General features: G+C 66.9%; 55 protein-coding genes and 1 pseudogene (1 of these 56 cut by a window edge). 23 read left to right on the top strand and 33 right to left on the bottom strand.

Annotated features, from left to right (window positions below):
* The 3 genes in view from nadC to ASF44_RS08540 are tightly spaced (at most 57 nt apart) and all read left to right on the top strand, a layout consistent with a single transcriptional unit that may run on beyond the window.
* A protein-coding gene (nadC, locus tag ASF44_RS08550; protein WP_056898796.1) for a carboxylating nicotinate-nucleotide diphosphorylase crosses the window boundary here: on the top strand, window positions 1-162 show its 3' portion. 723 nt of this gene lie to the left of the window's left edge; 162 of the gene's 885 nt are visible here — the last part of the coding sequence; its start codon lies off the left edge, out of view; its stop codon occupies window positions 160-162.
* Window positions 163-164: 2 nt separating this feature from the next.
* Window positions 165-1142: a tripartite tricarboxylate transporter substrate binding protein gene (locus tag ASF44_RS08545; RefSeq protein ID WP_056898795.1), complete on the top strand. Its 978-nt coding sequence runs from the start codon at window positions 165-167 to the stop codon at window positions 1140-1142.
* A 57-nt stretch (window positions 1143-1199) separates the two neighbouring features.
* Window positions 1200-2234 carry an RNA methyltransferase gene (locus ASF44_RS08540; RefSeq protein ID WP_056898794.1) on the top strand — a complete coding sequence of 345 codons (1035 nt, stop codon included), beginning with the start codon at window positions 1200-1202 and terminating at the stop codon, window positions 2232-2234.
* Between the two features lie 26 nt (window positions 2235-2260).
* Here the strand turns inward: ASF44_RS08540 and ASF44_RS08535 are convergent, their stop codons facing one another.
* From ASF44_RS08535 to ASF44_RS08510, 6 genes are all read right to left on the bottom strand, one after another.
* The gene (locus ASF44_RS08535; RefSeq protein WP_056898793.1) at window positions 2261-3325 is read right to left on the bottom strand and encodes a malate/lactate/ureidoglycolate dehydrogenase; all 1065 of its coding nucleotides are present in this window, start codon (window positions 3323-3325) and stop codon (window positions 2261-2263) included.
* Between the two features lie 110 nt (window positions 3326-3435).
* Window positions 3436-4962 (bottom strand): UxaA family hydrolase, encoded by a 1527-nt coding sequence (locus tag ASF44_RS08530; protein ID WP_056898792.1) that lies wholly within the window; start codon window positions 4960-4962, stop codon window positions 3436-3438.
* 22 nt (window positions 4963-4984) lie between these two features.
* Window positions 4985-6379, bottom strand: coding sequence for a TRAP transporter large permease (locus tag ASF44_RS08525; protein ID WP_056898791.1), 1395 nt, complete (start codon window positions 6377-6379; stop codon window positions 4985-4987).
* A gap of 22 nt (window positions 6380-6401) precedes the next feature.
* Window positions 6402-6953, bottom strand: a complete 552-nt coding sequence (locus ASF44_RS08520; RefSeq protein WP_056898790.1) for a TRAP transporter small permease — start codon at window positions 6951-6953, stop codon at window positions 6402-6404.
* A gap of 56 nt (window positions 6954-7009) precedes the next feature.
* On the bottom strand, window positions 7010-8008 hold the full coding sequence (locus ASF44_RS08515) for a sialic acid TRAP transporter substrate-binding protein SiaP (protein WP_082524612.1): 999 nt from the start codon (window positions 8006-8008) through the stop codon (window positions 7010-7012).
* 26 nt (window positions 8009-8034) lie between these two features.
* Entirely contained in the window at window positions 8035-8751 is a 717-nt protein-coding gene (locus ASF44_RS08510) for a FadR/GntR family transcriptional regulator (protein ID WP_056898789.1), read from the bottom strand.
* A gap of 111 nt (window positions 8752-8862) precedes the next feature.
* Between ASF44_RS08510 and ASF44_RS08505 the strand changes: the two genes are divergently transcribed.
* The 4 genes from ASF44_RS08505 to ASF44_RS08490 all read left to right on the top strand — a co-directional run bounded on the left by ASF44_RS08505 (window position 8863) and on the right by ASF44_RS08490 (window position 11697).
* Entirely contained in the window at window positions 8863-9621 is a 759-nt protein-coding gene (locus ASF44_RS08505) for an SDR family oxidoreductase (protein ID WP_056898788.1), read from the top strand.
* Window positions 9618-10364, top strand: coding sequence for an SDR family NAD(P)-dependent oxidoreductase (locus ASF44_RS08500; protein ID WP_056898787.1), 747 nt, complete (start codon window positions 9618-9620; stop codon window positions 10362-10364). The genes ASF44_RS08505 and ASF44_RS08500 overlap by 4 nt, the downstream gene beginning before the upstream one ends.
* 22 nt (window positions 10365-10386) lie before the next feature.
* Complete coding sequence (locus ASF44_RS08495) at window positions 10387-11235, top strand: fumarylacetoacetate hydrolase family protein (protein WP_056898786.1); 849 nt, start codon at window positions 10387-10389, stop codon at window positions 11233-11235.
* Window positions 11236-11403: 168 nt separating this feature from the next.
* Window positions 11404-11697 carry a hypothetical protein gene (locus ASF44_RS08490; RefSeq protein WP_156374406.1) on the top strand — a complete coding sequence of 98 codons (294 nt, stop codon included), beginning with the start codon at window positions 11404-11406 and terminating at the stop codon, window positions 11695-11697.
* Between the two features lie 3 nt (window positions 11698-11700).
* On the opposite strand, the gene ASF44_RS08485 is transcribed toward ASF44_RS08490, so the two are convergent.
* The 4 genes from ASF44_RS08485 to ASF44_RS08470 form a co-directional block, all read right to left on the bottom strand.
* A complete protein-coding gene (locus ASF44_RS08485; RefSeq protein ID WP_056898784.1) occupies window positions 11701-12384 on the bottom strand; it encodes a glutathione S-transferase family protein in 684 nt (227 codons plus the stop codon).
* Window positions 12385-12489: 105 nt separating this feature from the next.
* Window positions 12490-13407, bottom strand: a complete 918-nt coding sequence (ppk2, locus tag ASF44_RS08480; protein ID WP_056898783.1) for a polyphosphate kinase 2 — start codon at window positions 13405-13407, stop codon at window positions 12490-12492.
* A gap of 135 nt (window positions 13408-13542) precedes the next feature.
* Window positions 13543-14043, bottom strand: coding sequence for an MgtC/SapB family protein (locus ASF44_RS08475; protein WP_056898782.1), 501 nt, complete (start codon window positions 14041-14043; stop codon window positions 13543-13545).
* 9 nt (window positions 14044-14052) lie between these two features.
* Complete coding sequence (locus tag ASF44_RS08470; RefSeq protein ID WP_056898781.1) at window positions 14053-16044, bottom strand: lytic transglycosylase domain-containing protein; 1992 nt, start codon at window positions 16042-16044, stop codon at window positions 14053-14055.
* Window positions 16045-16054: 10 nt separating this feature from the next.
* Here ASF44_RS08470 and ASF44_RS08465 point away from each other — a divergent pair, with 10 nt between their 5' ends.
* Window positions 16055-16657 carry a 5-formyltetrahydrofolate cyclo-ligase gene (locus tag ASF44_RS08465; RefSeq protein ID WP_056898780.1) on the top strand — a complete coding sequence of 201 codons (603 nt, stop codon included), beginning with the start codon at window positions 16055-16057 and terminating at the stop codon, window positions 16655-16657.
* Between the two features lie 16 nt (window positions 16658-16673).
* Here the strand turns inward: ASF44_RS08465 and ASF44_RS08460 are convergent, their stop codons facing one another.
* Complete coding sequence (locus tag ASF44_RS08460) at window positions 16674-17669, bottom strand: LysR substrate-binding domain-containing protein (RefSeq protein ID WP_056898779.1); 996 nt, start codon at window positions 17667-17669, stop codon at window positions 16674-16676.
* Between the two features lie 108 nt (window positions 17670-17777).
* Here ASF44_RS08460 and ASF44_RS08455 point away from each other — a divergent pair, with 108 nt between their 5' ends.
* Entirely contained in the window at window positions 17778-18269 is a 492-nt protein-coding gene (locus ASF44_RS08455; protein WP_056898778.1) for a DUF2917 domain-containing protein, read from the top strand.
* A gap of 1 nt (window position 18270) precedes the next feature.
* Here the strand turns inward: ASF44_RS08455 and ASF44_RS08450 are convergent, their stop codons facing one another.
* The 3 genes from ASF44_RS08450 to ASF44_RS08440 form a co-directional block, all read right to left on the bottom strand.
* Complete coding sequence (locus ASF44_RS08450) at window positions 18271-18930, bottom strand: Crp/Fnr family transcriptional regulator (RefSeq protein WP_056898943.1); 660 nt, start codon at window positions 18928-18930, stop codon at window positions 18271-18273.
* 105 nt (window positions 18931-19035) lie between these two features.
* Window positions 19036-19710 (bottom strand): helix-turn-helix transcriptional regulator, encoded by a 675-nt coding sequence (locus ASF44_RS08445; protein ID WP_056898777.1) that lies wholly within the window; start codon window positions 19708-19710, stop codon window positions 19036-19038.
* A gap of 152 nt (window positions 19711-19862) precedes the next feature.
* Window positions 19863-20525, bottom strand: coding sequence for a Crp/Fnr family transcriptional regulator (locus tag ASF44_RS08440; protein WP_056898776.1), 663 nt, complete (start codon window positions 20523-20525; stop codon window positions 19863-19865).
* Window positions 20526-20617: 92 nt separating this feature from the next.
* Between ASF44_RS08440 and ASF44_RS08435 the strand changes: the two genes are divergently transcribed.
* A complete protein-coding gene (locus tag ASF44_RS08435; RefSeq protein WP_235579173.1) occupies window positions 20618-21367 on the top strand; it encodes a Crp/Fnr family transcriptional regulator in 750 nt (249 codons plus the stop codon).
* A 123-nt stretch (window positions 21368-21490) separates the two neighbouring features.
* Window positions 21491-21727 carry a hypothetical protein gene (locus tag ASF44_RS08430; RefSeq protein WP_056898774.1) on the top strand — a complete coding sequence of 79 codons (237 nt, stop codon included), beginning with the start codon at window positions 21491-21493 and terminating at the stop codon, window positions 21725-21727.
* 1 nt (window position 21728) lies between these two features.
* Here ASF44_RS08430 and ASF44_RS08425 read toward each other — a convergent pair whose 3' ends face one another.
* On the bottom strand, window positions 21729-22568 hold the full coding sequence (locus ASF44_RS08425; protein ID WP_235579170.1) for a DUF6279 family lipoprotein: 840 nt from the start codon (window positions 22566-22568) through the stop codon (window positions 21729-21731).
* A 43-nt stretch (window positions 22569-22611) separates the two neighbouring features.
* On the opposite strand from ASF44_RS08425, the gene glmU reads away from it, so the two are divergent.
* A complete protein-coding gene (gene glmU / locus ASF44_RS08420; protein ID WP_056898772.1) occupies window positions 22612-24021 on the top strand; it encodes a bifunctional UDP-N-acetylglucosamine diphosphorylase/glucosamine-1-phosphate N-acetyltransferase GlmU in 1410 nt (469 codons plus the stop codon).
* The gene (locus tag ASF44_RS08415) at window positions 24018-24791 is read left to right on the top strand and encodes an ATP-binding protein (protein WP_056898771.1); all 774 of its coding nucleotides are present in this window, start codon (window positions 24018-24020) and stop codon (window positions 24789-24791) included. The genes glmU and ASF44_RS08415 overlap by 4 nt, the downstream gene beginning before the upstream one ends.
* Here ASF44_RS08415 and ASF44_RS08410 read toward each other — a convergent pair.
* Window positions 24736-25233, bottom strand: a complete 498-nt coding sequence (locus ASF44_RS08410) for an Lrp/AsnC family transcriptional regulator (protein ID WP_056898770.1) — start codon at window positions 25231-25233, stop codon at window positions 24736-24738. The genes ASF44_RS08415 and ASF44_RS08410 overlap by 56 nt on opposite strands.
* A gap of 134 nt (window positions 25234-25367) precedes the next feature.
* On the opposite strand from ASF44_RS08410, the gene glmS reads away from it, so the two are divergent.
* Both glmS and ASF44_RS08400 read left to right on the top strand, forming a co-directional pair.
* Entirely contained in the window at window positions 25368-27269 is a 1902-nt protein-coding gene (gene glmS, locus ASF44_RS08405) for a glutamine--fructose-6-phosphate transaminase (isomerizing) (protein WP_056898769.1), read from the top strand.
* 303 nt (window positions 27270-27572) lie between these two features.
* On the top strand, window positions 27573-29783 hold the full coding sequence (locus ASF44_RS08400; protein ID WP_156374405.1) for a hypothetical protein: 2211 nt from the start codon (window positions 27573-27575) through the stop codon (window positions 29781-29783).
* Between the two features lie 303 nt (window positions 29784-30086).
* Here the strand turns inward: ASF44_RS08400 and ASF44_RS08395 are convergent, their stop codons facing one another.
* Both ASF44_RS08395 and ASF44_RS08390 read right to left on the bottom strand, forming a co-directional pair.
* Window positions 30087-31010 carry a pyridoxamine 5'-phosphate oxidase family protein gene (locus ASF44_RS08395; protein WP_056898767.1) on the bottom strand — a complete coding sequence of 308 codons (924 nt, stop codon included), beginning with the start codon at window positions 31008-31010 and terminating at the stop codon, window positions 30087-30089.
* Window positions 31011-31030: 20 nt separating this feature from the next.
* On the bottom strand, window positions 31031-31402 hold the full coding sequence (locus ASF44_RS08390) for a DsrE family protein (protein ID WP_056898766.1): 372 nt from the start codon (window positions 31400-31402) through the stop codon (window positions 31031-31033).
* Window positions 31403-31549: 147 nt separating this feature from the next.
* Here ASF44_RS08390 and ASF44_RS08385 point away from each other — a divergent pair, with 147 nt between their 5' ends.
* Entirely contained in the window at window positions 31550-32464 is a 915-nt protein-coding gene (locus ASF44_RS08385) for a LysR family transcriptional regulator (protein WP_056898765.1), read from the top strand.
* A gap of 15 nt (window positions 32465-32479) precedes the next feature.
* On the opposite strand, the gene ASF44_RS08380 is transcribed toward ASF44_RS08385, so the two are convergent.
* The 8 genes from ASF44_RS08380 to ASF44_RS08345 form a co-directional block, all read right to left on the bottom strand.
* Window positions 32480-32821 (bottom strand): carboxymuconolactone decarboxylase family protein, encoded by a 342-nt coding sequence (locus ASF44_RS08380; protein WP_056898764.1) that lies wholly within the window; start codon window positions 32819-32821, stop codon window positions 32480-32482.
* 115 nt (window positions 32822-32936) lie between these two features.
* On the bottom strand, window positions 32937-34031 hold the full coding sequence (locus ASF44_RS08375; RefSeq protein WP_056898763.1) for an alkene reductase: 1095 nt from the start codon (window positions 34029-34031) through the stop codon (window positions 32937-32939).
* A 27-nt stretch (window positions 34032-34058) separates the two neighbouring features.
* Window positions 34059-34673: a glutathione transferase GstA gene (gstA, locus tag ASF44_RS08370; protein ID WP_056898942.1), complete on the bottom strand. Its 615-nt coding sequence runs from the start codon at window positions 34671-34673 to the stop codon at window positions 34059-34061.
* A gap of 45 nt (window positions 34674-34718) precedes the next feature.
* Entirely contained in the window at window positions 34719-35600 is an 882-nt protein-coding gene (yghU, locus tag ASF44_RS08365) for a glutathione-dependent disulfide-bond oxidoreductase (RefSeq protein WP_056898762.1), read from the bottom strand.
* Between the two features lie 9 nt (window positions 35601-35609).
* Window positions 35610-36698, bottom strand: a complete 1089-nt coding sequence (locus ASF44_RS08360) for an NADH:flavin oxidoreductase (RefSeq protein WP_082524611.1) — start codon at window positions 36696-36698, stop codon at window positions 35610-35612.
* Window positions 36699-36793: 95 nt separating this feature from the next.
* A complete protein-coding gene (locus ASF44_RS08355) occupies window positions 36794-38314 on the bottom strand; it encodes an efflux transporter outer membrane subunit (protein WP_056898761.1) in 1521 nt (506 codons plus the stop codon).
* The gene (locus ASF44_RS08350) at window positions 38311-41517 is read right to left on the bottom strand and encodes an efflux RND transporter permease subunit (protein ID WP_056898760.1); all 3207 of its coding nucleotides are present in this window, start codon (window positions 41515-41517) and stop codon (window positions 38311-38313) included. The genes ASF44_RS08355 and ASF44_RS08350 overlap by 4 nt, the downstream gene beginning before the upstream one ends.
* Window positions 41514-42701 carry an efflux RND transporter periplasmic adaptor subunit gene (locus ASF44_RS08345; protein WP_056898759.1) on the bottom strand — a complete coding sequence of 396 codons (1188 nt, stop codon included), beginning with the start codon at window positions 42699-42701 and terminating at the stop codon, window positions 41514-41516. Before ASF44_RS08345 ends, ASF44_RS08350 begins: the two co-directional genes overlap by 4 nt.
* Window positions 42702-42910: 209 nt before the next feature.
* On the opposite strand from ASF44_RS08345, the gene ASF44_RS08340 reads away from it, so the two are divergent.
* The 5 genes from ASF44_RS08340 (at window position 42911) to ASF44_RS08320 (ending at window position 47058) form a co-directional block, all read left to right on the top strand.
* Complete coding sequence (locus tag ASF44_RS08340) at window positions 42911-43840, top strand: LysR family transcriptional regulator (protein ID WP_056898758.1); 930 nt, start codon at window positions 42911-42913, stop codon at window positions 43838-43840.
* 432 nt (window positions 43841-44272) lie between these two features.
* Window positions 44273-44635: a hypothetical protein gene (locus tag ASF44_RS31600; protein ID WP_156374404.1), complete on the top strand. Its 363-nt coding sequence runs from the start codon at window positions 44273-44275 to the stop codon at window positions 44633-44635.
* A 178-nt stretch (window positions 44636-44813) separates the two neighbouring features.
* Window positions 44814-45605, top strand: a complete 792-nt coding sequence (locus ASF44_RS08330; protein WP_056898756.1) for a HupE/UreJ family protein — start codon at window positions 44814-44816, stop codon at window positions 45603-45605.
* Between the two features lie 46 nt (window positions 45606-45651).
* The gene (locus tag ASF44_RS08325) at window positions 45652-46002 is read left to right on the top strand and encodes a DUF6488 family protein (protein ID WP_056898755.1); all 351 of its coding nucleotides are present in this window, start codon (window positions 45652-45654) and stop codon (window positions 46000-46002) included.
* A 3-nt stretch (window positions 46003-46005) separates the two neighbouring features.
* Window positions 46006-47058, top strand: a complete 1053-nt coding sequence (locus ASF44_RS08320) for a DMT family transporter (RefSeq protein ID WP_056898754.1) — start codon at window positions 46006-46008, stop codon at window positions 47056-47058.
* Here the strand turns inward: ASF44_RS08320 and ASF44_RS30890 are convergent.
* Together ASF44_RS30890 and ASF44_RS32520 are read right to left on the bottom strand one after the other, a co-directional pair.
* Window positions 47006-47236, bottom strand: a pseudogene (locus ASF44_RS30890) (transposase domain-containing protein); the annotation flags it as partial. The gene ASF44_RS08320 and the pseudogene ASF44_RS30890 sit on opposite strands and share 53 nt — an antisense overlap.
* A 24-nt stretch (window positions 47237-47260) precedes the next feature.
* Window positions 47261-48139, bottom strand: coding sequence for a PEP-CTERM sorting domain-containing protein (locus ASF44_RS32520; protein ID WP_200930580.1), 879 nt, complete (start codon window positions 48137-48139; stop codon window positions 47261-47263).
* 1056 nt (window positions 48140-49195) lie between these two features.
* Here ASF44_RS32520 and ASF44_RS31590 point away from each other — a divergent pair.
* Window positions 49196-49366: a hypothetical protein gene (locus tag ASF44_RS31590; protein WP_156374403.1), complete on the top strand. Its 171-nt coding sequence runs from the start codon at window positions 49196-49198 to the stop codon at window positions 49364-49366.
* 296 nt (window positions 49367-49662) lie between these two features.
* On the opposite strand, the gene ASF44_RS31585 is transcribed toward ASF44_RS31590, so the two are convergent.
* On the bottom strand, window positions 49663-49905 hold the full coding sequence (locus ASF44_RS31585) for a hypothetical protein (protein WP_156374402.1): 243 nt from the start codon (window positions 49903-49905) through the stop codon (window positions 49663-49665).
* 226 nt (window positions 49906-50131) lie between these two features.
* Between ASF44_RS31585 and ASF44_RS31580 the strand changes: the two genes are divergently transcribed.
* Window positions 50132-50620, top strand: a complete 489-nt coding sequence (locus ASF44_RS31580; protein WP_156374401.1) for a BPSL0761 family protein — start codon at window positions 50132-50134, stop codon at window positions 50618-50620.
* 1347 nt (window positions 50621-51967) lie between these two features.
* Here ASF44_RS31580 and ASF44_RS08310 read toward each other — a convergent pair.
* The 4 genes from ASF44_RS08310 to ASF44_RS33085 form a co-directional block, all read right to left on the bottom strand.
* Window positions 51968-52495 (bottom strand): hypothetical protein, encoded by a 528-nt coding sequence (locus ASF44_RS08310; RefSeq protein WP_056898752.1) that lies wholly within the window; start codon window positions 52493-52495, stop codon window positions 51968-51970.
* Between the two features lie 38 nt (window positions 52496-52533).
* Window positions 52534-54141: an IS66 family transposase gene (locus ASF44_RS08305; protein WP_056898751.1), complete on the bottom strand. Its 1608-nt coding sequence runs from the start codon at window positions 54139-54141 to the stop codon at window positions 52534-52536.
* A gap of 68 nt (window positions 54142-54209) precedes the next feature.
* Window positions 54210-54557 (bottom strand): IS66 family insertion sequence element accessory protein TnpB, encoded by a 348-nt coding sequence (gene tnpB / locus ASF44_RS08300; RefSeq protein ID WP_056898750.1) that lies wholly within the window; start codon window positions 54555-54557, stop codon window positions 54210-54212.
* Complete coding sequence (locus tag ASF44_RS33085) at window positions 54554-54949, bottom strand: transposase (protein ID WP_162243790.1); 396 nt, start codon at window positions 54947-54949, stop codon at window positions 54554-54556. Before ASF44_RS33085 ends, tnpB begins: the two co-directional genes overlap by 4 nt.
* Between the last annotated feature and the right edge of the window lie 111 nt (window positions 54950-55060).

Raw genomic sequence — 55060 nt, 5'->3', positions numbered from 1 at the left:
CGCGAGGCCGTGCGCCTGACGGCCGGCCGCGCCGTGCTGGAGGCCTCGGGCCGCGTGACGGTGGAGACGGCGCCCGGCATCGCCGAGACCGGCGTGGACCAGATCGCGGTCGGCTGGATCACGCACAGCGCGGCCGTGCTCGACATCGGCTTGGATGCCTGACCATGTTGCGCAGACTGTTCCTGCATGCCGCGCTGGCGGTGGTCGGCGTGGGCGCGGCCCACGCCGGCCCGGCCGACTACCCGAGCCGACCCATCACCATCGTCGTGACCTTCGCGCCCGGCGGCGGCACCGACCTGCTGGCGCGCAAGCTTGCGCCCGTGCTGCAGCAGGCGCTGGGCCAGCCCGTGGTGGTGGAGAACCGCCCCGGCGCCAGCGGCAACATCGGCGCCAGCCATGTGGCCAAGGCCGCGCCAGATGGGCACACGCTGCTGATGGTCAACAGCTCGTTCGCGATCAACCCGGGCGTCTACGGCCCGCTGGACTTCTCGCCGTCGCGCGACTTCGCGGCCGTGTTCAACGTGGGCTTCGTGCCTTCGGTGCTCGTGGTGCCGCCGGCCTCACCGCTGCGCAACCTCGGCGACCTGCTGCAGTCCGCCAGGCCGCCGGCAGCGCCCGCGCTGTTCGCCTCCTGCGGCGCCGGCACGCCGCAGCACCTGGCCGGCGAGATGCTGCAGCTGGCCGCGCCCGTGCGCATGGCCCAGGTGCCGTACAAGGGCTGCGGCCCGGCGCTGGCCGATGTGATGTCCGGCCAGGTCGGCCTGGGCATCGTGACGGCCAGCAGCGCCGCGCCGCTGCTGGCGGCCGGCAAGCTGCGCGCGCTGGCCGTGACATCGCCGCAGCGCACGGCGCAACTGCCCGGCGTGCCCACGGTGGCCGAGCAGGGCCTGGCCGGCTTCGAGCTCGACCAGTGGCATGGCCTGCTGGCGCCGGCCGGCACACCCGCGGCGGTGGTGCAGCGGCTCAACCAGGTGCTGGTGCAAGGCCTGGCCGACCCCGAGCTGCATGCCCAGCTGCGCAGGCTGGGCTACACGCTCACGCAGGGCGAGCAGGGCACGCCGCAGGCCTTCGGCGCGCTGGTGGCGCGCGACCTGCGGCGCTTCGGCACCGTCACGGCACAGCTGGGCTTGCGGCTGGACTGAGGTCGACCCGCGCCAGCCGGCGACAATCCGCGCCCCGCCACCGCCGCCCGCGCGCAGATGACCCTCACCGAACTCCGCCAACGCCTGCGCGCGCTGGGCGCGCTGCCGCTGCACGAGGGCAGGGTGCTGCGCCAATGGGCCCAAGGCCGCCCGCTGATCGATGGCGCACGGCGCTGGCACGACGACTTCTTTCCGCAGCGTGTGCGCGCAGACCTGCCACAGTTGACGCGCGACCTGGCCGCGCTGGCCACGCTGCAGTCGCAGCACCCGGCCGAAGACGGCTCGGCCCGCCTGCTGGTCGGCCTGCAGGACGGCCAGTCCATCGAAAGCGTGCTGCTGCCGCGCGACGGCCTGTGCGTGTCTTCGCAGGTGGGCTGCGCGGTGGGCTGCCAGTTCTGCATGACTGGGCGCGAAGGCCTGGTGCGCCAGGTCAGCAGCGCGGAAATCATCGCCCAGGTCGCGCTGGCGCGCGCGCTGCGGCCGGTGAAGAAGGTGGTCTTCATGGGCATGGGCGAGCCGGCGCACAACCTCGACCAGGTGATGGAGGCCATCGAGGTGCTGGGCCTGCACGGCAACATCGGGCACAAGAACCTGGTGTTTTCCACCGTGGGCGACCCGCGGGTGTTCGAGCGGCTGCCGCAGGGCCCGGTGAAGCCGGCGCTGGCCCTGTCGCTGCACACCAGCAAGCGTGCGCTGCGCGAGCGATTGCTGCCGCGCGCGCCCAAGCTCGCGCCCGAAGAACTCGTCGCCGCGGGCGAACGCTATGCGCGGGCCACCGGTTACCCGATCCAGTACCAGTGGACGCTGCTGGACGGCGTGAACGACGGCGAGGACGAGATCGACGGCATCGTTCGCCTGCTCAAGGGCAAGTACGCGCTGCTGAACATGATCCCGTACAACACCATCCCGGGCCTCGCGTTCCGGCGGCCGGACTGGGACAAGGCCAAGGCCATCGCCCGCACGCTGCACCAGCGCGGCGTGCTGACCAAGCTGCGCGACTCGGCCGGCCAAGACATCGATGGCGGCTGCGGCCAACTGCGTGCGCGGGCCGAGAAGCCGGTGCGGCTCGTGCCGCGGGGGGCGGCCGGCTGACGGGGCGGTAGACGCGGAAGACGCGCTCAGCCGGCTGTCACCGCGCACCCCACCTTGCGGCCCGCCTCGACGATCTCCGCCCAGGTCTGGTCGTCCACGACGATGCCCGCCGCCGCGCGTGCCTTGCGGTAGGCACGCTCGGGCTCGCCGGCCACCAGCACCTTCTCGTAGCCTTCGCCGGCTGGCCCTTGGCGCAGCCAGTCCACGAAGGCATGGGCCTCCTGCTCGAAGCTCTGCTGTGTGCCCAGCTTGGCCGGATCGATCAGCACCGTCAGCATGCCGTTCAGCACCGTGCGCGCCTGATCCGCGGGCCGGTGCCAGGTGCCGCCGCCGCTGAGCGCGCCGCCCAGCAGCTCGCAGGCGACCGCCATGCCGTAGCCCTTGTGCTCGCCGAAGGTCATCAGTGCGCCGAACAGCCCGTTGCTCTGCGGCACCACGACCACGCCGGGGTCGGTGGTCGGGCGGCCGTGCTCGTCGATCAAGGTGCCCGGCGGCACACGCTCGCCCTTGTTGTGCGCCACGCGCATCTTGCCCTGGGCCTGGCGGCTGGTGGCGAAGTCGAGGATGAAGGGCTCCTGGCCCTGCAGCGGCACGCCGATGCAGCAGGGGTTGGTGCCGAAGCGCCCGTCGCCACCACCGAAGGGCGCGACCACGGGGCGCGACAGCACGTTCACGAAATGCAGCGACACCAGGCCCTGCGCCACCGCCATCTCGGCGAAGTGGCCGATGCGGCCCAGGTGGTGGCTGTTGCCCACCGTCATGATGCAGCTGCCGTGCTGCTGCGCACGCGCAATGCCCAACTGCATGGCCTGCTCGCCGACCACCTGGCCGTAGCCGCGCTGGCCGTCCAGCGCGAGCATGGTGCCGATGTCCACGGTGGCCTTCGCGCCGGTGTTCGGCTTCAAGCCGCCTTCGAGCACGGCGTCCACATAGCGCGGCACCATGCCCACGCCGTGCGAGTCGTGGCCGGAGAGGTTGGCCATGACCAGGTTGGCCGCGACCGTCTGCGCCTCGGCATCGCTGCTGCCAGCTGCGGCGATGATCTGCGCGACCTGGGCCGTCAGCTGTTCGGAAGAAATGGTTTTGCTCATGAGGGTTCCGAGGATATGCGGCCGCCGCCGGGCCGCCCCAAGGCGGCCGCGCCTCCCCCTCGGGGGGAGTTGCACGGCCGAAGGGAGTGAAAAGCCGGGGGGCTCACAGTTCACATGACCGCGCCGACCTGCCAGGGCACGAACTCGCTCTGCCCATAGCCGTGCTGCTCGCTCTTGCTCTGCTGGCCGGAGGCCGTGGCCAGCACGAGTTCGAAGATGCGCTGCCCCATCTCCTGGATGCTGGCCTTGCCGTCGACGATCTCGCCGCAGTTGATGTCCATGTCCTCCTCCTGGCGCTGCCACAGCACGCTGTTGGTGGCCAGCTTCAGCGAGGGCGAGGGCGCGCAGCCATAGGCCGAGCCGCGGCCCGTGGTGAAGCAGATCATGTTGGCGCCGCCGGCGACCTGGCCGGTCGCGCTGACGGGGTCGTAGCCCGGCGTGTCCATGTAGACGAAGCCGTGCGCCGTGACCGGCTCGGCGTATTCGTAGACGGCCTCCAGGTTGCTGGTGCCGCCCTTGGCCACGGCGCCGAGCGATTTCTCGAGGATGGTCGTCAGCCCGCCCGCCTTGTTGCCGGGAGAGGGGTTGTTGTTCATCTCGCCCTCGTTGATGGCGGTGTAGCGCTCCCACCAGTGGATGCGCTCGACCAGCTTCTCGCCGACCTCGCGGCGCACGGCGCGGCGCGTGAGCAGGTGCTCGGCGCCGTAGACCTCGGGCGTCTCCGACAGGATGGCCGTGCCGCCATGCGCGACCAGGATGTCCACGGCCGCGCCCAGGGCCGGGTTGGCGCTGATGCCGGAGTAGCCGTCCGAGCCGCCGCACTGCAGCCCGATGGTGATGTGGGCCGCGCTGCAGGGCTGGCGCTTGACCGCATTGGCGCGCGGCAGCATCTCCTCGATCAGCGCGATGCCCTTGGCCACGGTCTTGCGCGTGCCGCCCGTGTCCTGGATGTTGAACGTTCGGAAGTTTTCGCCTTCGGCCAGGTGGCCCGTGGCGAGCCAGGCGTTGATCTGGTTGGCCTCGCAGCCCAGGCCCACGACCAGCACGCCGGCGAAGTTGGCATGCGTGGCATAGCCCGTCAGCGTGCGCTCCAGGATCTGCATGCCCATGCCTTGCGTGTCCATGCCGCAGCCCGTGCCGTGCGTGAGCGCGACCACGCCGTCCACGTTCGGGAACGCGGCGAGCGCGGCCGGGTTGGTCTGGCGCGAGAAGTGGTCGGCGATGGCGCGCGCCGCCGTGGCCGAGCAGTTCACGCTGGTCAGCACGCCGATGTAGTTGCGCGTGGCCACGCGGCCGTCGGCACGCTGGATGCCCATGAAGGTGGCTTCGCGCCTGGCGGGCGCGGGCTTCACGTCGGCGCCAAACGCGTAGTCGCGCGCAAAGTCGCCCTTGTCCGGGCCCATGTCGAGGTTGTGCGTGTGCACATGCTCACCCTGGGCGATGGGCTTGCTCGCGAAGCCGATGATCTGGTTGTAGCGGCGCACCGGCGCGCCCTGCGCGATGGCGTGCGCAGCGACCTTGTGCCCGGCCGGGACCAGGCCGCGCACGGTGAAGTCTTCGACGCTGGCGCCGCCGACCAGTTGGGCGCGCGCGATCACCACGTCATCAGAGGGGTGCAGGCGGATGAAGGGGGTCATCGTGGAGTCTCGTTGTAGGGGGTCACTGCATGATTTTCGGCAGCCACAGCACGGTGGCCGGCCAGTACGTGATGATGCCCAGGCTCAGCAGCAGCGGCACCAGCCAGGGCAGGATGGCCATGGTGGTGCGCTCGATGCTGAGGTTGGCGATGCGCGCCAGCACGAACAGCACCATGCCCATGGGCGGATGCAGCACGCCGATCATGAGGTTCAGCACCATGACCACGCCGAAGTGCACCGGGTCGATGCCGAGCTGGTTGGAGATCGGCAGCAGGATGGGCACGAGGATGGTGATGGCGGCCGTGGTCTCCAGGAAGCAGCCCACGAACAGCATCAGCAGGTTGGCCAGCAGCAGAAACACCCAGGGTTCCTTGGTGAAGTTCAGCACCCAGTTGGCGATGTCGGCCGTGACGCCCGTGGCCGTCAGCATCCAGCCGAAGATGGACGCGGCGGCCACGATGAACAGCACGGTGGCGGTGGACTCCACGGTCTCCAGGCAGACCTTGACGAACATCTTCCACTTCAGCGTGCGGTACCAGAAGAAGCCCAGCACCATGGCCCAGACGCAGGCCGCGATGGCACCCTCGGTCGCGGTGAACAGGCCGGTGGCCATGCCGCCGATCAGCAGCACGGGCGTCATGATGGGCAGCACGGCCTCGAACTTGAAGATCTTGTCGGCCACGAACAGGATGACCAGCGCGATCATCACGGCCGGCTGCGCGGGCGCGCCCAGCGTGTCGACCGCGTACCAGAGCAGCGTGGGCCATGCGCAGACCACCAGCAACTCGCCCAGCGCCTTGATGAGGCGCGGCCACTGGAACTTGACGTCCGAGCCCCAGCCGTTCTTGTGCGCGTAGTAGGCCACCGTCAGCATCATGAGGATGGTCATGATCAGGCCCGGCATCAGCCCGGCGATGAACAGCGCGCCGACTGAGACGTTGGCCATCATCCCGTAGATCACGAAGGGCAGGCTGGGCGGAATGATGGGCCCCAGCGTGGCCGAGGCGGCCGTGACGCCGACCGCGAACTCGGTGCTGTAGCCATGCTCCTTCATGGCCTTGATCTCGATGGTTCCCAAGCCCGCCGCGTCGGCGATGGCCGTGCCGCTCATGCCCGAGAAGATCACCGAGCCCAGGATGTTCACATGGCCCAGCCCGCCCTTGAGCCAGCCCACCAGCGCCAGCGCGAAGTTGTAGATGCGGTTGGTGATGCCGGCGTTGTTCATGAGGTTGCCGGCCAGGATGAAGAAGGGCACGGCCAGCAACGGGAAGCTGTCGACACCGCTGACCATGCGGTGGATCACGACGAAGGGCGGCGGGCTGCCGGCCCACCAGATGTAGGCCAGCGAGGCGGCGGCCATGGCCACGGCCACGGGCAGGCCGGCGCTCATGAACAGCAGGAAGGCGATCTTCAGCATGGATGTGTTCTTGTGGGGAGGATCAGCGGTCGGCCATGGTGGTCTCGGGGCGTTCGAGCACGCAGTAGCCGCGTCGCAGGTGCAGCACGCTGACCTGGATGGAGCGCACCAGCATCGCGGCAAAGCCGAACAGGCACACGCCGTAGACCACGTTCATCGGCAGGTCGACGATGGTCATCGAGCTGCTGCCGATCTTGCGCATCATCTGCACCGTCATGACCACGGCCGCGACGAAGAACAGCGTGCGCAGCAGGTCCACCAGCAGGCCCAGCGCGCGGCCCAGGGCCGGCGGCATGTGGCGGTAGAAGAAGTCGACCTGGATATGGTTGTTCTTGACCACGCCGATGGCCGCGCCGACGAAGACCACGCCGACCAGCAGGTAGCGCGCGATCTCCTCGGTCCAGGCGGCCGAGTCGTTCAGCACATAGCGCGTGACGAACTGGTAGAGCACCGTCAGGCCCAGCAGCCAGAAGATGCCCAATGCGATCCAGGCCTCGACGGTCGTTCCCGACAGATCGACGGCTTCGTCCTCGACATGGAATTCGCCGTCGTCGCCCAGCAGCTTGTCGCTCATCGTGTGGTCTCCCTTGTTATCGGTCTCAAGGGCCGGCGGCGCCGGCCCGGCGCGCATCACTTGATGGCGAGGATGCGGTCGTAGTCCTGCTGGCGGTAGCCGTGGTCGGTCGGCTTGGTGTTCTTCAGCACGGCCTCGCGGAACGCGGCCTTGTCGACCGTGATCACGTTGTTGCCCTTCTTCTTGAACTCCTCGACCAGACGTGCCTCGGACGCGATGATTTCGCGGCCGGTCTTGTCGGCGGCCTCTTCCATGACCTCGCCGAACATCTTCTTCTCGTCGGCCGACAGCTTGCCCCAGAGCTGGCCCGAGACCACCGTCAGCAGCGAGTCGACGATGTGGCCGGTCAGCGAGATGTTCTTCTGCACCTCGTAGAACTTCTTGGCCTCGATGGTGGGCAGCGGGTTCTCCTGCGCGTCCACGGTGCCGCTCTGCAGGGCCAGGTAGACCTCGGCAAAGGCGATGGGCGTGGCGTTGGCGCCCAGCGCCTTCGGGAAGGCCAGGTAGGCCGGTGCATCGGGCACGCGGATCTTCAGGCCCTTCATGTCCTCGGGCTTGTTCACCGGTTTGGCGGCGCTGCTGGTCACGTGGCGCGCACCGTAGTAGTTGAGCGCCGTGATGTGGTTGCCGGTCTTGTCGTCGTAGCCCTTGGCGAGTTCCTTGAACACATCGCTCTTGGCGTACTTCAGCTGGTGCTCGGCGTCGCGGAAGATGAACGGGAAGTAGCTGATCGACAGCGGCGTGTAGCTGCGGCCCGCAAAGCTCGCGCCGGTCAGCACGATGTCCACCGTGCCCAGGGTCAGGCCCTGGTTGATGTCGGCCTCCTTGCCCAGGCTGGAGGCCGGGAACACCTGAATGTCGTACTTGCCGTTGCTGCGCTTCTTGATCTCCTCGGCGGCCCAGACCGAGTACTTGTGGAAGGGCTCGGAGGTCTCGTAGACGTGGGCCCACTTGAGCTTGGTCTGCGCGTGGGCCAGGCCGGATGCGCCCAGGGTGCAGGCCATGGTGGCGGCCAGGGCCAGGGTCTTCAGGGCGATTCGCTTGTCGTTGTGCATCGCTTGTCTCCTAGGGTTGGGTGGGGTCAGGTTGAGGAAAGCTCTTTGGCACGGCGCCAACTGGCGGAAAAACGCTGGTGCGACTTGTCCATGTGCTGGTGCATGGCTGCGCGCGCGGCCTCGGCGTCGCGTGCGGCGATGGCCTCGCGGATGGCCTCGTGTTCGGCAATCGCCATGCGCCAGGAGGGCACGGTCTCGAAGTAGCCGCCCAGCCGCGTGAAGATCGGGCCGCGGCGCGAGTCCCAGAAGCCCTGCACGGTCTCGCTGAGCACCTGGTTGTCGCAGGCCTCGACGATGGCCATGTGGAAGGCACGGTCGCCCTCCAGCGGCATGCGTTTCTGGTCGGCCAGCTCGCGCATCGTGTCGACGGCGCGGGCCATGGCGTCCAGGTGGGTGCGCTTGCGCTGCAGCGCGGCGATGGCGGCGGTCTCGCCCTCGACCACGCGGCGCGCGCGGATCAGCTCCAGCGGGCCCCATTCGGTCTCGGCCACGGGCGTGGCGGCGCGGCGCTCGCGCTCCAGCACGTAGACGCCCGAGCCGGTGCGCACCTCGACCCAGCCCTCGACCTCCAGTGCGATCAGCGCCTCGCGCACCGAGGGGCGGCTCACGCCCAGCTGCTGCGCCAGGTCGCGCTCGGCCGGCAGCCGCGCGCCCACGCCGAACTCGCCGCGCGTGATGAGGTCGCGGAGCTGGTCCGCGATCTGGCGGTACAGGCGTTGCGGGGCGATGGACTGCAGTGGCACGGCGGCTCTCTTAGGGCTTGTACTGAATTGGCCAAGTGGTCTGACCAATTGATAATTCCACAGCTGGCGGATGGCACCCATCCGGCGAAACCCTGAACACGAGGAGAAGCGATGCGATTGCAGGGCAAGAGAGTGCTGGTGACCGCGGCCGGCCAGGGCATCGGCCGTGCGGCGGTCGAGGCACTGGCGCGCGAGGGCGCGGAGGTCTGGGCCACCGACGTCAACCAGGGCCTGCTGGAGCAGGCCTACGGGCGGCAGCCGCTGGTGCACATCCAGCGGCTGGACGTGCTGGACAAGGCCGCCATCGCGGACGTGGTGGCCGGCATGCCGGGCATCGACGTGCTGTTCAACTGCGCTGGCGTGGTGCACAACGGCCCCATCCTCGATGCGACCGACGACGACCTGGAGTTCGCGCTCAACCTCAATGTGCGTGCGCAGTTCTGGGCCATCCAGGCGGCGCTGCCGCGCATGCTGGCCAACGACGACGGCCAGGGCGGGCAGGGCAAGGGCAGCATCATCAACATGGCCAGCGTGTGCAGCAGCCTGAAGGGGCTGCCCAGCCGCTGCGTCTACGGCACCAGCAAGGCCGCGGTGATCGGCCTGACCAAGAGCGTGGCGGCCGACTACGTGGCGCGCGGCATCCGCTGCAATGCCATCGCCCCGGGCACGGTGGACACGCCTTCCCTGGGCGAGCGCATCAATGCCCAGGCCGATCCGGTGCAGGCGCGCAAGGCCTTCGTGGCGCGCCAGCCCATGGGCCGGCTCGCGCAGGCGGCAGAGATCGTGCCCATCGTCGTCTACCTGGCGGGCGACGAATCGCAGTTCGCCACCGGGCAGGTGTTCTCGGTCGATGGCGGCATGACGATATGAACCAGCTCGACCTGAAGGGCCGCCACGCGGTCATCACGGGCGGTGCCGTGGGCCTGGGCTTCGGCATCGCGCAGCGCATGCTGGCCTCCGGTGCCACGGTGACGCTGTGGGACCGCAATGCCGAGGCGTTGCACCAGGCCAAGGCCGCGCTGGGCACCGGGGTGGACACGGTGCAGGTGGACGTGGCGGCGCATGCCAGCGTGGCCGAGGCCGCGCGCCAGACCGGCGCCGCGCATGCGGCCATCGACATATTGGTCAACAGCGCGGGCGTCACAGGCCCCAACGTCAAGCTGTGGGACTACCCCCCCGAGGCCTGGGAGCAGGTGCAGCAGGTCAACGTGAACGGGCTGTTCTTCTGCTGCCGCGAGATCGTGCCGCTCATGCGCGCGCGCAACTACGGACGCATCGTCAACATCGCCTCGGTGGCCGGCAAGGACGGCAACCCCAACGCAAGCGCCTACAGCGCGAGCAAGGCCGCCGTCATCGGGCTGACCAAGTCGCTCGGCAAGGAACTGGCCGACACCGGCATCCGCGTGAACTGCGTCACCCCGGCCGCCGTGAAGACGCCGATCTTCGACCAGATGACGCCCGAGCACATCGCCTTCATGCTGTCCAAGATCCCCATGGGGCGCTTCGGTACAGTCGAGGAGGTGGCGGCCATGGTCGGCTGGCTGTGCTCCGAAGACTGTTCGTTCTCGACAGGCGCGGTGTTCGACCTCTCGGGCGGCCGCTCCACTTACTGACCCTTCAGAAGGAAAACAAGACATGAAACTCGTCCGCTACGGCAACCCCGGCAAGGAAAAGCCCGGCCTCATCGACGCCAACGGCCAGCTGCGCGACCTGTCGTCCGTGGTGCCCGACATCGGCGCGGCCCAGCTCGGCGATGCGGCCCTGGCCAAGATCCGCAGGGTCAAGGCCGACAAGCTGCCGCTGGTGCGCGGCAAGCCGCGCTTCGGCAGCCCGGTGGCCGGCGTCGGCAAGTTCATCGCCATCGGCCTGAACTACGCCGACCACGCGGCAGAGTCCAACATGCCGATCCCGGCCGAGCCCGTGGTCTTCACCAAGGCCAACAGCTGCATCCAGGGCCCGAACGATCCCGTCATGCTGCCCAAGGGCTCGGTCAAGACCGACTGGGAGGTGGAGCTGGGCGTGGTCATCGGCACGCGTGCGCGCTATGTCTCGCAGAAGGATGCGCTGAACTACGTGGCGGGCTTTTGCGTGGTCAACGACGTGAGCGAACGCGCCTGGCAGCTCGAGCACGGCCTGACCTGGGACAAGGGCAAGGGCTTCGACACCTTCGGCCCGATCGGCCCCTGGCTGGTCACGCGCGACGAGATCGCCAACGTGCAGAAGCTCGGCATGTGGCTGGACGTGAACGGCCAGCGCATGCAGACCGGCAACACCAAGACCATGATCTTCAACGTGGCCAAGCTGGTGGCCTACGTGAGCCAGCTCAACACCCTGAACCCCGGCGACGTGATCACCACCGGCACGCCGCCCGGCGTGGGCATGGGCATGAAGCCGCCGGTGTTCCTCAAGAAGGGCGACGTCATCACGCTGGGCATCGAAGGCCTGGGCGAGCAGCGCCAGGAAGTGGTGCCGTTCAAGCTCTGACACGCCGCGGGCGTGCCATGGCAAGGGGCGCTCGGCGCCCCTTTTTTTTTGGGGCGTCTTTGCTTGCCTTGGCTCGCAGCGCCGGGCGGCTTTGTCCTACGCGAGGGCCCGGGGGCGGTCTCCAGAATGCTGCGTTTTGCGAACACGCCGAAACGCGGAAGGTCACAGATGCACGCCCAGGCCCAGACAAGCACCGAACGGTTGACGATTCCCGCCTTCGAGGAACTCGGCGGCCTGCAATGCATGTCTGCGGTGCAGAGCGGGCCCGACCGCCTGACCGTGCGGATCGACGCGGCCAAGCCTGCGATCCGCCAGGCCGCCGCGCGCATGATGGCCGGCCAGCTCTACGCCACCTTCGGCGAGACGCCGATCAAGCTGCTGCGCTACACCGTGATGAACCAGGGCGAGCCGGGGCGGCTGGTGTTCGACGCCACCTACCGCGTGCGCCGGCTGGACAGCTGAAGCTCAGGGCGCGGCCCGGTAGGGCTCGTCGAAGTCCACGAAGCGGTGCTCGGCCAGGGCCGCCTCGGTCCAGCGCACCATGGCCGGCAGCGCGCGCACGCGTTCGACATAGGCCGTGATCGCCGGCGGCACCGGCAGCGCGAAGTTCGCCAGCCGCACGCAGACCGGCGCGTAATAGGCGTCGGCGATGCCGAAGTCGCCGAACAGCATGGGCCCGCCATGGCTGTCGAGCAGCTCCTGCCACATGGCCACGATGCGCGCCACGTTGGCCCGCACGCCGGCCTGGTCGCGCCAGATCACCCGGCCCATCTCGGGCAGGCTGGCTTCCAGGTTCATGGGGCAGTGGTTGCGCAGCGCGCCGAAGCCGGCATGCATCTCTGCGCAGACGCTGCGCGCCCTGGCGCGTGCGCGGGCATCGGCTGGCCACAGCTTCTTCTCGGGAAACTTCTCGGCCAGGTATTCGGCGATGGCCAGCGTGTCCCAGACCACCAGGTCGCCATCGACGAGCAGCGGCACCTGGCCGGTGGGCGCGAGCGGCTGCAGCGTCTGCTTGAAAGGCGAGCCCGCGGCCAGGTCGTCGAAGGGCACCATGACCTCGTCGAAGGCGATACCGGACTGCGCCATCAGCAGCCAGGGCCGCAGCGACCAGGACGAGTAGTTCTTGTTGGCGATGTAGAGCTTGAGCATGGCGGCACCGGGGCTGTTCAGGAGCTGGCCATGCTAGCGTGGCGCTGCCGCGCCATGGATGCCGAAAGTGCGCGCGATCGATGCGCGCTCCGAATCAATCGGGCGTCAGTACCGGTCCGGCACGTACATGTTGGCCGGCACCGGGTTGCGCGTGTACTCCGGATTGCGGGCCCGCTCGGGCAGCACGATGGACGGGTGCTCGACCTCTTCGTACGGGAACTGCGCCAGCAGGTGGCTGATGCAGTTCAGCCGCGCCTTCTTCTTGTCCACCGCCTGCACGAGCCACCACGGGGCTTCGGGGATGTGGGTGCGCTCCAGCATGGTCTCCTTGGCCTTGGTGTAGGCCTCCCAGCGGCGGCGGCTCTCGAAGTCCATGGGGCTGAGCTTCCACTGCTTGAGCGGGTCGTGGATGCGGCCCAGGAAGCGCAGGTGCTGCTCGTCGTCGGTGATGGAGAACCAGTACTTGACCAGCGTGATGCCCGAGCGGATGAGCATCTTCTCGAACTCGGGCACCGAGCGGAAGAACTCCTCGTACTCGGCGTCGTTGCAAAAGCCCATGACGCGCTCGACACCGGCGCGGTTGTACCAGCTGCGGTCGAACAGCACGATCTCGCCGCCGGCCGGCAGGTGCGAGACGTAGCGCTGGAAGTACCACTGGGTCTTCTCGCGGTCGTTGGGCGCCGGCAGCGCGGCCACGCGGCACACGCGCGGGTTCAGGCGCTGGGTGATGCGCTTGATCACGCCGCCCTTGCCTGCGGCGTCGCGCCCCTCGAACAGGATCACCACCTTCTTCTTGTGGAACTGCACCCAGTCCTGCAGCTTGACGAGTTCGCCCTGCAGGCGCAGCAGCTCGCGGAAGTAGGCCTGGCGGCCCAGGCTGTCCTCGGCTCCGGCTTCCCCGGCCGCGTCCAGGCGGCCGTCGTCGATCTCCATCTCCAGCTCCTCGTCGTAGCTGTCGAGCAGGTCGCGTTCGATGCGTTGCATCACGCTGTCGTGGTGGTCGGGAATGAGCTTGTCGTTCATGGTGCGGATCCTTTGCAGGGCGGATGCTAGGAATCGGGTGTGACAGCCGCATGTCAATGCTGTCACGCCGTTGTCACCGTTCTGTCGGAACAAGGCGCGTGCGCTTGTCCCTGCCCGCCGCGGATGGCGGCCGCGCTAGGGCCGGCGGTCGTCGTCGCGCTCGAACAGCTTCGCGAACAGCGGCAGCGAAGCCATGATGACCAGTGTCAGCAAGGTGGCCAGGATCGCCGTGCTCTCCTTGCCGAGTCCGGCGGCGACGCCGATGGCGGCGGTCATCCAGATGCCGGCCGCGGTGGTCAGGCCCTTGACCTGGTTCTCTGCATCGCCCTTGAGGATGGTGCCGGCGCCCAGGAAGCCGACGCCGGCGATCACGCCCTGCAGCACACGGCTCATGTCGGCCGCGCCGATGTCGAACTGCTGCGAGGCCAGCACGAACATGGCCGCACCCATGGAGACCAGCATGTGGGTGCGCACGCCGGCCGCCTTGCCCTTGGCTTCGCGCTCGATGCCCAGCAGGCCGCCGAGCAGCGCGGCCAGTGCGAGGCGCAGCACGATGCGGGTGGCGTCCTCGACGCTGCGCAGGTCGCTGAACTCCAGCGCGACGGTGTCGCCGATGCGGGCCAGCACGCTGTCCATGCAACCACCTTACGGAAGTTCCTTGCTCGGGTCGGGTGCGCCTGCGGCCAGCGGGCCGACGGTGCCCATGCGGGCCTTGAGCGACTGCGGCTGGCCCGTGAGGATGGCAGCGTAGTTGGTGGCGTTGGAGACCACCTTCTTGACGTAGTCGCGCGTCTCGGTGAAAGGGATGTTCTCGGCCCAGATCGCGGCCTCCAGCGTCGGCGCGCCAGCCTGTCCGCGCCACACGCGCGGGCGGCCCGGGCCGGCGTTGTAGGCGGCGGCGGCCATGGGCATGGAGCCGGCGAAATCGTCCAGCACCAGCTTGAGGTAGCCGGTGCCGATGGCGATGTTGGTCTCGCGGTCGTTGATCTGGCCGGGCGTGAAGTCGTTCAGGCCGATCTTGCGTGCCGTCCAGCGCGCCGTGGCCGGCATCACCTGCATGAGGCCGGAGGCGCCGACGTGCGAGCGCGCGTCCATGATGAAGCGCGACTCCTGGCGGATCAGGCCGTAGACGAAGGCCGGGTCCAGACCGATGGCGCGGCTGCGCGGCACCACGGAGTCCTGCAGCGGCATCGGGAAGCGCTGGCTGAAGTCGATGGACTGGCGCGTGCGCTCGCTGGTGTTGATGCAGCGGTCCCAGACCTGGCGTTCGCAGGCCAGGTCGGCCGCGGCCAGCAGGTCGCGCTCGGCCATGCCGCCGGGCGCGTGCAGGTTGGTGGCGTAGTTCCACTCGCGCACGCCCTCGCTGCGCAGGCCGATGCCGATGGCGTACAGCGCACGCTGCAGGCTGGGGTTGGCCCGGGCCAGGGCTTTCTCGTCCGGCGTGGGCGGCGGTGGCGCCGGCGGCGCCTCGATCCTGCGGCCGAGTTCCTCGAGCGCCAACTGTTCGTAGAAGCCGCGCACGCTGGCGATGCTGTCATACAGCTGCAGCGCCTCGGCGCGGTCGGCCTCGCTGCCGATCTTCTGCAGCGCGCGGGCGCGCCAGTAGATCCAGGTCGGGTCGAGGCGGCTGTCGTCGCCCATGGCCTGGATGGTGGTGGTCAGCGCCTTCCACTGGCCTTCACGCAGCGCGGTGCGGGCCTTCCAGGCCAGCATCTCGTCGTGCAGGTCGGTGTCGCGCTGCACTTTGTCGAAATAGTCCCAGGTGGAGGGCGAGCGGCGGATCGCGGCCTGCTTGCCGATCGTGCCCCAGAGCCAGTTGCGTTCTTCGGCCGTGAGCTGCACGCTCCACTTGCCGTCGAGCGCCGCGGCGGCCTGGTCGGGGTCGGACGCGGCCAGCTTCACCAGGGCCAGCGTGATCAGTTCGCGGCGCAGCTTGGAGGCCGCGATGGCGCGCCCGGCCAGGTAGCGCACCGGGCTGTCGAGCAACTGGCCGACCTGGTCCAGCGCCTCGGGCGCGACGATCTGCACGGCATCGCGCGCGGCACGTCCGCGGTTGGCCTCGACCGACAGGCGGGCCTTGCGCCAGACATCCTCGGCCGGCAGCCGCTTGGTGGCGTAGAGGCGGTCGGCGGCCTGCGTGCAGCCGTCGTCGGCGTCGCGCTGGGCCAGCCACAGGCGGCGCACGTCGTCGGCCACGGCCTGCGTGGCGGGCTGGTTGCTGCGCAGCTGGTCGACCAGCAGCGCGTAGCAACGCACCTGGCGGTCATCGCCCATGCGGAACTGCGGGTGCTCGGCCGCGAAGGTGGTCCAGTCGCGGCGCTGGCCCAGGAGCAGCAGCCAGTCGTTGCGCAGCCGGTCTTCCTGGTAGCTGCCGAAATAGCGGGCGCTGAAGGCCTGCATGTCGGCGCTGGTGAAATCCTCCAGGCGGCTGCGGGCTTCCCAGTAGGCGGCCCAGGGTTCCAGCACATGGCCGCGCACCTGCGGCAGCAGGCTGGCCAGGCGCGCCTTGTCGCCGCGCCGGGCGGCTTGCTGCATGTCCAGGATGAGCTGGTCTGCACTGGTCTGGGCGGGGCTGGGCAGGGCCGCGCCCAGGCCGGCCAGGAGAACGATCGATGTCAGAATGGCCCGTACTTGCATGGGGAGGATTATGGAGAAATCGGCCGAGGACAAGGCGCGCGAGCGCAAAGCCTTGCGCGCCGCGCTGTTGGAAGCGCGCCTGAACCTGCCGGACCGGCAGGAGCGCGCGCGCGGCCTGCAGCAGGTCATGCGGATCTGGCTGGTCGGCCGGCCCGACACGGTGATCGGCGCGTACTGGCCGATCAAGGGCGAGTTCGACCCGTTGCCCGCATTGCACCGCTGGAAGGAAGACGGCGAGCTGCAGGGCGAGGCGACCCGCAAGCGCATCGGCCTGCCCGTGGTGGACAAGGTGCACAAGACGCTGACCTTCCACGCCTGGTACCCGGGCTGCCCGATGGAAGAGGACGCCTACGGCATTCCCAAGCCCAAGGGCACCGAGGTGGTGGTGCCCACGCTGCTGTTCGTGCCGTGCGTGGGCTATGCCCCGGGCGGTTACCGGCTGGGCTACGGTGGCGGCTTCTACGACCGTACCCTGGCCACGCTGCAGCCCAAGCCGATGACGGTGGGGCTGGGCTTCGGCACCGCCTTTCTCGACGATTTCGAGCCCGAGCCGCACGACGTGCCGCTCGACGCGATCCTCAACGACCACGGCGTGGTCTGGCCGATCGGCTAGCACGCCCGCCGCGGCTTCAGTCGATGTCGTCGATGGTGTCGGGGTCGGGCGCGTCGCCCACGGCCGCACGCGTCAGCGCGGCCTGGCCCATGAGCCAGTCGCAGAAGGCCTGGACCTCGGGCCGCGCCTCGCTGCGCGGGGCCAGCTTGAGCCAGTAGGTCATCGGCGAATCCATGCGCCGGCCGGGCAGCACCTCGACCAGGTCACCATTGGCCATGCTCTCGGCCACCAGCGGCAGCCGTGCCAGCACCAGGCCCTGGCCGGCCAGAGCGGCCTGCACCATCTGGTAGGCATAGTTGAAGTAGAGCCAGCGCTGGGGCTGGAACTTGCGCGCCTGGGGGGCGGGCAACTGCAGGTCGATCCAGCGCTGCCAGGTCAGCCACTGCAGGTGGGTGTAGTGGGCGTCGCCGGCTTCGATCAGCGTGAACTGGCCCAGGTCTTCGGGCCGTTGCAGGCGCATGCCGCTCTTGAGCAGCCAGGGGCTGGCCACGGGCGTCAGCTGTTCGCCGAACAGGCGGCGCCCATCGGCCGGCATGTTGGTGAAGTGGCCGTATCGCAGCGACATGTCCACGTCGGCGATGTCCAGGTCGACCACGGCGTCGGTGGCGTCGATGCGGATGTCGATGTCCGGGTGGTCGCGCTGGAAGGCCTCGAGCCGCGGGATCAGCCACATCGAGGCGAACGAGGCGAAGGTCGTCAGCGACACGCTGCGCCGCCCTGCGCTCTGGCGGATCTGGCGCACCGCGCCGTCCAGCCGCTCCAGTGCCGGCGCGCTGGCCGCCAGCAGCTGGGCGCCGGCACCCGTCAGTTCGACGGCGCGGGTGTGGCGCAGGAAGAGCGGCACGCCGACTTCTTCCTCCAGCGACTGGATCTGCCGGCTCACGGCCGACTGGGTGAGCGCGAGCTCCTCCGCGGCGACACGGAAGTTCAGGTGGCGCGCCACGGCCAGGAAGGCGCGCAGGTAGCCGGCCGAAATCGGCCGTGTGCGCAGGTGGGTCTGGGAATGCTGCATGGCGTGATTGATGCGCTTGGCGAATCAATAGCCTAGCGCGAATTCATTGGACCGCCAAGGGGCCGGCGACGATCATTCCCTCCCAAGCACCGAACGCAGGAGCCCACCATGTTCACCCAAGCCACGCTCAGCACGCATCAATCCTCGTCCGCCGCCGCCCTCCCGGGCTGCTGGAAGCTCGACGCGGGCCAGGCCCTGAGCCTGACGCCGTCTGCTGCGGGTGTGTTGCGCATTGCGCATGGGCGCGTGTGGGTCACCATGGACACGCTGCGCAGCGACGCCCAGGCCGCCGGCGACCTGTTCCTCGTGCCGGGGCGGGGGCTGGTGGTGCAGGCGGGGCAGCGCGTGGTGGTCGAGTCCTCGGGTGCGGACCGTGGTGCGGCGGCCTACTTCAGCTGGGACCCGTTGCCGCAGACCCAGGCCATGGCCGTCGGCCGCGCGCTGCGGTCGGGCCGCGTGCAGCAAGCCGTGGTGCAACCGGTGCGCGACCTCGGACGGGCCCTGGGCCAGGCCGGTGCGGCGCTGGCGCGGCTGGCGCTGGGTGTGGTCGGCCTGGTGCTGCCGCCGGTGCGCGGCCGCGTGCCGCAGCAGCAGTCCTGATCTACCAGCGCGCCGGCAGCCTCGCCAGCAGGGCGATGCGCCGGTCGCGCACGCCGACGTAGCCGCCGGCTTCCAGGTCCTTCATGATGCGGCTGACCATCTCGCGGCTGCAGCCCACGCGGCTGGCGATGTCCTGCTGCGTCATGCGTTCGCGCATCAGCGCGGTGCCGTCAGGCTGCGGCTCGGCCAGTTCGGTCAGCAACTGGGTGATGCGCCCGTAGACATCGGTGAAGGCAAGGTTGCGCACGGCGTTGGTGGCCGAGCGCGCGCGGCGGATCACCTTGCCCAGCAGATCCAGTGCAAACCCCGGTTCCTGGCCGATGAAGGCCAGCAGGGTCGCGCGCGACACGAGCGAGCACACCGCCGGCTCGAGCGTGATGACGCTGGCCGAGCGCACGCCGCCGTCCAATGCCATCTCGCCGAAGTAGTCGCCGGAGACGATCACGCCCAGCGTGATCTCGCGGCCGTTGGCATCGGTGCTGAACACCTTGACGCGCCCTTCCATGACGATGAACAGCGTGTCGCCATGGTCCGACTCGTGGATCAGGATGGTGCCCTTGCGGTAATGGCGCACGTCGCCCAGCGCGGCCAGGCGGTGCAAGGGCGTGGAAGTGGCAGCGTTTGAACTGAACGCGTCGGTCTGTGCACTCAACTCGGACATCATGGCTCGACGTGCCGCGCGGCGGCGGCGCTGGTGGCGTGTTCGCGCCAGTCTAAGCCATGCACCCGTGGCCCAGGCACCTGGGCCACGCCACGATGACCTGCGTCAAGCGAGGTGGCGGGCCATCGGCGGCAGCAGCGAGACGGTCTGCACCAGTTCGCGGATCGAACCGCTGCGCGTCTTCTGCCGGATCGACAGCAACTGGCTGCGCACGGTGGACACCTGCACGCCGTGCTGGCGGGCCACCTCGTGCGGCCGCTTGCCCTCGCACACGGCGGCCAGCACATTGCTCTCGGCGGCCGTCAGGTCGCAGGAGCGCGCGAACAGGGCCAGCGTGGTGGCATCGCATAGCCGCGACTTGGAGAAGATCAGCAAGGCCTGGCCGTCTTCCTCGGGGCCGGCCAGCGGTACCACGGCCACCGTGGTGCGGCCGGCGCCCTTGTTGGCGGTGAGCAGGTCGCGCACGCCGGTGCGCGCCAGCGTGAGGCTGCGTTCGAGCGCGCGCTCGCCGACGGGCGTCAGCGCGCAGAGTTCTCCTGCCACCACCGCCAGGCCGCTGCTGTGGTTGCTGTCGGCGCTCATGGCCAGGAGGGCGGCGGAATTCGCGAGGTGCAGCCGCCGCGAGCCGATGGAAATCAGTGCGAGCCCGTAGTCCACGTGTTCGATGATGCAGCGCAGCATCGTCGTGGCGTCGGGAAGAAGCCGCCGCGGCGTGGCGGCGATGACGCTGCCGATGTCCCAGGCAGCCTCGGCGTGGACAGACGTAGAACCTTCCAACATGGCAGCTTCCTTGTTCCCCGCGGCATGGGCGAGGCCGGTGCGAAGCTTAGGTGGCGGATCCAGCGTGACGCCGTGTGAAACCCACAGCCGCTTTGTGACGTATGCACACAGTTTTGAGCGAATTCTTTCAAAAACCCGTGCTAATTCGGGAACTACCAGCGCGAAGGCAGCGGCGTGCGCAGCACCACGCGGCCGTCTGGCCGCTCCAGGTACCCGGCCGCCTGCAGGTCCTTGAGGATGCGGCTGAGCATCTCCCGGCTGCAACCCACGCGCTGGGCGATCTCCTGCAGGCTCAGGTCGTCGGGCAGCACGGCGCGGCCCTCGCCCTGGGGTTGGGCCACGCTGCCCAGCACCTTGGCGAGGCGGCTGTACACGTCGATGAAGGCCAGGTTGCGCGCGCTGTTGGTGGCCATGCGGGCGCGCCGCGTGACCTTGGACAGCAGTTCCAGCGCAAAGCTGGGCTGGCGTGCGATGTAGGCCAGCAGCGCGTCGCGCGAGACCAGGGCGCAGACCGTGGGCTCCAGCGTCTCGACCGTGGCCGAACGCGGCCCGCCGTCCAGCGCCATCTCGCCGAAGTAGTCGCCCGCGCCGACATAGCCGAAGGTGATCTCGCGCTCCTGCGGATCGTGGCCGTAGGCGCGCACCTGGCCTTCCATCACGACGAACAGCGTGTCGCCGCGGTCGGCCTCGTGCAGCAACTTGGCGCCGCTGCTGTAGCGGCGCGGCGTGCCCAAGGCGGCCAAGGCCCGCACGCTTTGTGGATAGGCGGGGTCGGCGCAGAACGCTTGCGCCACGGCATCCAGGCTGGAACCCATTCAATGCACCTCCTCGTCCCGGGAGTGGGACGGTGCGAGTCTAGGCGCGGCGGCACATGCGGCCAAGCCGCCTACACTCCCGGGCCGTGACGCTGCCCGATGCTCCACCGATCCCGCCGCGCTGCGCGCACTGCGGCCTGCGCGCCAGCGGCGCATTCCACCAGTTGGCGCCCGGCGAACTGGGCTTTGTCGAAGACCTGCGCAGCGCCACCGAACGCGTGCCGGCAGGCCACGCGCTGATCCGCGAGCAGGCCGATGGCGGCCGCCTGTTCACGCTCTACGCTGGCTGGGCCTTTCGCTACAAGACGCTCAGCGATGGCCGGCGCCAGATCCTCAACTTCCTGCTGCCCGGCGACCTGTTCGGCCTGCAGCAGCGCTTCTCCGAGGGCGCCACCTACGGCGTGGAGGCGCTGACCGATGTCTCGGTGTGCGTGTTCCAGGGCACGCGGCTGTGGGAGCTGTACCGCGCGCATCCGCGCCTGGGCTACGACCTGACCTGGCTGTGCGCGCGCGAGGAGCAGATGCTCGACGAGAACCTGCTGACCACAGGCCGACGCAGCGCCGTGGAGCGCGTCGCGGTGCTGCTGATCCACCTGTTCAAGCGCATGCAGCGGCTAGGGCTGGTGGATGGCGACAACGGCTGCCCCTTTCCGCTCACGCAGCAGCACATGGCCGATGCGCTCGGCTTGTCGCTGGTGCACACGCACCGCACGCTGCGCCGGTTGCAGGCCCTGGGCCTGCACACACTGGACGAGGGGCGGCTGGTGTTGCGCAACCCCGGCGCACTGACGCAGCTGGCCGACTACGCCACGCAGCCATTGGAGCCGCTGCCGCTGCTGTAGGACGGCACCGACGGCTGTAACAAGCCGTGGCCGACGGTTGTGGCGTGGGTTGCGCCCTAAGCTGGTGCGCACAAGCCGGCGCGCCCCTTTCCTGGGCGCGCGGCGCATCAGGATCGATCTTTCATGCACCAGGATTTCCGCGATTCCGTGTCGAGCGGGCTGCAGCACCGCAGCGCGCCGCCCGACAACCGTCAGCAGCAGCAAGACAACGGCACGCGTGAATTCCAGCCGCGGGCGCAACAGGGCGACGACTGGTGCGTGCCGGACGTGCCGCACAGCCTGCAGGGTTACCTGGAACGCAGCCAGCAGCGCGGCGAATTGCCGCGGCCTCGCCCCGCGTTGCGCCTGGCCAAGCGCTGATTCAGCGCTGCCCTGCCAGCGACCGGAAGTCCTTCTCGTAGGCCTGCAGCCGCTTCACGGCGCTGTCGCGCTGTGCCGGCGTGGTGGTGTCGTGCAGCAGCGCCACGCCTTCGCAACCTTCCTCGATCTGGCGCTGCGCATAGGCGCGGTAGTCTGCCTGCGGCGACTGGCGGTAGCGCGCGAACAGGCCGCGCAGCGCGCGTTCGGCCTGCTCGGGCGTGGCCTGTTCTCCAGCCACGCCGCGCAGGGTCTGCAAGGTGTCCTGCTGGCGGCGCAGGCGCTCGGCCTGCAGCTTGCGCGGGTCGTAGCTCGATGCATCGACCTGGCGGCGCAGCAGCGCGCGCTGGTCGCCACTGAGCCGGCCGTAGAAGTGCTCGGCGCGGTCCAGCGCCTTGTCATAGCGTTTCTCGTGCAGCTTGTCGGCGCTCAGGTCCAGCCATTCCTTGCGGAAGTCCTCGTTGGTCTTGGCGTACTTGCTTTCCAGGTGCTGCAGTTGCGCGGGCGTGAGGCTGCGCACCAACTGTGCGGCACCGGGCTCGGAATGCGCGCCCAGGTCTGCCAGCTGGCGCTGCACGTCGTCCACCAGCGCGCAGGCCTGGGCGGCACCCACGTGCTCCTGTGCCGCCAGCGCCTGGGCGCGCTGCAGGACACCCGCCATCTCGGGCAGTTGCGTGCTGCGGTGCCACTGCTGCAGGCTGGCGAGATCCTCGCGCAAGCGGGTGGATTGCGAGTCGTCGAAATCCAGGTAGCTGTTGAGCCACCAGGTGCCGAAGGAAGGCACGTTGTTGTAGGCCAGGCGCACCGAGCCGCACCCTGCGACCAGGCAGGCCAGGGCGAGCACGATAATCCGCGCGGCATTCGAACCAGTCAAAGCGAGGTAGTGCATGGCATCCATCGATGTGGTGGTCATGGCCGCGGGCAAAGGCACGCGGATGAAGAGCAGCATCCCCAAAGTGTTGCACCGTCTGGCCGGGCGCGCCCTGTTGGGGCATGTCCTGGACACCGCGGCGCAACTGGCCCCCCGGCGCACCATCGTCATCACCGGGCATGGCGCTGCAACGGTGGAGAGTTTCGTCCAACAGGTGGCCTCGGGGGAGGCCGCCGCGGCGCTGCATTGCGTCAGACAGGAGCCGCAGTTGGGGACGGGCCACGCCGTACAGCAGGCCGTGCCGCAGCTGCCCGACGAGGGCATCACCCTGGTCCTCAATGGCGATGTGCCGCTGATCGCTGCCGACACGCTGCGCGCGCTGCTGGCCAGCTGCGCCGGCGAGCGTCTGGCGCTGCTCACGGTGGACATGCCTGACCCGACAGGCTATGGCCGCATCGTGCGCAGCGGCGATGCCGTGCAGCGCATCGTCGAGCACAAGGACGCCACGGACGCGCAACGCGCCATCCGCGAGATCTACACCGGCGTGATGGCCGTGCCCAGCGCGCAGCTCAAGCGCTGGCTGGCGCGGCTGACCAACGACAACGTCCAGGGCGAGTACTACCTGACCGACATCGTGCAGATGGCCGTCGGCGACGGCGTGCCGGTGGTCGCCAGCAAGACGGCGGACCGCATCCAGGTCGATGGCGTCAACAGCCCGGTGCAACTGGCCGAACTCGAGCGCGCATACCAGCTGCGCCACGCCCAGCGCCTGATGGAGCAGGGCGTGCGCCTGGCCGACCCGGCGCGCCTGGATGTGCGCGGCCGGCTGGAATGCGGCAGCGACGTGGAGATCGACGTGGGCTGCGTGTTCGAAGGCCAGGTGGCGCTGGGCGACGGCGTGCGCATCGGCCCGCACTGCGTGATCGCCAACGCGCAGATCGCGGCCGGCACGGTCATCCAGGCCTTCTGCCACATCGAAGGCGGGGTGTCCGCCGCCGACCACGTGCAGGTGGGCGCGGGCGCCATCGTCGGCCCCTACGCCCGCCTGCGGCCTGGCGCGAAGCTGGGCGAAGAGGTGCACATCGGCAACTTCGTCGAGGTGAAGAACTCCACCCTGGCCAAGGGCGCCAAGGCCAACCACCTGGCCTACCTGGGCGACGCCACGGTGGGCGAGCGCGTCAACTACGGCGCCGGCAGCATCACTGCCAATTACGACGGCGCCAACAAGCACCGCACCGTGATCGAGGCCGACGTGCACGTGGGCAGCAACTGCGTGCTGATCGCGCCCGTCACGATCGGCGCCGGCGGCACCGTCGGCGGCGGCTCCACCATCACCAAGGACGCGCCGGCCGGCGCGCTGAGCGTGGCGCGTGGGCGCCAGATCAGCATCGCCAACTGGAAGCGGCCACAGAAGAAGGCCAAGTGAGCACCGACGCCCCCGGGGAACTGCAGGCGCTGCGCGCGCAGCTGGGCGCGGCCCACGCCGACGCCGAGGACATGGCGCGCATGGTCTCGCACGACCTGCGCGCACCGCTGCGCCATGTGCTGGCCTACGGCGAGGTGCTGCGCGAGATGGTCGCCTCCGGCGAAGACGTGGCGCCCGCCCTGGCCCAGCTGGACCGTTCCTCGCGCCAGCTGGGCGACATGCTGGACGCGGTGCTGGCGCTGGTGCGGCTGTCGGGTGCGCCGCTGCAGCCGGGCCTGACCGATGGCGCGCTGCTGGTCGCCGAGGCGCGCCGCGCGGCCGAGGCGGCGTTGCCTGCCGCCGACCGCGCGCGCGCCATCCGCTGGGACATCGCACCCGGCCTGCCGCCCGTGCCCGGCGATGCGCTGCAGCTGCGCCAGGCGCTGGCGGCCCTGCTGGCCAACGCGCTCAAGTTCACGCGGCCCGTGGCCGAGCCCCGCATCCAGGTCGACGGCACGGTGCTGCCCGGCGGCGGCGTTCAGCTGTGCGTGCGCGACAACGGCGCCGGCTTTCCGTCCGCCCAGGCCGCGCGCCTGTTCCAGCCCTTCGCCCGGCTGCACGGCACCCGCTTCGAAGGCCTGGGCACCGGCCTGGCATTGGTGCAGCAGGTCATGCGCCGCCATGGCGGCAGCGCACACGCCGAAGGCGCCCCCGGCCAGGGCTGCGCGGTCTGGCTCACCTTGCCGCAGGCAGCGGCAGCGGCAGCAGGGTCTGGAACTTCGCCCGCTTGAGGCTGAAGAAAGCCTTCACGTTGCGCACGTTGGCGTTGGCTGTGAACAGGCGCTCTGCCAGGGCCAGGTAGTCCGGCATGTCGCGCGCATGCACCACCAGGCAGAAGTCCGGACCCGGCGAGACGCGGTAGCACTGCTGCACGGCGTCGTCGGCCACCACGCGTTCCTCGAATGCGGCCAGCTGCTCCGCATCCTGCCGGTCCAGCGTGATCTCCACCAGCGCGGTCAGGCCATGGCCCAGCACCGGCGCCAGCCGGTCCGGCGACAGGATGGCCACCTGCCGCTCCACCAACCCTGCATCGACCAGCCGCTTGACGCGGCGCAGGCAGGTCGGCGGCGACACATGCACTAGCTCGGCCAGTGCCAGATTGCTCAGCGATGCGTCGCGCTGCAGTTGGTCCAGCAGCCGCAAGTCGGTCGCATCGATATCCAAAGATTCCATTTATCAATCATCGATGAAATTATTGATCTGTGAATCTGGTTTGGGAAACAATGTTCCAGATGTTGTGAGAAATTGACCGAAAAGAACATGAGGCATCGCCTAGCATCCGCCGGCTCATTCAACGGAGAACATCTATGTGCGGCATCGTCGGCGCAGTGTCCAAGCGCAACATCGTCCCCATCCTGGTCCAGGGCCTGCAGCGCCTGGAGTACCGGGGTTATGACAGCTGTGGCGTCGCCATCCATGCCGCCAGCCTCGGGCCCGCCCAGGGCACAGCGCTGCAACGCGCACGCAGCACGGCGCGCGTCGCCGAACTCGTGGCACAGGTGCAGGCCGACCACATCGAGGGCGGCACCGGCATCGCCCACACGCGTTGGGCCACGCACGGCGCGCCGGCCGTGCACAACGCCCATCCGCACTTCAGCCACGGCCCGGGCGCCGAGGCGGCCGAGCGGCCAGGCCGCATCGCGCTGGTGCACAACGGCATCATCGAGAACCACGACGAACTGCGCGCGGCCTTGAAGGCCAAGGGCTATGTGTTCCACAGCCAGACCGACACCGAGGTCATCGCCCACCTGGTCGACAGCGTGTACGACGGTGACCTGTTCGAGGCCGTCAAGGCCGCCGTGCGCCAGCTGCGCGGTGCCTACGCGATCGCAGTGTTTGCCAAGGACGAGCCGCACCGCGTCGTCGGCGCGCGCGCCGGGTCGCCGTTGATCCTGGGCGTGGGCAAGGACGGCGGCGAACACTTCCTCGCCAGCGACGCCATGGCCCTGGCCGGCGTGACCGACCAGATCGTCTACCTGGCCGAAGGCGATGTGGTCGATCTGCAGCTGGGCAAGTACTGGATCGTCGACAAGGCGCACAAGAGCGTGGCGCGGCCCGTCAAGACCGTGCAGGCACACAGCGGCGCGGCCGAACTGGGCCCCTACCGCCATTACATGCAGAAGGAAATCTTCGAGCAACCGCGCGCCATCGCCGACACGCTGGAAGGCCTGGTGGGCGTCGCGCCCGAGCTGTTCGACGGCCAGCCCGACGAGCAGGGCGCAAGCGCCAGCGCGCACCGCGTGTTCCAGCAGATCGACCGCGTGCTGATCCTGGCCTGCGGCACCAGCTACTACAGCGGCTGCACCGCCAAGTACTGGCTGGAAGGCATCGCCAAGGTGCCCACGCAGGTCGAGATCGCCAGCGAGTACCGCTACCGCGAGTCCGTGCCCGATCCGCGCACACTGGTCGTCACCATCAGCCAGAGCGGCGAGACCGCCGACACGCTGGCCGCATTGCGCCATGCGCAGAGCCTGGGCATGGAACACACGCTGACCGTGTGCAACGTGGCCACCAGCGCCATGGTGCGCGAGTGCAAGCTGGCCTACATCACGCGCGCCGGCGTGGAGATCGGCGTGGCTTCCACCAAGGCCTTCACGACGCAGCTGGCCGGCCTGTTCCTGCTGACGCTGGCGCTCGCCCAGGCCAAGGGCCGGCTGACGGAAGAAGAGGAGCAGCGCCACCTCAAGGCCATGCGCCACCTGCCCGTGGCGCTGCAGTCCGTGCTGGCTCTGGAGCCGCAGGTCATCACCTGGGCCGAAGACTTCGCGAAGATGGAGAACGCGCTGTTCCTGGGCCGTGGCCTGCACTACCCGGTGGCGCTGGAAGGCGCGCTCAAGCTCAAGGAGATCACCTACATCCATGCCGAGGCCTACGCCGCCGGCGAGCTCAAGCACGGCCCGCTGGCGCTGGTGACCAGCACCATGCCGGTGGTCACGGTGGCGCCCAACGACCAGTTGCTGGAAAAGCTCAAGAGCAACATGCAGGAAGTGCGCGCGCGCGGCGGCGTGCTGTACGTGCTGGCCGACGGCGACACGCGCATCGAGAGCGAGGAGGGCATCCACGTGATCCGCATGCCCGAGCACTACGGCGCGTTGTCGCCGCTGCTGCACGTGGTGCCGCTGCAGCTGCTGGCGTACCACACGGCGTGCGCCCGGGGGACGGATGTGGACAAGCCCAGGAACCTGGCGAAGAGTGTCACGGTGGAGTGACTGATCGCGGGCGGCTGACTGGAGCTGTTTGGTACGAATAAAGTCGTAAACCCGCGAATAGAGTCGTAACTTGTGGGGGCGACCAATTAATAAAGTCGTACACCTCCATAGGCTCCAGGCTGTAGCGGCCTACCGCACGCCCCTGGCCGGTGCTTTGCGGCCCCGAAGAGCGCGCGTTCCAGTCGGTAAACTGTCGCGGTTGTCTCGCCCGCATGCGCGTGGGGGCGCGCGGGCGCGCCAGCCGTAGCGACTCACGATCACGTCGAAGACGACGATGATGAAGACCTCGACGAAGGGCATGCATTGAAACAGCACGACGCCGCCCCCCAGCCCGACGCCGCGTGCTCGGGCCAGACTGCACCAACTTCAGGCGGCACCATCGCCCGCCATGCCAGGGTAGTGCCAAGTTTCATGAGGCCCTTCGTCAAGAGCGCATTGCCTTCGGTGCACGGTGACGTCGAGGCGCACGAACTTTTCAACTGGCAGCGCCAGGGCCTTCCCAGTGAGCGGTTTGCCGCCGAGATGCGGGAGGTGATCGTTGCCCGTCGGCGAGCCAGCTTCGATGTGATTTGGAGTTCGCCCATCGGTGTGCGCCTGACCGATAACTGGCATCTGGCAGCCAGCGGGGCGGAGCGGGACGATTTGCTTGCGCTCACACGAAGCGAGGGATTTTCCGAGGCCTTCCCATCGATGACGCTTCGCCAGGTGAAGGACGTCCTCAAGTTTCCGGTGGCCGAACTGCTCGGCCTCCTCGCACGCATCGAGGCGACATACTGGGTTGGCCAACCTGTGCGCGCCAGGATGGTCGCGCTAGCGCCCCAGGCCTCGCCTGACGTCGACATCGACGACACATTCCGCGCCGCCGTCGCAGATTGCCTCAACGCAACCTGGGTTCAAGGCCTGGACATCGACGACCTCAGGTTTCCGGGTGTTGCGGGCTCTGCGCTCGCTACGTGGCTCGCACGGCAGATCGCAAGGCCGTCGCTCTCAGGGTTCGCCCACGAACTCTGCGTTCGCCTTATCGCCGCCCACAAGGCGACCTGGGCCCAGGAACTCGAGGACCTTCTGCGCCACGCGTTGGTCGACGCCGGCCTGCGCCCAGATCACGCGGGCCTGCGGCGCCGCCGAGAACTCTTCCTCGGCCGATTTGGCGGCTTGGAGGGTGCGACCTTGCAGGCGATGGCCGACGTGCATGACCTCACCCGCGAGCGGGTGCGGCAAATCTGTGAAGGTCTCTTGGCCTCGCTGCGTGCGCGGCCGCTCGCGCTACCGGCGCTGGATCGTCTATTCGCGGCGGCCGCGCGCGTCATGCCGCTGTCCGCCACCGCGGCCAACAAGCAGCTGCAGCGCTTCCTTGGGAAGGGCGTCGGGATCATCGCGGCAATCGACTTCGCCAAGGAACTAGGCGTCGCACCGACGATCCAGGTTGTCGCCGCGCGCACGAGCACGAGTGATGGTGTCAAAAGCATCGTGATGCTAGACCTCACCGTCGAACCGTCGACATGGATGAGGGTAGCCCTTTCGGAAGCACGGCGCGACTGCACGTTTGTGGGTTGCACCAACTTCATCCGCATTGCGGGGATCCTGGCGATCAAGGAGGGCGTGGCGCAGGACGAGGCCACGCTTCGCTCGCTGTTCGAGCGCGCACCTGGGTTCCGCATGCTGGACGCCGAGTCTGGATGGTTCACTCTCATCGACAGTGACATCAGTGCCGCCGCGGCGCGCATGCGCAAACTCATGAGCGTCGCCATCGGCAGCGTCGAGATTGACGCCGTGATTTCAGCGCTGGTCACCGATGATGCCTGGTTCTATCGCGAAGGCGCCGGGCGTGGGCTGGCCATGCCGCCGCTGCACGTTATGACAGCACTGATCGCGGGCTGGGATTGGCTTACGGCGAACGGTCACAACAAGTACGCCCCAAAAGCCGCCGTCGCGCGTGACGCCCTTTCGCCGACAGAAGCCACGATTGTCAGCATCATCGAGGAGCACGGCGGCGCGGCCACGCGCACCGAAGTTGCCGCGCGACTGGTGGTTCCAAGTGGCGTCTCAAACATGGCCGTTTCGGTGGCCCTCAGTAGCTCACCTGCGATTCAGAAGCTAGAGCACTCCATCTATGCGATCCGAGGTCGACCAATCCCTGCACAGGGGTTGATCGATGCCCGCCGGCGAAGGGAAGTCGAGGTCGGCCGCAATGCTCCCTTGGAAGTGGCCGTCGACCTGACTCGCCCCTATCGCTTCAGCGTCACGCAGTCGGCGTCGAAGGTGTCGCTGCGGCGCCAGGTCGTCTACCTTCCGAAATTCCTCTTCGGAAAGGTCTATGGCACCTTCGCGCACAAAGGCGAGCACTTCCCCCCCATCAATATCAAGGCGAACAGCCAACAATTCTTCAGCCTGGCGCTAGCCGCGAACATGGCTGGTGTCGCGCCTGGCGATAGGTTCGACCTGGTGATCGACATGCCGAATCAGAGGTACGAGATCATCCCGGCCGAGGCAACCTTGCCGCCACGCTCATGAGCCATCCTCGCGTAGCCGCTTGGCAGCTCATGGTCGAGAGCTCGTCGCTCTCGCGCTCGGGGATCCATTTGGGACCTGTCGCCAACATGTCGCCTGTTCGTTAGCTGGTCTGCAGAAGACTTTTCTTTGGTTGCAGTAGTAGGTGCACATGGTCCCGGTTGGGCATTCGTTATCTCAGCAGTCGGCCATCAGCGGACGGTCGTCTCACCGAACGTCTGACCGCTTCAGACAGTTGCTGACGCTCAGACGCTGGTTGACGACCGCCGTGGGCAAAGAACTTTCCCCGCGATTGCGCGTTGTTCCTTATGGGTTGAACGGCGATGCTTCCAGGAAGCGCCAACGCAAAGGCCGGTTCAAGGGGGTGGCGCGCCAGCGCTCGACCGTGAACTCGATCCAACGGCCGGTGCCCCCGGTCTGCTCGATGTCGTTGGCCACATCGAAGCAAACCCGAGCGTGGCCCGTCAACTGCAGCTGGCGCGCACCGTCGAAATCGGGCAGCACCAGGCCGCTGCGGGGCTCGACCTCCAGATTGCCCAGCGTGTTGAACATGCTGTTGCCGTTGTAGTCGGGGATGCGCAGCACCTGGCCACGCCTTTGCACGAAGCCGGGCCGCCCTCCACGGTGCGACACGTCGACCTCGCCGGCAGGGCCCAGGCTGGCGATGAACAGCGTGTCGGCTCCATCGATCCAGGCAGTCGCGGCGGCATCGAGGATTTCGCCTGCGACTGACGTGGCGGTGGATGCCTCGGCGTTGGCCGCGACGGCCTCTGGCTGTCGTTTCTGGATGTATCTGGGGCAGACCGGATACGCCTGCCCCACGACAACCTCGAGTTGACTGGCTGAAGCCAGGCCCACGTGACCATTGACCCGCAAGCGCCGCCTCTTCTGAAGTTCGATGAGCAGTACGGCCACGGACTGGCCGGCCTGCAGACCGTCGAGTGGCGCCGTGGTCGCGAGGCGGCCGTGCGGGTCGTCGAGCGCCATGCACAGTCGATTGAGCTCCTCGCTGACTTGCACAAAGCCCGCTTCGCCCGTCAGCAGACAGGCATGGACGTCGCCCGCGTGATCGGCCGCGCCGACGACGCACCACTGCTGCTGGCCGACGAACGCACGGGCCGCCGCCGGAACGCGCGGGCTGATGTTGCGGCTGTTGATCAGCGCGGTGGCACGTTCACCGGTCCGCTCCTGGACCAGGCGTTCGCCGCGGTGGAAGTGGGCATCGTCCATGTGGGATCCCGCCTGCAAAGTCAGAACGTCACGAGCCGGTGGCCGGCGTCCAGGTGGCGCGACAAGTCAAGGACTCCGGACGTTCCCGGAATCGACTTGTCACGCACGAGCGCAACGCCAGTCGGCGCCAAGCCGGCGCCGGCACCGAACACATCGGCACAGCCGCCGCACGCCACGATGCGATCCCGTACGGATTCGTACAGCGCGTGTGCTGGGTGCTCGGGCAGCGCCAGTTCGGCAGGCCAACGCACGCCGGCACCCTGGAAAACCAGGTCGAAATCCTGCTGCTTGTCCTTCAACTCGTAGGCGAGAAAAAGCGCGTTGAAGACGCGGCCCAGGGATTCTTCGCTGCCCGCCTTGGGATCGGAGAAGACGACGATGACAGTTTTCATTGGAGCAATCCTTTCGAGGGGCGGCCTTGGGTGAAAGAAGCGTGAGGTGTGCCGCCCTGACAACAAATTTATCCATCCAAGAAACAGAGATAAATGCCGACAAGTTGACTTCATTGCTGCAAAAATTGCAGTGATCAAAGGAGCGACATGGACCGCCTGCATGCCATCGAGGTCTTCCTCGAAATCGCCGAGCGCGGCAGCCTGACCCGGGCCGCCGACGCGCTGTCGCTCTCGCTGCCCAGCGTTGTGCGCACATTGGCCGCGCTGGAAACCCACCTGGGCGTGCGCTTGTTCAACCGCAACACGCGGCGCCTGGCCATCACCGACGAGGGGCGCGCCTATCGAGAGCATGCGCTGGCCATCCGCGCCGCGGTGGCCGAGTCGGAACAGGCGATGCGCCAGGCCCAGGCCGAGCCGGCGGGCAGCATCACGGTGACGGCTTCGGTCAAGTTCGGCGAGATGCACGTGGCGCCGCTGGTGGCCTGCTACCTGCAGCGCCACCCGCGGGTGGAAGTGCAGTTGCTGCTGCTGGACAGGGTGGTCAATCTCGTCGAGGAGGGCATCGACCTGGCCGTTCGCATCGCGCCGCTGCCGGATTCGTCCCTGGTAGCACGCCATGTCACTGAGGTGTGGCAGGTCATTGCGGCGAGCCCCGCCCTGCTTGCGGCGCAGGGGTTGCCGCTGGAGCCGAAAGACCTCGCAGCCCAACCCTGCATCCGGTTTGGCGGCGTGGGCGACCCCGGCGTGTGGGAATTCTCCACCGATGGCCGACGCGAGCGCGTCAAGGTCGGCGGACGCCTGGCTTGCAACACCGTCGGCGCCAACCTGGCCGCCTGCATCGCCGGCCAGGGCTTCGCCCGCTTTCTGCACTACCAAGTGATCGAGGCCTGCGAGCGTGGCGAGCTGGTGCCCGTGCTCCAACGCCACGCGCCGCAGGCCCGGCCTCTGTCCCTGGTGTACCCGCGCAACCGGCATGGCTCGGCGCGCCTATCTACGTTAGTGGACCACCTCTGTGTGCAACTGCGCGAGCGCCTGGATGGCGCGCGCCATGCCGGGGCATGACAGGCAAGCGGCTGACTACTCAGGCAGCTGCTGGTAAGTCTCTATCACGCGGGCCGAGTAGGTAAGCGCAGCGCCGGCGTTCATCGCAATGGCCACGCCCAGTGCCTCGGAGACTTCCTCCAGCGAGGCGCCGGCCTCTGCGGCCTTCTTTGTGTGCACGGCAATGCAGCCATCGCAGCGCGTTGTGACGGCAACGGCTAGCGAGATCAGCTCGTGGATCTTGGGCTCAAGGTGGCCGGTTTTCACGGCTGCGTTGTCCAGGGTCACCATGCCACGCATCACATCGGGACTTTGCCTGGCAAAGTCGCCCACGCGCTCCACTAGAGACGCCCGGTAGCTGTTCCAATCCTTCATCATGCTGCTTGTTCCTGTTCAGGGGTTGTGGATGCCGGCGCCAACGTGGCGCCAGGCGGGAGTGAAAAAATCCGCTGCATCAGCGCACTGCTGGCTTGCGTGAACAGCGGCCAGCCACTCAGGCCAGGGCTTGTGTGCACCGTGCCTGCGTGGGGTAGTCGGTGTAGCCCTCTGCCCCCTGGCTGTAGTACGTCTCCATCACGTCCTGGTTCAAGGGAGCGCCTTCGCGCAGGCGTTGAACCAGATCGGGGTTCGCCAGAAAGGGGCGCCCGAAGCTGATCGCATCTGCCAGCCCGCTGTCGAGGTCCGCCTTGGCGCGTGCCATGTCGTAGTCGCTGTTCAGTACCAGCGCTCCCTTGAAATGCCTGCGAATCAGCGGTGACAGTCGCGGCACATCGGTCGCGCCGAACGTCCCCTCCGGGCCAGGCTCGCGCAGTTCCAGAAAGGCGATACCCATGGCGTGCAGGATGTCCGCCGCCGCCGTGAACAGTGGCGCCGGATGGCTGTCGTCCACGCCGTAGCTCTCGCCATTGGGAGACAGCCGCACGGCCGTGCGATCAGCGCCCACTGCGTTGGCCACGGCCTGTGTGACCATTCTCAGCAAGCGCACGCGGTTCTCGATGCTGCCGCCGAACTCGTCAGCCCGCACGTTGGTTCCGTCGCGCAGGAACTGGTCGATCAACTGGCCATTGGCGGCGTGGATCTGAACGCCATCGAAGCCCGCGGCCATGGCGTTGTTCGCCGCTCTCACGTAGTCGTCGATCAGGCCGGTGATCTCCTCTGCCGTCAAAGGCCTGGCGAGCTCGAACGGCTTCTTGCCTTCATAGGTGTGCGCATCGCCTGGCATGGTTGTCGCACTGGCCGACACAGGCGCGTGGCCCGTCACAGCCGAATGAGCCATGCGGCCCATGTGCCAGAGCTGCGCGAAGATCAGACCGCCCTTGGCGTGCACCGCCTGCGTGACAAGCTTCCACGCCTGGACCTGTTCTGCGGACCACAGCCCTGGCGCATAGGGCCAGCCAACCGCCTGGCGCGAAATGCCAGTGGCCTCCCCGATGATCAACCCGGCCGAGGCACGCTGCGCGTAGTAGTCGGCCATGATGGGCGTCGGCACATGGTCGCGGGTGGCGCGCGCCCGTGTCAGTGGCGCCATGAATGTGCGGTTCGGAGCCTTGACGGCACCAAGCGCGATGGGATCGAACAGTGTTGGCATGGGGGGTTCTCGCAAGGTCCTGGTTGTTCAGCCATTCACCTGGAGGCCTTCAGCCGCCAACGCCGCCCGCACGCTGGCCCGCCGGTTCATGCGTGCCATGAAGCTCTTGATGTTGGTGTAGCTGGTGATGTCGATGTTCACGCGATGCGGCCATGACAGGACGTTGTAGAGGTACGCATCTGCGACCGAGAACTGCGCGCCCAGGACGTAGTCGTTCCTGGACAGGTGTTCGTCGATGTAGTCAAACTTGCTGGTCAGGTTGCCATCTGCGAACCGCTTTTTCGTCGCGTCGTCCAGGAAGGGCGAGAACATCACGGCCATGCTCTTGTGCAGGTCGCTGGCCACGAAGTTGAGCCACTCCAGCGCGGTGTAGCGCTCCCGGGTCCCGAACGAAGGAAGGAGCCTGGCGTCCGGATGCTTGTCGGCGATCCATTGCAGGATCACGGCCCCTTCGGTGAGCAGGTCGCCGTCGTCCAACTTGAGCGCAGGGACGAAGCCTTTCGGCGTCACTCGGAAGTAGTCGCCTTCGACCGTGGTCTTGGTCTTGAAGTCGACCTTCACCAGATCGAACGCCTGCCCGGCCTCATGCAAGGCGATCTGGGATGCGAGCCCGCAGGAGCCGGGCGAGTAGTAAAGTTTCATCGTCATCAGTCCGTTGTTAAATGGTTGATTGGGCGGTCGGTCAGGTCATTGCGGGCCCGCCGGCCGCAGTGCATCGAAGTCGCTCGCGTCGTGGCGCTCGCGCAGGAATTCCCCAGACGCTCCGGAGATGCGGTTGACGACCCGGCCCCGTGCCACCGCGGGGCGCTCGGCAATCGCCCGGTACCAGCGCATCAGGTGCGTGTACTGCTCGACAGCCAGGAACTCGTGCGTGCCATACACGCCGTACAGACTGCCGGGATACCAAGGCCAGACCGCCATGTCGGCGATCGTGTACTGGTCGCCTGCAAGGAACTCGTGCGAGGCCAGGTGCGTGTCCAGCACGTGGAGCTGGCGCTTGGTCTCCATCGCGTAGCGGTCGATCGCATATTCGATCTTGAAGGGCGCATAGGCGTAGAAGTGGCCCAGGCCGCCACCGACGAAGGGCGCCGATCCCATCTGCCACATCAACCAGTTGAACGTCTCGGTCCTCGCCCGGCGCTCGGTCGGCAGGAACGCGCCGAAGCGCTCCGCCAAGTAGACCAGGATCGAGCCGCTCTCGAACACAGGAGTGGCCGGGTCGGTCGACCGGTCCACCAGTGCCGGGATCTTGCCGTTGGGGTTGAGGCCGACGAAGCCGCTGCCGAACTGCTCGCCTTTGAAGATGTCGATCAGCCAGGCGTCGTACTCGGCGCCGGCGTGCCCTGCCGCCAGCAACTCCTCCAGCATGATCGTGATCTTCTGGCCATTGGGTGTGCCCTGCGAATAGAGCTGGATCGGATGTTTGCCGATTGGCAGTTCGCTCTCGAAGCGGGCGCCGGATTCGGGGCGGTTGATGCTGGCGAACGTACCACCATAGGCAGTCTTGGGTTGCCAGACTTTGGGCGGCTCGTAGCCTGCGGGTTGGTTGTCGAGAGAGGGTTCGGTCATTGGTTTCTCCTACAGGGATCCAGGTACAACAAAGGTCTGCCATCCACGCATGTGGTTGATGAAGCGCTCGCTCAACCCGCCCTCGCGCAGGTAGCCCGCAGGTACCGGCATACGCGGGCTGTCGAAATGGGGGTTGGCTTGGACCTGCAACGGGAAGTCCCGCTGAAGAATGCTGGCGCGGCCGATCAGCACGAAGTCGCAGCCTTCGTCCAGCAGCTGCCCGCAGCGCTGGGCGCTCATGACCTTGCCGGCCGTTCCGACGCGCACGCCCTTGCGGGGGAGGTCCGTGAAGACGCTGAGCATCGACTTGCCCTGGAACCGTCCCTCCCGAACGATCTGGGCAGAGTCCCACAGGGCGAGATCCAGGTAGTCGATCGTTTCGCGGTCCAGGATGTGGGCGGTGATCTCGCGCAACTCCTCCAACTGCAGGCCGTAGCGCTCGATCGACAGGCGCCAACCGATCTGAAAATCGGGTCCGCAGGCACGCCGAATGCCTTCGAGGACTTCCAGCGTGAGACGCGCCCTGTTCTCGACACTGCCGCCGTACCGGTCGGTGCGGTCGTTGAGATATGGGGACATGAACTCCGACAGGATCCAGCCGAACGCCCCGTGGGCGGCCACGCCATTGAAGCCCGCCTTCTCCGCGCGCAATGCGGCGGCGATGAAGCTGTCGCGGATGCGCTCGACTTCCCGCGTCGTGAGCGCCTTGACGCCCGGCAGCGTGTGGCTGGAGGCCGGCGCGGGGATGCCCCCCAGCAGCGGATTGGCCCGGTGTCCGGCATGGTGCAACTGCACGGCCGACAGGGTGTTGCCCATGCGCAGCGACGTGGCCAGCTTCGTCAGGCCCGGCAGGTGGGCATCGCTGTGGATACCAAGCTGGCGCGCAAAGGCGATGCCACCCGCCTCCACCGTCGTGGCACAGGTCTGGGCCAAGGCGTAGCCGCCTTCCGCGATCTGTGCCATCCAGTGGTGGTCGAATTCGGACGCGGTACCGTCGGCTTCGCTTTGCTGGTTGGTGAGCGGTGCCAGCATGAAGCGGTTGCGCATGGCAGGGCCGTGCAGGAGCGTGAGCGGTTTGAACAGCTCTGAAACGGGCATTAAAAATCTCCAAAGAAGTAGCGGCAGCACCCGTGATCGGGCGCGGGACAAGCCTGGCTGCAGGCCTTGAGGCCGGCGCGGTCTGCGCGGTCGGATCAGTCGTCGGTGCGTGGCTTGCCGATGCTGGAGACGTTCCAGCCTCCGCCGAGGGCGCGCACCAGGTCGACGGTCGCGCGGGCGCGTTCGCCTTCGGCCTGGATCAGCGACTGGCGGCTGTGCAGATGCGTGCGCTCTGCATCGACGACCGCGAGATAGTCGATGTCGCCTTCATCGAACCGGGCCTGTGCGGATCGCGCGACGCTCGACGATGCGTCCTGGGCACTGCGCTGGTGGCCGATTCGCTCGCCGAGGATGCGCATGGAAACCAGGGAGTCCTCGACCTCGCGAAACGCCTGCAGTACCGTCTTGCGGTACTCGCCGACCCGCTGCTCGTAGACCGCACGCAGGCGCTCGACGTCGGCCTTGCGCCGCCCACCGTCGAAGAGCGGCAAGTTCAGGGCCGCTCCCACCAGCGGCCCCAGCAGGAATGTCCGCTGCGACCAGTTGGCCAGGTTGCCGAGGCTGGACGACTCGTAGCCCAGCGCGCCAGTGAGCGACAGCGACGGAAAGAACGCTGCCTGGGCCACCCCGATGCGGGCGTTTTCCGCCGCCATCGCGCGCTCGGCAGCCGCGATGTCCGGGCGACGTTCCAGCAAAGCCGAAGGCAGGCCCTGCGGCAGCTGGACGGCGATGCTCTCCAGGGGCCTCGCTTCGAGCGAGAACTCCGCCGGTGCCTTGCCGAGCAAGGTGGCCAGCGCATGGGAGACCAAGGCTTGCTGCTGCGCCACGGCACCCAGCTCGGCACGTGCCGAGAACAGTTCCGTCCTGGCCTGCTCGACGACGAAACGGGCGACGGAGCCGGCATCGAGCCTGCGCTCCAACACCGTCACGGCGCCTTCACGCAGTGCCACAGTGTCCCGCAACAGGCGCTGCTCGCCCTCGAGCTGCCGAAGGCTGAAGTATGTCCTGGCGACGTCGGCCTGCACCAGCAGCAGCATCTGGTGCGCCAGGGCCTGCTGCTGCGCCGCATCGGCGCGCGCGGCGTCGATGCCGGCCGACACGCGCCCGAAGAGATCGACTTCGTACGCAACCGAGGCCTGCGCGCGCCACAGAGTCTGCGTCGACCCCGGTGCGCCGTCTCCGCGCCCGGCGGCGGCACCGCTGCTGCGCTGGCGGGTCGGGCCGAAGCCTGCGTCGACCTGCGGCAGGCGCGCCGCTTCGCTGCGCGAGGCCAGCGCGCGCGATTGCTGGAGCCGGGCCATCGCGATGGCGACGTCGGGGTTGGCCTGCAGCGCCTCTTGTTCGAGCCGCACGAGGACCGGGTCGCCGAAGACCTCCCACCAGGGCGAGGGCGGCTGCTGGTCGGCGGGCTCGGCTGGCTTCCAGTTGCCAGGAACCTCCGTCGGCGCCAGCGGATGCTCGTCGGCTTGCCTGAACTTCGAGGGCACGCTCATCTCGGGCCGGCGCTCCACCGGCGAAACGGCGCATGCCGTCAGGAGGAGCAGGCTCACTGCCACAACGATCGCCCCGCGGATCGTTCGAGCAGTGCGCCGGCTCGTTGGGTGGGTCTTGGTCATGCTTTGACCTCCGGCTGCTGGAGTGCGAGGTGGTGCGGGACAGTGGCGGGAGCGTCGTGACGCACCGCAGAGCGCAGTGGTTTGCTGCCCCCTAGTGCCCGCATGACCACGTAGAACAGTGGCGTCAGGAACAGGCCGAACAGTGTGACGCCGATCATTCCGAAGAACACCGAGATGCCCATCGCACGGCGCATCTCCGAGCCGGCACCGGTCGACAGCACCAGCGGGATCACACCCATGATGAAGGCCAGCGACGTCATCAGGATGGGCCGCAGTCGCAGGCGGCAGGCCTCGATCACGGCCTTAAGGGTGGCCATGCCCGCCATCTCCAGCTCGCGGGCGAACTCCACGATCAGGATGGCGTTCTTCGACGCCAGGCCGACCAGCACGATGAGCCCGATCTGCGTGAAGATGTTGTTGTCGCCCTTCGTGAGCCACACCCCGAGCAGCGCCGAGAAGATGCTCATCGGGATGATCAAGATGATGGCCAACGGCAGCGTGAGGCTCTCGTACTGGGCGGCCAGCACGAAGAACACCAGCAGCACGCACAGCGGAAGGATCCAGACCGCGCTGTTGCCCGCGATGATCTGCTGGTAGGTCAGGTCGGTCCATTCGTAGGTCATGCCCGGCGGCAAGGTCTCGGCCGCGATCCGCTGGATGGCTGCCATCGCCTGGTCCGACGAGTAGCCCGGTGCCGGGCTGCCGCCCACGTCGGCCGACGTGTAGCCGTTGTAGCGCAGCACCTGGTCGGGGCCGTAGGTCTGGCCGACCTTCGCGATCGAGGCCAGCGGAATCATCTGGCCCGACGCGCTGCGCACGTGCAGTTGCCCAATGTCGTCCGCCTTGGAGCGAAAGCGGCTGTCAGCCTGCATGCGCACCTGGTACACGCGGCCCAGGAAGTTGAAGTCGTTGACGTAGTACGACCCGAGGTAGGCCTGCAGCGTGCTGAACACCGCCGGCGTGTCGACGCCGAGCTGTTGCGCCTTCTCGCGGTCGATGTCGACCTTGAGCTGGGGAACATTCACCGTGTAGGTCGAAAAGAGCGGCCCGAGCTCGGGCGTTTTGGACGCCGCCTGGATGAAGGCCTGGGTCGCCTTGTAGAGCGCCTCGTAGCCCAGGTCGGCCCGGTCCTCGATCTGCAGCTTGAAGCCGCCCAGGGTGCCCAGACCATAGACGGGCGGCGGCGGGAAGATGCCGGTGAAGGCGTGGCCAATGGCGCTGTACTCCTTGCCCAGGTCGGCCGCGACTTGGTCGGCGCTGATGCCTGCACGGTCCTTGAACGGCTTGAGCAGCACGAACGTGAGCGCGGTGCTGGAGCTCTTCGTCACACCGTTGATCGAGAGCCCGCTGTAGCTCGATGTGCCCATGACCGCGGGGTGCCTGAGCGCGATCTCGTTCATCTTCGTCATCGTCGCTTCGGTGCGGTCCAGCGTGGCGCCTTCCGGCATCTGGGCCAGGCTCACGAGGTACTCCTTGTCCTGCGCAGGAACGAAGCCGCCCGGCACGTGGCCGGTAAGCCACCAGGTGGCGCCGAGCAGGCCGGCGTACACGACAAGCATCGCGCCCCTGTGCTTCAGGATCCGGCCGACGCTGCCGCCGTAGCCTTCGGAAGCGCGGTCAAACATCCGGTTGAAGCGCCCAAAGAAGCCGCCGAACAGCTTCTGCGTGACTCGCGTGAAGCAGTCAGGGGCGTCGCCATGGCCTTTCAGGAGCAGGGCCGACAGCGCCGGCGACAGCGTCAGCGAGTTCACCGCCGAGATGAGCGTGGAGATGGCGATGGTGACCGCGAACTGCTTGTAGAACTCGCCTGTCAGGCCGCTCAGGAAAGCCAGCGGAAGGAACACAGCCGACAAGGTCAGCGCGATGGCGATGATGGGGCCGCTCACCTCGCGCATGGCCTGGTAGGTGGCTTCGCGTGGCGTCATCCCGCGCGCGATGTTGCGCTCCACGTTTTCGACCACCACGATGGCGTCGTCGACCACGATGCCGATCGCCACCACCAGCCCGAACAGCGACAGCGTGTTGATGGAATAGCCCGCCAGCAGCAGGAAGGTGAAGGTGCCGACGATGGAGATGGGCACGGCGATCAGCGGAATGATGGATGCGCGCCAGGTCTGCAGGAACAGGAACACGACCAGCACGACCAGGGCCACGGATTCCAGCAGTGTCTTGACGACCGCATCGATGCCGGACTGGACCGCGCGGCTCGGCTCGTAGACCACGCGGTAGACCACGTCCTCCGGGAATTCCTTCTCCAGTTCCTGCATGGCCTTGTGCACGTCGCGCGAGATTTGCAGCGAGTTCGCACCCGGCGCTTCCTGCACCGTCACCGCGACGGCCGGTGCGTTGTCCAGCGTGGCGCGGATGCCGTAGTCCTCAGCACCGAGCTCCACGCGCGCCACGTCACCCAGGCGCGTGATGGCGCCACCGGCGTCCGACTTGATGACGATGCGCTTGAACTCCTCCGGCGTCCTGAGGCGACCGTCGGCGTTGACGGTGAGCTGGAAGGCTGTGTCGGGATTCGTCGGTGCACTGCCGATGGTTCCCACTGCAGCCTGGACGTTCTGACGCCGGATGGCGCTGGCGACGTCGCTGGCGCCCAGTCCCCGCTCGGCGAGGGCGGCCGGGTCCAGCCAGATGCGCATGGCGTAGCCACCAGGCCCCCAGATCGCCACGTCGCCGACGCCCTGGATCCGCGCCAGCCGATCCTTCACGTGCAGGATGGCGTAGTTGCTGATGTAGTTGTTGTCGTAGGTTCCCTTGGGCGACACCATGTGCACGGCGATGGTGATCATCGGCAGGTTCTTGACCGCCGTGACGCCCAAGCGCTGCACATCCTCGGGCAGCCGCGGCACGGCTTGCGACACGCGGGTCTGCACGAGCTGTTGCGCACGGTCCGGGTCGACGCCCAGCTTGAAGGTCACCGTCAGGTACAGGTGGCCGTCGCCGCTGGCCTTCGAGTCCATGTAGAGCATGTCTTCCACGCCATTGACGGATTGCTCGAGCGGTGCGGCGACTGTCTCGGCGATGGTCTTGGCGTTGGCGCCGGGGTACTGCGCGTGGATGACGACCGAGGGCGGGATGACCTGCGGGTATTCCGACACCGGCATGCTGAACGCTGCCACGATGCCTGCCAGCAGGATCAGCGCAGACAGCACGCCCGCGAAGATCGGCCGGTCGATGAAGAACTTCGAGATGTTCACGACCGGTCTCCATGGGTGGCCCTGGCGGACGCCTCGGGCGGCTCCGCTGCCTCGGCAGGAATCGCCGACACCGACGCGCCGGGCGACGCACGGAAGGCCCCATCCACGATGACCCGGGCACCCGGCGCGATGCCGCTGCGCACCACCCGATCGCGCCCCTGGAGCACACCGAGTTCGACAAAGCGGCGCTCGACCTTGTTCTCTGCATTGACGATGAGGACGTACTTGCGGTCTTGGTCGGTACCAACGACGGCCTCGTCGACCATCACAGCGTCGTAGGGCGTGCCGCCCTGCAGGCGGATACGCGCCTGCAGCCCAGGAAGCATCTCGGGCGTCACCTTGTCGATGCGCGCCCGCACCCGCACCGTGCCTGAACGGGTGTCCATCTGGTTGTCGATGGCCTCGATAGCGGCAGCAAACGGGAAGGCATCGTCGTTCGCAAGGCCGACCTTCACTACGGGTTGCGCGCCAGCCCGCAGCGAGGGCGCAATGATCCGCAGGTAGCTTTGCTCGTCCACGTTGAAGGATGCGTAGAGCTTGCCGTCGGACACGATCCGCGTGAGTGCAGTTGCGTCGCCTCCTGCGACCACCACATTGCCAGCGGTGATCTCCGCGCGCGAGATGCGCCCCGCGATCGGGGCCCGGACCTGCGTGTAGCTCAGTTGGAGCTGCGCTTGGGCCAGCCCGGCCTGCGCGCCTTTCAGGGCGGCAGCGGCGGCCCTTGCCGCGTTGTCGAGCACGTCGAATTCCCTACGCGCGATGGCGCTCGACTCCAGCAGCCGCCGGCCACGCGCCTGTTCGAGGTCGGCGAGTCGCTGCCGTTCTTCGGCGCCCGCCAACTGGGCCTGTGCCTGCCGCACCTGGGTCTCCAGCGGAGCCGGGTCGATGGTGAACAGCAACTCGCCCTGGCGCACATGCTGGCCGGGCTTGAAGTGGACCGCCTGCAGCGTGCCCGGCACCTTGGGCCGGATGTCGACCAGGTCCACGGCTTCAAGCCGGCCGGTGTAGTCCTGCGCATCGGACACCGGCCGTTGCGGGGCCGGCCGGTACTTGACGGTGGGAGGCGGTGCGGCGGCGGCTTCGGCGTGTGCTGGGGAGCCATCGCTCCACAGCGCGATGCCGGCGCCGGCCACCGCGATGGCCGCCATGGCGGATGCTAGCGGATGTTTCTTGAGGGGGTTCATGCGACGTGCCTGACGAAGTTCGATGGCCCGCAGTCTGAGCGCGCCGCGCCAGTTGATCCAGACCGCAATCTGCGCAAATTTATTGCCTCAGATGGAATAATCCAGCTGCGCCGTCTGTAGCATTCATAGCTAATTTCGGTGATGGGGCGGCAACTGTTTCTATACTCGTTGCCATTCAGGCAATAAATTCCTTGGAAGGAACAGCCCACGTGGACCGCCTCCAGTCGATGCAGATCTTTGCGCGCGTGGTCGAGATGCACAGCTTCACGCGGGCGGCCGACAGCCTGTCCGTGCGCCCCTCACGGGTCACGCGCGCGGTGAAGGACCTCGAGACATTTCTCGGTGTGCGGCTGCTGCAGCGGACGACGCGCCACATCAGCCTGACCCCCGATGGCACGCTCTATTTCGACCACTGCAGGCGCCTGCTGGCCGATATCGAAGCCGTCGAATCCAGCTTCCCTGGAAGCGCCGGCAAGCCGCGCGGGCGCCTGCGCGTGGACATGACGCTGTCGCTCGCGCGTTTGGTGGTCCTGCCCTGCATCAAGGATTTCCAGGCGCGCTTTCCGGACGTCGAGCTCACCTTGACGGTGTCGGACCGCACAGTCGAGCTGGTGCAGGAAGGTATCGATTGCGTCATCCGCGCGGGCACGCCTGAGGACTCGCCGACCTTGGTGGCCAAACGTATCGGTGCCTTCGAATGGGTGACCTGTGCCTCACCAGAGTACCTGGCAGCGCAAGGCACACCGAAGTCGCTTGAGGACCTGGCCGAACACCACGCGGTGGGCTACCTGTCGAGCCGCACCGCTCGGTCGCTGGAGTGGAACTTCGTGGTCGACGGCGAAGACCGTTCCATCACGATGCGCGAGCGCCTCATCGTCAACGACACCGATGCGTACGTGACCTGCGGCCTCGAAGGCCTGGGCCTCATCCGCGCAGGCAGCTACATGGTGCGCCACCATCTGCGCAGCGGGCGGCTGCGGCAGGTGCTGGCCGACTGCACTGCGCCGGCTGCGCCGCTGTCTGTGCTGTATCCGCAGAACCGCCATCTGTCACCCACGGTGCGCGCGTTCGTGGATTGGGTTGGCGATGTCGTGCGCGCGGCAGAGACAAGCTGGCGCGCCGATGAATGCGTCACTTGATGCGCGTTCGGCCAGTGAACAGAGCACGCGAAGATTTTTAGCCTGCAGGGCGTGAGCTGCCCGCAAGTCCTGCTGTTGTCCCATGGCGGCCAAAAGATGGAGACCGTGACGCCACAACGCCTGAATGGGCGACCGGAAATTCTAGAAACCTGTCGTTTACCTGCGGGGAGCGAAAGGCTGCAACGGGCGCACAGCTGCCGACCTCGTGGACCCGCTCCCGGCCATAAGCAGACGGTCGAGCCGCTTATAGTGACCGTCTGGTATGCCAAATTGCGGCCACTCAAGATTTCACCAGCTGACCGAATGTGACCGCGTGCTCTGCGACCGTTGCAACGTATCCGTCCGGCAAACTCGTCTTGACCCGGAACAACGAGGCACGCGTTCGTGTAGTCATGCGTCCGGAGCAATTTGCGCCACCTCTACAATTCTTTTGTGACCGCCAAACGCCGAGCCCTCGTCCTGCTGATTGCCATGGTCTGGCAGGCATTGGCGTGGCTCACCCCGGCCCATCTTGACCACCAAGCCAAGGTCATCGGGCACATGGTCGTGCACGCACAGGAAGTGGACCACCACCACCACGCCGACCAGACACTGCACGTCGAGGACGACAGCGGCGAACCACCTCACCAGCATGCCAACCAGGCGGCGCAGCTGCCTGGTTTGGCCCCGGCGATGAGCCTTGCGGCAGGCGACCCCGTCCCATCGGTCCTGGTGCCAAGCGCAGGCGTCGGGCATGCACCTGTCTATCTCGAAGGCCCCCTGCGGCCTCCGCAGCGCAGCACACAACAGGCCTGACAGGCCTTTGCCACGGCCGCGCTAGGCCGTGGCCGCGCTGGTGGTCCACCAGCACCTCCTATCTGTCCGCTCGGCATGCCCCTGGAGGCGCGCCGCGCTCGGAACATCTTCCGCGACCAACCCTGCCGTCGCACCGCGACGGCTTGGGCTGTCTCAACACACAGAGGGCTCTTGCTCCATGACCCGAACCATTTCCCATCGCCTGGTGGCATTGCTGCTGCTGGGCCTCATCCCGCTCGTGGGCCTCGCCCACGGCATCTCCGAGGAGGACCGACAGCGCATGCTCGATGGCGGCTACCTGCAGTACGTCGGCCTCGGCGCAAGCCACATGCTGACGGGCTACGACCACCTGTTGTTCCTGTTCGGCGTGGTGTTCTTCCTAACCACATTCAAGGACGTGGCCAAGTTCGTGACCGCCTTCACCGTCGGCCACTGCATCACGCTGGTGTTCGCGACCTACTTCAAAATCACCTGGAACTACTACCTGGTCGACGCCATCATCGCCGCGAGCGTCATCTACAAGGGATTCGACAACAACGGCGGCTTCCAACGCGTGTTCGACATGAAGTCGCCGAACCTGCTGGGCGCCGTGTTCGTTTTCGGCCTGCTGCACGGGTTTGGCCTGTCCACGCGACTGCAGCAACTGCCGCTGGGCGATGACCCGGCGGCAATGCTCGGGCGCATCCTGAGCTTCAACGTCGGTGTCGAGCTGGGCCAGATTGCGGCACTGGCCGCCATGGTGGCGCTGCTGGCCGCCTGGCGGCACCGGCCCTCATTCAAGCGCTTCAGTTACGCGGCCAACCTGGCGCTGGTCTATGCCGGCGTCTACCTGCTGTTCACGCAGCTGCATGGCTACCAGCACGACACGGCCCCGGACAGCTTCCGCATCCCCGTTGAAGAGCATCGCCACGTGCACGACGACATGAACATCGAGAACACCCAGGATGACAGCCTCAACACGCTCAACTGAACCCGTTTCCTCTCCTTCTCTTATCCACTCCCTCAAGGACCGCACCATGCACAAGTCTTTCATCGCCACCATCATCTTGTCCTCCGCTGCTTTCGCGCCTGCCGGCTACGCCAACGAGGGCGGCGCTTGCCACTTCCATGGCTCCAAGCCTGCGGCCGAGTCGGTCGTGACCGGCTGCGCCGAACAGCGCAAGCAGACGCTGGTCAGAGGTGGCAAGCTCGATGCTTCGTGGACCGCCATCAAGCCCGAGAAGGTCGAGACCATCGGCGGCAAGAAGGGCAAGGAGTGGAAGTTGACCTTCAAGAACCCGGCCGTGACCGACGCCAGCAAGCAGACGCTGTACATGTACTACAGCCTGCCGGGCAACTTCATCGCCGCCAACTTCACCGGGCAGTAAGCCATGCCGCGCGACCTGGCCTCACCCGCGCTGCGCGGCGGACTGCTCGCGTTGCTCGCTGCCGCCCTGTTCGGCCTGAGCACACCGCTGGTGCAGGGCTTCGGGGCCGGCATCGGGCCGTTCACCACGGCAGCGCTGCTCTATGGCGGCGCCGCTGCGGTGGCGGCCTTGCTGCGCCGGCCCGCCACGCGCGAGGCGCAGCTGCGCCGTGGCGACCTGCCGCGCCTGCTGGCGATGTCCGGCATGGGTGCGGTCGTGGGGCCGGTCGCGCTGGCTTGGGGTCTGCAGCGCACCAGCGGTTCCAGCGCATCGCTGATGCTGACGCTGGAGGCCGTATTCACGGCCATCCTGGCCTGGCGCTGGTACGGCGAGACGCTGGACCGGCGCGTCATCGCGGCCGTCGCACTGTTGCTGCTGGGCGGTGTGGTGTTGGTGCTGGAGCAAGGCCTGGCCGGCCAGGTTCAGTTGCTGGGACTGCTCGCCGTGACGGTGGCCACCATCGCCTGGGGCGTGGACAACACGCTGTCGCGCGGTGTGGCCGACCGTGACCCGGGTCAGGTCGTCGTGGTCAAGGCCACGCTGGGCACCGTGGCAACCGTTCTGATGGCCTGGCTATGGGGCGAGCCGGTCCCAGGCCTGGCAACCATGCTGGCATTGTTGGCCGTGGGTGCAACCGGCTACGGCCTGAGCCTGCGCTTTTACCTACTGGCGCAGCGCGAATTCGGCGCCGCGCGCACGGGTTCGGTGTTCGCCTTCGCGCCCTTCATCGGCGCCCTGGGCGCCTTTGCGTTGGGTGACCGGTCGGGGTCGTGGTTGATGGGCCTGGGTGGGGTGTTCATGATTTGCGGCGTGGTGCTGCACCTTGCCGAGAGGCACGAGCACTCCCACACGCACGAGACCCTCGAGCACGAGCACGCGCACACCCACGACGACAACCATCACCTGCACGGGCATGACGTGATGCCTGCTGGCGCACACAGCCACCGGCATCGCCATACGTCAGTCAAACATGCTCATCCACACGTGCCCGACGCACATCACCAGCATCCGCATTGACCCAGCGGTGCGGCAAGAGCTCACCGATACGACTTGCAGGCTGAGTGGGCAGTCGCTCCAAAACGTCGCGTAGATAGGCATAAGGGTCGTGCCCGTTGAGCCGCGCCGAGTGCACCAAGCTCATCACGGCAGCGGCGCGCCGACCAGCACGCAAGCTGCCGGCGAACAACCAATTGGCTCCGTCGGCCAACACCATCCGTGCTCAGACCCTTCGGCGCATCGCTGCAAGGCCCATCAAGCCGAGCCCCATCAACAGCACGGAGGCGGGTTCAGGCACTTCCGCCACTGTTATTGGATCGCGCGCCCAAACACTGATGTGCGAAATGTCTTGGTCCTTTCCCTTGTCGTTCTCAAAGTCGGTATCCATGGTCCAGCTGCCCTTCAGCGTGTACGGGATACCCAAATCGAACTGCCCTCCCATCTTGGTGAAGTCAAAGTCATAGACTGCCCAGTTCGTGCTTGACTTGACCGAGAAAGCAAGGTGGTCGAAATTGCTGCGCGAGAACAGGTTGAGGGAAGCGAAGATGGCTTTGATGTCGGGGTCAACCTCAAGCTGCCAAGTACCACCAACGTTGGACGTTTGCGTCTGCGTGTACTTCAGCACATCGCCCAAGGAGAATGCTGTGCCGCCCTGCGGCGTCACCATTGAGTAGCTCAGCTGGCCGGCGTTGCCATTGAGCTGGCCCAGCATGATCCAGCCTGGGTCCACTGGGGCGCCTGGGTTCTGCAAAGGTAGCAGCTGACTCGACTGGATGAACTGCGTGGGACTCAGCAACCCGTACTGCCCATTGAGCAGTCCGTCATTCAGATAGCCCAGGTTTGGCGACGGATTAAGCGCTGGGCCTTCGTTGCCGGTGTACACGCCCGCGCAGCTGGTGGCATTGATGGGTGTCGCCAGCGAAGGGATCGTGCCCGCGTACGAAGCGCTGGGAATCGCTCCGGTGATCTTCCAGTTGGCAACGTTGCAGGGGTTGGACGGATCGAGAACGCCGGATGCTCCGCCGGGAACTGGCCCGGCGAACGCCGAGACCGCAACGAGGCTGAGCGCCGCAACGGTTGAAAGGTGAGCGAGAGCGGTCATGGCAGGTCTCCTTTGTGTGGGGACCATGGAAGAGCATCGAACATGCCGGTACCGAAATGCTCATGACATTCAACCCTGATGGTTGGTGTAGCCACAAAAGCAGCCGGTTACTTGTAAGACATAGCGACATATTGACGTAGGATAACTCTTGCTAACGCGACTTTGTCGCGTTCCCATCATCGTTCCGGTTATGTTTACTATGGCTGGCGGTCTATTGGTGCAGATTTTGAGCAGGCCGCTTTACTAGCGGAGATCGGGATCAAGGCGCGCTGGCGTGCGTTACCGAAACATCAGCTCGGCTGGACGCTTCCGTGGCGATCAACATAGGGGCACGGTCATACCTAGTCCGTCGGTGGAGCGCGGCAGGGCTGCCTTTTTTGCGAGAGATCAGGGCCTGCGGCGCGCATTGCGCAAACGACTTTTCCTGTGTCCTGCAGGTGTTCACTGGAGCAATCGCGCTACCGCTGGTCATTTAAACCTTCTGATGTGACGAGCGGCGGTATGGAATGGCTGCATCTCATGACGCCGGCAACTACACATAGGCCTGACTAGGTTGTTTGCTCTCCTTCTTAATAGACGCCACCGGCCGCCGCGTGACCGCAGCGGTGCAGTAGAAGACCCGAGCCAGTGACCGGAATGGCAGGCGGAGCAGTTGTTGGATCGCACGGAGCGACTGGCTGCAACGGGCGCACTGCAGTCATCGCTGGAAACTCGCTGTCGGCCATCGTCGCCAGCAGGTATGGGATGCGGCAGCCTTGCGCCGGCCCCCTGCCCTGCTGAGGCAGGCTGCTGTGGATGAGCCTGTCCTGACTCTTAAAGCGGCAGCCGAGGGCGAAGAGGTCGTGTGGGACTAGCGCACGCTGGACCTGACACTGCGCAGTAACCCCATGAAGCTGCTAAGGCCAAGTTGTAAGGGCGGCGCTTCTCGGCGGCTGCGCAGTTGATGGGGAAGCGCAACGGTGTCGCGGCATCGTTCTGCGGAATCGTCACGCTGCGACAAAGGCCAGAAACGGCGAAGGGCGTGGTCTTCGTCAGCCTGGAGACGAGACCGGCAACGTGCAGGTCATCGTCTGGCCGAGCGTGCGCGATGCACCGCCGAAGGAACTGCTCCGCTCCCGTCAACTTGCCGTGCTTGGTCATTGGCAGCGCATGGGAGAGGCGTGCAGTTTGATTGCTAAGCGACTTAAAGATCTGACGCCATTGCTTGGAGAGCTGGAAACGGAGTAACGCGACTTCCGTTGACTTGCTGGGACGGCCAGGCATCGCGTCAGCGTCCGGCCGTGGAGGGTGCGCCACTCGTCGCTTCGCCAATGTCCGGGGCGGTCGCATCTACGAAGTCGTTCAGCGACATGTTGAGTTCGGAGACCGGCTCCGTTCTCGTCGGCTCGCAGCGCTCGCCTGGTCTTCGAAGTCGATCGGTTCGGAGGTTGCACGGATCCCGTGTGGCGATCAGCTCTAGCCCGCGCCGCAGTGCATCAAAAAAGTCGATCTCCACGCGTCCTGCACCTGTTTAAGTCGTACCTTCACGGCGCCTGCTTGGCATGCGAGCCGGTGGGCTTCTGACTGCGGATCTGCTCAAGCGCATGCATCGCAGAAGCAAGCGTTGACGCCTTCACCTTGCGTGTCGCAACAAGGTGCTGATGAAGGACGCGGTTTAAGACGACCGCTGGACACAGAGGATGATCGTCTGGCGTTGTCATGTCGTCGTCTCGGCGCTCGGTACCGTGAACGCGGCCGGAAGAACCGATGCTTGGTTGTTCCGCCATGGCCGGCCTTTGAGCTGGGGCATCGCTAAGCGATTTCATACCAGGAGCCTATACCGGCAGCAGCACTACGCCAACAACAATACAGAAGGCGTGGCGAGTCGCGCGCAACTTGTTGGTACGTAAAGATATTTCAGGACTACACGTCTAGAAATTTATGACGCACCGAAGGGCTTCTCAGCCGGCCGCCCGACATCCTGGGTACCTTCTGGCAAAGGTGAAGCACGACATGACAACGCCGTACGAACGTTTCAAGGCGCTTGCAAATGCTCGCGATGTTCTCGTGGCGATCCAGGCCGACCGGCGCCTGTCACCGATGCTCCGTTCTCGGGCAGATTCTGTACTTCCGGGATACCCCGAAGACCGCTATTTCGAACGGCTGGTCAACGACAACGAGATAGGCCTGCCTCAAGAGGTCGCCGCCTCGTTGTCGGAGTGCTCATCGCTGCTCCATGCGGTAGCCGCAGAGTTGCGCAGTCGGAGTTCATCCGAACTGTCGAAAAATTTGGATCGTGTGATGAGGCATCTTCCCGATGTCGGAGAGATTGACCATCTGCGAACACTGCGCCTAAGAGCGAACCTCGTCGCGCACTATGCAGGCGGGATCTCCGCATGGATTGCGACCCAAGACCCCGCTTCAGCCGGCGTTCGCCGCATCGTGCCGGAGATCTCCAGCATGAGTCCGGACATGACCATTGATGGATCCGGCGGATCGTAAGCGGCGGACCTCGGATCTGCATCGCGTGATCGCCGTAAAGCTGCGTTGAGAGTCCGAAGCGTTTGCCGAGCTCTGTCTACCGTTGCGCGGTATGAAGATGATCCTCATATCAAACATGAACTATCTCCCTAGATAGTCCAAGTTCTCGCCGAATCCCTCGCCACTTTTTCAACTGTACGAGCGCAATCGAGCTTCGAACATCAAGCTGCGTTCAATGTATTTGTCGACGATCCACTTCCACTGACATATCAATGGTTTGAAGATACATCGCACACGATTCAAAAGAAAAAAGTTCATAGTTATCAAACAACTCCAACGTTCAATTTCACTGTGGTAGGACATATCTAGACCTCATTGAAATCCTGCGCAGCGAGGCAATCTCTTGTCTACCATCATCCGATGATGAAGAGGCAATCTATGAGATTCTTGATGCATTTCCGAAGTAGTCGTCCCGGTGAACAACGTGTGGATGCTCCGAGAGGTTGCCGCCTCTTGCCGGCTGAACTTACGCTGCTGACGAACCCAGGTCGGCTACTTCCTCGCACCACGATTCGTAGCCGCAATCCTGATGCGATTTTTGGGAGACGCATCGCGCATGACAAGCGATCTCTTCTGACGACAGCCCGTCAGGAGGTGGGGACACCGAAGACATTAGTCTCAAGACGTGGGTTGCAAAGGGTCTACCGGGTCGACGCTACTAGCAGTGAGGCTTGCTATGCACTCTGAGGGCGTGATGGGACGGGCAGGAAACGCCTCAACTGCCGTCCACTGCGCAGAAGCTGCGCAGCGCGGGACTTGGCGAGCATATTGCTCAAGGCGGCATTCGAAGGGGGCTACGTGCCGTCGCCCAAGGTAACAGCCCAACTGATCCGCGGTTACATCGCGGAAGGTCGCGGAACCGGCCACGGCGAGCTCTACAACGCCCTCCTTCAACTGAGAAGGTGGAACGCTTCTCCGGTCTCGACCCAAACGTTAGGCGCGATCCCGCCTTTCAACAGGCCGATGCACTTCCTGTCGCGGAGCGAGTTCTTGCTGGCACTTCTCTTTTCGTGGATCGGATGTAATAGTCCGCCCAGTGCCATCCTTGGCGACGGCGATGAACGTCAGGCAGTCACGTCGACGACGTGCTGGAGCAGCGCGAAGGAGATGCGCCATGCCCGGCCGTCGCAGTGAACGGTCGCGGTGTCGCGCATCAAGCCCGTCGGGCTGCCGCGNCGAGGGCCTGAGGCGCAATCAGCGCCTGGGCTACGCGCAAATCGCCGAGCGTGTGGGCGTCTCCAAGAGCACTGTGGGGCGCGTATGCGGTAATAGTCCGCCCAGTGCCATCCTTGGCGACGGCGATGAACGTCAGGCAGTCACGTCGACGACGTGCTGGAGCAGCGCGAAGGAGATGCGCCATGCCCGGCCGTCGCAGTGAACGGTCGCGGTGCGCTGGTTGATGCGCGTGATCTGGCCGACGTGCCGCTTCAGGCACTGGTCAGAGAAGCTGACCTTCTGACCGACGCAGAAGTCCTCCTTGCGGTGCACTTCGGGAGGCGGCTGCAGCGGTGCGCTGGCTGTTGAACCGGGCGTATGCGAGCCGCTTGCCGCTGCCTGTTCCTGGCCCAGCACGATTGCCGCGTACGAGACGCTGATGCGGTGCTGGCTCTGCTCGTCCAGCAGCGTGACCTGGCTGTCCTTCATGGACACGATCCTGGCCGGGCGCAGCTTGCCAGTGCCCCATTCCCAGAACTGAACCATCTGGCCCAGGTGCAGCTGCTGGCGCGCCTGCACGATGCGCCGCGGATCGGCCATCAGTTGTTCGATGACCCAGCTGAGCTGGTACAGCTCGGCGCTGGTCGCCATGGGGAGGTCTTCGATGAGCTTGACGCGCATGGGCTCATTGTGCCCAGCGCTCGAAGCGCGCACCGCCTTCAGGCGGCCTGCTGGGAGGCTGGCTCGGCGGCGTGCTCGCTTTGGCCCAGTTGCGTCGCCACCGCCCACGGCAGGAGTTCGTCCAGGCGGTTGCTGGGGTGGTCGGCAATGCGATCGAGCACGTGACGCAGGTAGGCCTGCGGATCGACGCCGCACAGCTTGGCCGAGCCGATCAGGGTGTAGATCACCGCGGCGCTACGCCCACCGGCATCGGAGCCAAGGTGCAGGAAGTTCTTGCGTCCGATGGCGACACCTCTCAGCGCACGCTCTGCCGCGTTGTTGTGCGCCTCGATGCGGCCGTCGTCAACGAAGCGCGTGAGCGCGGTCCAGTTGCTCAGCGCGTAGCCGATCGCCATCGCTATGGGCGACTTCGCCGAGACCTGTGCCAGCGTCGCGTTCAGCCAAGTTTTGAACTCTTGAAGGACCGGTTGCGTTCGTTCCTGGCGAGCCCGCCATCGCTCCAGTGCCGTCTTGCCCCGGATCTGCGCCTCGATCTGGAAGATCACGCCAATGCGCTGCAGTGCCTGGTGTGCCAGCGTCCCCACCAGCTTGTGCTGGCGCTCGTGGATGTCCCACATCTTTCTGCGTGCATGGCTCCAGCACGCTGCTTCCACGACCTTGCCGCTCTCGTACAGCGGGTGGTAGCCGGCGAAGGCATCGGCCTGCAGGATGCCGCTGAAGTCCTTCAGGTGCCGCACCGGATGCTCGCCCTTGCGGTCGGCCGAGTATTGGAACCAGACCGCTGGCGGTGCCGCGTCGCCGCTCGCCCGGTCGTCGCGTACGTACACCCACAGGCGTCCTGTGCGAGCCTTCGCGCCGGCGCCGCCGAGCACGCGGATCGGCGTGTCGTCGCCGTGGATCTTCACGGCCGCCAACACGTAGCGGCCGATCGCCTGGGCCAGCGGGCTCAGCAAGCGGGCCGCCTGCGCCACCCAGTCGGCCAGGGTCGAGCGCTGCAGCGGCACGCCTTCGCGGCCGTAGATCTGGCACAGGCGGTACAAGGGCGTGTGGTCGCAATACTTGCTGACCAGCACGTGCGTGAGCAGGCCGGTGCCGGCCAGGCAGCGGTCGATGGGACGGCTTGGCGCCGGCGCCTGCACGATCGTGCTGCAACGTTTGCAAGCCAGCCTGGGGCGAACGTGGCGCACGACGTGGAAGCGGCCTGGCTCGTAATTCAGGACCTCCGAGACGTCCTGGCCGATCTGCCGAAGGCCTTGACCGCAGGCCTGGCAGTTGCAGCCGTCCTGCGGCGTGTGCAGCACGGTGCGCCGTGGCAAGTGCTCCGGCAGATCTCGGGCGCTGGCCTGCTCGCGCGCTTGCCTCTTGCGACGGCCTTGCTCGATGGGCGTGACGTTGCTTTGTGCGCATTCACCGCCAGACACGGGCTCAGCGGACGTGGCGGCAGGTTGCGCGAGCTGGCCACCCACGAGGTCGAGCTGCGCGTGCGCAAGCTGCTCGCTGGAGCGGCCGTACTTCATGCGGCGCAGGTAGGCCAACTCGACCTTGAGCTTCTCGACCGTCAGCAGCGCGATCTTCAAGGCCTCCTGCGAGCGCTGCACTTCGCCGCTGAGCACGGCGTTCAGGGCAAGCAGTTCTTGCGAGGTCATGGGCACGACTGTGCCGGGCGCGATGAGCGGCTACAACGGGAGTTGTCCTGTCAACGCGCAGCGCAGTCCTATGCCGCAGCCCGCGGCTGCCAGGTGCGCTCGGGCCTTCGCCAGTCGATGCCCTCCAGCAGCATCGACAGCTGCGCTGCGCTCAGGCTGATCGCGCCCGCTTGCGCCTGTGGCCAGACGAAGCGACCACGCTCCAGTCGCTTGGCCAGCAGGCACATGCCGTCGCCGTCGCTCCACAGCAGCTTGACCAGGTCGCCGCGCCGTCCACGGAACACGAACACGTGGCCGCTAAAGGCGTCTTCGGCCAGAACGGTTTGCACCTTCGCGGCCAGCGAGTCCATGCCGCAACGCATGTCCGTCACGCCGGCGGCAAGCCAGACGCGGGTGCTCGCGCGTGGGCCGATCATGCGCTGTGGCGCAGCGCGCGCAGCACGCTGCGCAGGCTGTCCTCGTCCACGGGGCCGCGCAGGCGCAGTTGCGCCCCGGCAATCTCCAGTTCGATGACGCCACCGCGCGCTGGCGGCCTCGACGGCGGTGCAGTTGCCGGCGACGGCTCTTGTGCCTGGACATCAACTACTGGCGTCACTTGGATCGGCAGCAAGACAGCGGGCTGCGAACTGCCGGCGTGCCGAAGATGGTCTCGGCGCCACTTGAACAGCATGTTGGCGTTGACGCCACCTCGCAGCGCGATGGCCGACACCGAAGCGCCCGGCTCCAGGCATTGCCGTACAAGGTCCTGTTTGAAAGCCAGGTCGTGCTGCCTGCGACTGGCCTTGCCAACCTGCGGATCACTCTTCATGGTGTGCACCATCTCCCGTAAGCGCACACCTCCAAGCGGGTCTGCGATCAGAGGCAGATGCTTGCCGTCATCCCGCGGTCAGGCAAGGACGGCCCACGTCGGACTATTACG

Source organism: Pseudorhodoferax sp. Leaf274, assembly GCF_001422445.1.
Taxonomy (GTDB): domain Bacteria; phylum Pseudomonadota; class Gammaproteobacteria; order Burkholderiales; family Burkholderiaceae_C; genus Pseudorhodoferax.
Note: the sequence above shows the minus strand (reverse complement) of the source record. Positions and strands in the feature narration are given on the sequence as shown.

Coding starts and splice junctions, on each gene's coding strand:
- ASF44_RS08545 (WP_056898795.1), top strand. CDS start 165: ATGTTGCGCAGACTGTTCCTGCATGCCGCGCTGGCGGTGGTCGGCGTG.
- ASF44_RS08540 (WP_056898794.1), top strand. CDS start 1,200: ATGACCCTCACCGAACTCCGCCAACGCCTGCGCGCGCTGGGCGCGCTG.
- ASF44_RS08535 (WP_056898793.1), bottom strand. CDS start 3,325: ATGAGCAAAACCATTTCTTCCGAACAGCTGACGGCCCAGGTCGCGCAG.
- ASF44_RS08530 (WP_056898792.1), bottom strand. CDS start 4,962: ATGACCCCCTTCATCCGCCTGCACCCCTCTGATGACGTGGTGATCGCG.
- ASF44_RS08525 (WP_056898791.1), bottom strand. CDS start 6,379: ATGCTGAAGATCGCCTTCCTGCTGTTCATGAGCGCCGGCCTGCCCGTG.
- ASF44_RS08520 (WP_056898790.1), bottom strand. CDS start 6,953: ATGAGCGACAAGCTGCTGGGCGACGACGGCGAATTCCATGTCGAGGAC.
- ASF44_RS08515 (WP_082524612.1), bottom strand. CDS start 8,008: ATGCACAACGACAAGCGAATCGCCCTGAAGACCCTGGCCCTGGCCGCC.
- ASF44_RS08505 (WP_056898788.1), top strand. CDS start 8,863: ATGCGATTGCAGGGCAAGAGAGTGCTGGTGACCGCGGCCGGCCAGGGC.
- ASF44_RS08500 (WP_056898787.1), top strand. CDS start 9,618: ATGAACCAGCTCGACCTGAAGGGCCGCCACGCGGTCATCACGGGCGGT.
- ASF44_RS08495 (WP_056898786.1), top strand. CDS start 10,387: ATGAAACTCGTCCGCTACGGCAACCCCGGCAAGGAAAAGCCCGGCCTC.
- ASF44_RS08490 (WP_156374406.1), top strand. CDS start 11,404: ATGCACGCCCAGGCCCAGACAAGCACCGAACGGTTGACGATTCCCGCC.
- ASF44_RS08485 (WP_056898784.1), bottom strand. CDS start 12,384: ATGCTCAAGCTCTACATCGCCAACAAGAACTACTCGTCCTGGTCGCTG.
- ppk2 (WP_056898783.1), bottom strand. CDS start 13,407: ATGAACGACAAGCTCATTCCCGACCACCACGACAGCGTGATGCAACGC.
- ASF44_RS08475 (WP_056898782.1), bottom strand. CDS start 14,043: ATGGACAGCGTGCTGGCCCGCATCGGCGACACCGTCGCGCTGGAGTTC.
- ASF44_RS08470 (WP_056898781.1), bottom strand. CDS start 16,044: ATGCAAGTACGGGCCATTCTGACATCGATCGTTCTCCTGGCCGGCCTG.
- ASF44_RS08465 (WP_056898780.1), top strand. CDS start 16,055: ATGGAGAAATCGGCCGAGGACAAGGCGCGCGAGCGCAAAGCCTTGCGC.
- ASF44_RS08460 (WP_056898779.1), bottom strand. CDS start 17,669: ATGCAGCATTCCCAGACCCACCTGCGCACACGGCCGATTTCGGCCGGC.
- ASF44_RS08455 (WP_056898778.1), top strand. CDS start 17,778: ATGTTCACCCAAGCCACGCTCAGCACGCATCAATCCTCGTCCGCCGCC.
- ASF44_RS08450 (WP_056898943.1), bottom strand. CDS start 18,930: ATGTCCGAGTTGAGTGCACAGACCGACGCGTTCAGTTCAAACGCTGCC.
- ASF44_RS08445 (WP_056898777.1), bottom strand. CDS start 19,710: ATGTTGGAAGGTTCTACGTCTGTCCACGCCGAGGCTGCCTGGGACATC.
- ASF44_RS08440 (WP_056898776.1), bottom strand. CDS start 20,525: ATGGGTTCCAGCCTGGATGCCGTGGCGCAAGCGTTCTGCGCCGACCCC.
- ASF44_RS08430 (WP_056898774.1), top strand. CDS start 21,491: ATGCACCAGGATTTCCGCGATTCCGTGTCGAGCGGGCTGCAGCACCGC.
- glmU (WP_056898772.1), top strand. CDS start 22,612: ATGGCATCCATCGATGTGGTGGTCATGGCCGCGGGCAAAGGCACGCGG.
- ASF44_RS08410 (WP_056898770.1), bottom strand. CDS start 25,233: ATGGAATCTTTGGATATCGATGCGACCGACTTGCGGCTGCTGGACCAA.
- glmS (WP_056898769.1), top strand. CDS start 25,368: ATGTGCGGCATCGTCGGCGCAGTGTCCAAGCGCAACATCGTCCCCATC.
- ASF44_RS08395 (WP_056898767.1), bottom strand. CDS start 31,010: ATGGACGATGCCCACTTCCACCGCGGCGAACGCCTGGTCCAGGAGCGG.
- ASF44_RS08390 (WP_056898766.1), bottom strand. CDS start 31,402: ATGAAAACTGTCATCGTCGTCTTCTCCGATCCCAAGGCGGGCAGCGAA.
- ASF44_RS08385 (WP_056898765.1), top strand. CDS start 31,550: ATGGACCGCCTGCATGCCATCGAGGTCTTCCTCGAAATCGCCGAGCGC.
- ASF44_RS08380 (WP_056898764.1), bottom strand. CDS start 32,821: ATGATGAAGGATTGGAACAGCTACCGGGCGTCTCTAGTGGAGCGCGTG.
- ASF44_RS08375 (WP_056898763.1), bottom strand. CDS start 34,031: ATGCCAACACTGTTCGATCCCATCGCGCTTGGTGCCGTCAAGGCTCCG.
- gstA (WP_056898942.1), bottom strand. CDS start 34,673: ATGAAACTTTACTACTCGCCCGGCTCCTGCGGGCTCGCATCCCAGATC.
- yghU (WP_056898762.1), bottom strand. CDS start 35,600: ATGACCGAACCCTCTCTCGACAACCAACCCGCAGGCTACGAGCCGCCC.
- ASF44_RS08360 (WP_082524611.1), bottom strand. CDS start 36,698: ATGCCCGTTTCAGAGCTGTTCAAACCGCTCACGCTCCTGCACGGCCCT.
- ASF44_RS08355 (WP_056898761.1), bottom strand. CDS start 38,314: ATGACCAAGACCCACCCAACGAGCCGGCGCACTGCTCGAACGATCCGC.
- ASF44_RS08345 (WP_056898759.1), bottom strand. CDS start 42,701: ATGAACCCCCTCAAGAAACATCCGCTAGCATCCGCCATGGCGGCCATC.
- ASF44_RS08330 (WP_056898756.1), top strand. CDS start 44,814: ATGACCCGAACCATTTCCCATCGCCTGGTGGCATTGCTGCTGCTGGGC.
- ASF44_RS08325 (WP_056898755.1), top strand. CDS start 45,652: ATGCACAAGTCTTTCATCGCCACCATCATCTTGTCCTCCGCTGCTTTC.
- ASF44_RS08320 (WP_056898754.1), top strand. CDS start 46,006: ATGCCGCGCGACCTGGCCTCACCCGCGCTGCGCGGCGGACTGCTCGCG.
- ASF44_RS32520 (WP_200930580.1), bottom strand. CDS start 48,139: ATGACCGCTCTCGCTCACCTTTCAACCGTTGCGGCGCTCAGCCTCGTT.
- ASF44_RS31585 (WP_156374402.1), bottom strand. CDS start 49,905: ATGGCGGAACAACCAAGCATCGGTTCTTCCGGCCGCGTTCACGGTACC.
- ASF44_RS31580 (WP_156374401.1), top strand. CDS start 50,132: ATGACAACGCCGTACGAACGTTTCAAGGCGCTTGCAAATGCTCGCGAT.
- ASF44_RS08310 (WP_056898752.1), bottom strand. CDS start 52,495: ATGCGCGTCAAGCTCATCGAAGACCTCCCCATGGCGACCAGCGCCGAG.
- ASF44_RS08305 (WP_056898751.1), bottom strand. CDS start 54,141: ATGACCTCGCAAGAACTGCTTGCCCTGAACGCCGTGCTCAGCGGCGAA.
- tnpB (WP_056898750.1), bottom strand. CDS start 54,557: ATGATCGGCCCACGCGCGAGCACCCGCGTCTGGCTTGCCGCCGGCGTG.
- ASF44_RS33085 (WP_162243790.1), bottom strand. CDS start 54,949: ATGAAGAGTGATCCGCAGGTTGGCAAGGCCAGTCGCAGGCAGCACGAC.